The 55,643-nt window shown below is 71.5% G+C and carries 56 protein-coding genes, 2 tRNA genes and 3 pseudogenes; 28 read left to right on the forward strand and 33 right to left on the reverse strand.

The window, feature by feature from the left end; translation table 11 throughout:
• The 7 genes from WBK50_RS00005 to WBK50_RS00035 all read right to left on the reverse strand — a co-directional run.
• Positions 1–1,297: replication initiator (locus WBK50_RS00005; protein WP_341333629.1), on the reverse strand; the 1,297-nt coding region annotated here is incomplete at its 3' end.
• Positions 1,294–1,791, reverse strand: coding sequence for a hypothetical protein (locus WBK50_RS00010; protein ID WP_341333630.1), 498 nt, complete (start codon positions 1,789–1,791; stop codon positions 1,294–1,296). The genes WBK50_RS00005 and WBK50_RS00010, both read right to left, overlap by 4 nt.
• A 70-nt stretch (positions 1,792–1,861) precedes the next feature.
• Positions 1,862–2,077 carry a hypothetical protein gene (locus tag WBK50_RS00015; RefSeq protein WP_341339234.1) on the reverse strand — a complete coding sequence of 72 codons (216 nt, stop codon included), beginning with the start codon at positions 2,075–2,077 and terminating at the stop codon, positions 1,862–1,864.
• Complete coding sequence (locus tag WBK50_RS00020) at positions 2,077–3,510, reverse strand: FtsK/SpoIIIE domain-containing protein (RefSeq protein WP_341333631.1); 1,434 nt, start codon at positions 3,508–3,510, stop codon at positions 2,077–2,079. The genes WBK50_RS00015 and WBK50_RS00020 overlap by 1 nt, the downstream gene beginning before the upstream one ends.
• Positions 3,511–3,512: 2 nt before the next feature.
• Positions 3,513–3,722, reverse strand: a complete 210-nt coding sequence (locus tag WBK50_RS00025) for a hypothetical protein (RefSeq protein ID WP_341333632.1) — start codon at positions 3,720–3,722, stop codon at positions 3,513–3,515.
• Positions 3,713–3,931, reverse strand: coding sequence for a hypothetical protein (locus tag WBK50_RS00030; protein ID WP_341333633.1), 219 nt, complete (start codon positions 3,929–3,931; stop codon positions 3,713–3,715). The genes WBK50_RS00025 and WBK50_RS00030 overlap by 10 nt, the downstream gene beginning before the upstream one ends.
• Before the next feature lie 155 nt (positions 3,932–4,086).
• Positions 4,087–4,467 carry a hypothetical protein gene (locus WBK50_RS00035; protein ID WP_341333634.1) on the reverse strand — a complete coding sequence of 127 codons (381 nt, stop codon included), beginning with the start codon at positions 4,465–4,467 and terminating at the stop codon, positions 4,087–4,089.
• Positions 4,468–4,593: 126 nt separating this feature from the next.
• On the opposite strand from WBK50_RS00035, the gene WBK50_RS00040 reads away from it, so the two are divergent.
• From WBK50_RS00040 to WBK50_RS00050, 3 genes are all read left to right on the forward strand, one after another.
• A complete protein-coding gene (locus tag WBK50_RS00040) occupies positions 4,594–5,415 on the forward strand; it encodes a hypothetical protein (RefSeq protein WP_341333635.1) in 822 nt (273 codons plus the stop codon).
• A gap of 77 nt (positions 5,416–5,492) precedes the next feature.
• Positions 5,493–6,224 carry a hypothetical protein gene (locus WBK50_RS00045; RefSeq protein WP_341333636.1) on the forward strand — a complete coding sequence of 244 codons (732 nt, stop codon included), beginning with the start codon at positions 5,493–5,495 and terminating at the stop codon, positions 6,222–6,224.
• Positions 6,225–6,449: 225 nt separating this feature from the next.
• On the forward strand, positions 6,450–7,250 hold the full coding sequence (locus WBK50_RS00050) for a hypothetical protein (RefSeq protein WP_341333637.1): 801 nt from the start codon (positions 6,450–6,452) through the stop codon (positions 7,248–7,250).
• A gap of 432 nt (positions 7,251–7,682) precedes the next feature.
• Here WBK50_RS00050 and WBK50_RS00055 read toward each other — a convergent pair whose 3' ends face one another.
• Complete coding sequence (locus tag WBK50_RS00055; protein WP_341333638.1) at positions 7,683–8,357, reverse strand: hypothetical protein; 675 nt, start codon at positions 8,355–8,357, stop codon at positions 7,683–7,685.
• A 303-nt stretch (positions 8,358–8,660) separates the two neighbouring features.
• On the opposite strand from WBK50_RS00055, the gene WBK50_RS00060 reads away from it, so the two are divergent.
• Positions 8,661–9,821 carry a three-Cys-motif partner protein TcmP gene (locus WBK50_RS00060; protein ID WP_341333639.1) on the forward strand — a complete coding sequence of 387 codons (1,161 nt, stop codon included), beginning with the start codon at positions 8,661–8,663 and terminating at the stop codon, positions 9,819–9,821.
• On the opposite strand, the gene WBK50_RS00065 is transcribed toward WBK50_RS00060, so the two are convergent.
• The 3 genes from WBK50_RS00065 to WBK50_RS00075 all read right to left on the reverse strand — a co-directional run bounded on the left by WBK50_RS00065 (position 9,822) and on the right by WBK50_RS00075 (position 11,890).
• Entirely contained in the window at positions 9,822–10,577 is a 756-nt protein-coding gene (locus WBK50_RS00065; protein ID WP_341333640.1) for a DUF5131 family protein, read from the reverse strand.
• A 652-nt stretch (positions 10,578–11,229) separates the two neighbouring features.
• The gene (locus tag WBK50_RS00070) at positions 11,230–11,676 is read right to left on the reverse strand and encodes a tyrosine-type recombinase/integrase (protein WP_445942198.1); all 447 of its coding nucleotides are present in this window, start codon (positions 11,674–11,676) and stop codon (positions 11,230–11,232) included.
• Positions 11,677–11,716: 40 nt separating this feature from the next.
• A complete protein-coding gene (locus WBK50_RS00075) occupies positions 11,717–11,890 on the reverse strand; it encodes a hypothetical protein (RefSeq protein WP_341333642.1) in 174 nt (57 codons plus the stop codon).
• Between the two features lie 586 nt (positions 11,891–12,476).
• Between WBK50_RS00075 and WBK50_RS00080 the strand changes: the two genes are divergently transcribed.
• Positions 12,477–12,989, forward strand: a complete 513-nt coding sequence (locus WBK50_RS00080) for a DUF4234 domain-containing protein (RefSeq protein ID WP_341333643.1) — start codon at positions 12,477–12,479, stop codon at positions 12,987–12,989.
• 36 nt (positions 12,990–13,025) lie between these two features.
• Here WBK50_RS00080 and WBK50_RS00085 read toward each other — a convergent pair whose 3' ends face one another.
• The 7 genes from WBK50_RS00085 to WBK50_RS00115 all read right to left on the reverse strand — a co-directional run bounded on the left by WBK50_RS00085 (position 13,026) and on the right by WBK50_RS00115 (position 19,926).
• Positions 13,026–13,385 carry a hypothetical protein gene (locus WBK50_RS00085; RefSeq protein WP_341333644.1) on the reverse strand — a complete coding sequence of 120 codons (360 nt, stop codon included), beginning with the start codon at positions 13,383–13,385 and terminating at the stop codon, positions 13,026–13,028.
• Positions 13,386–13,529: 144 nt separating this feature from the next.
• Positions 13,530–14,147, reverse strand: coding sequence for a TIGR03086 family protein (locus WBK50_RS00090; protein WP_341333645.1), 618 nt, complete (start codon positions 14,145–14,147; stop codon positions 13,530–13,532).
• A 219-nt stretch (positions 14,148–14,366) separates the two neighbouring features.
• Positions 14,367–14,819: a YdeI/OmpD-associated family protein gene (locus WBK50_RS00095; RefSeq protein WP_341333646.1), complete on the reverse strand. Its 453-nt coding sequence runs from the start codon at positions 14,817–14,819 to the stop codon at positions 14,367–14,369.
• A gap of 149 nt (positions 14,820–14,968) precedes the next feature.
• Positions 14,969–15,778 carry an oxygenase MpaB family protein gene (locus tag WBK50_RS00100; protein ID WP_341333647.1) on the reverse strand — a complete coding sequence of 270 codons (810 nt, stop codon included), beginning with the start codon at positions 15,776–15,778 and terminating at the stop codon, positions 14,969–14,971.
• A gap of 40 nt (positions 15,779–15,818) precedes the next feature.
• Positions 15,819–17,231, reverse strand: coding sequence for an amidase (locus tag WBK50_RS00105; protein ID WP_341333648.1), 1,413 nt, complete (start codon positions 17,229–17,231; stop codon positions 15,819–15,821).
• A 14-nt stretch (positions 17,232–17,245) separates the two neighbouring features.
• Positions 17,246–18,577: an MFS transporter gene (locus WBK50_RS00110; RefSeq protein ID WP_341333649.1), complete on the reverse strand. Its 1,332-nt coding sequence runs from the start codon at positions 18,575–18,577 to the stop codon at positions 17,246–17,248.
• Between the two features lie 77 nt (positions 18,578–18,654).
• A complete protein-coding gene (locus WBK50_RS00115) occupies positions 18,655–19,926 on the reverse strand; it encodes a M18 family aminopeptidase (protein WP_341333650.1) in 1,272 nt (423 codons plus the stop codon).
• A gap of 19 nt (positions 19,927–19,945) precedes the next feature.
• Between WBK50_RS00115 and mftG the strand changes: the two genes are divergently transcribed.
• The 3 genes from mftG to WBK50_RS00130 are packed head-to-tail and all read left to right on the forward strand — an operon-like array spanning position 19,946 to position 24,487.
• Positions 19,946–21,403: a mycofactocin dehydrogenase MftG gene (gene mftG / locus WBK50_RS00120; RefSeq protein ID WP_341333651.1), complete on the forward strand. Its 1,458-nt coding sequence runs from the start codon at positions 19,946–19,948 to the stop codon at positions 21,401–21,403.
• Positions 21,404–21,441: 38 nt separating this feature from the next.
• The gene (locus WBK50_RS00125) at positions 21,442–23,466 is read left to right on the forward strand and encodes a M3 family metallopeptidase (RefSeq protein ID WP_341333652.1); all 2,025 of its coding nucleotides are present in this window, start codon (positions 21,442–21,444) and stop codon (positions 23,464–23,466) included.
• Positions 23,467–23,512: 46 nt separating this feature from the next.
• Entirely contained in the window at positions 23,513–24,487 is a 975-nt protein-coding gene (locus WBK50_RS00130) for an MsnO8 family LLM class oxidoreductase (RefSeq protein WP_341339235.1), read from the forward strand.
• Here the strand turns inward: WBK50_RS00130 and WBK50_RS00135 are convergent.
• Positions 24,381–25,661 (reverse strand): benzoate/H(+) symporter BenE family transporter, encoded by a 1,281-nt coding sequence (locus WBK50_RS00135; protein WP_341333653.1) that lies wholly within the window; start codon positions 25,659–25,661, stop codon positions 24,381–24,383. The genes WBK50_RS00130 and WBK50_RS00135 overlap by 107 nt on opposite strands.
• 65 nt (positions 25,662–25,726) lie before the next feature.
• Here WBK50_RS00135 and WBK50_RS00140 point away from each other — a divergent pair, with 65 nt between their 5' ends.
• Together WBK50_RS00140 and WBK50_RS00145 are read left to right on the forward strand one after the other, a co-directional pair.
• The gene (locus tag WBK50_RS00140) at positions 25,727–26,371 is read left to right on the forward strand and encodes an XRE family transcriptional regulator (RefSeq protein ID WP_341333654.1); all 645 of its coding nucleotides are present in this window, start codon (positions 25,727–25,729) and stop codon (positions 26,369–26,371) included.
• A gap of 86 nt (positions 26,372–26,457) precedes the next feature.
• A complete protein-coding gene (locus WBK50_RS00145; protein ID WP_341333655.1) occupies positions 26,458–26,784 on the forward strand; it encodes a hypothetical protein in 327 nt (108 codons plus the stop codon).
• Positions 26,785–26,828: 44 nt separating this feature from the next.
• Here WBK50_RS00145 and WBK50_RS00150 read toward each other — a convergent pair whose 3' ends face one another.
• Entirely contained in the window at positions 26,829–27,752 is a 924-nt protein-coding gene (locus WBK50_RS00150; RefSeq protein ID WP_341333656.1) for a glycoside hydrolase family 16 protein, read from the reverse strand.
• Between the two features lie 898 nt (positions 27,753–28,650).
• On the opposite strand from WBK50_RS00150, the gene WBK50_RS00155 reads away from it, so the two are divergent.
• A complete protein-coding gene (locus WBK50_RS00155; RefSeq protein ID WP_341333657.1) occupies positions 28,651–29,313 on the forward strand; it encodes a response regulator transcription factor in 663 nt (220 codons plus the stop codon).
• A 68-nt stretch (positions 29,314–29,381) separates the two neighbouring features.
• On the opposite strand, the gene WBK50_RS00160 is transcribed toward WBK50_RS00155, so the two are convergent.
• Complete coding sequence (locus WBK50_RS00160; protein ID WP_341333658.1) at positions 29,382–29,651, reverse strand: GlsB/YeaQ/YmgE family stress response membrane protein; 270 nt, start codon at positions 29,649–29,651, stop codon at positions 29,382–29,384.
• Between the two features lie 262 nt (positions 29,652–29,913).
• Between WBK50_RS00160 and WBK50_RS00165 the strand changes: the two genes are divergently transcribed.
• Positions 29,914–30,195, forward strand: coding sequence for a GlsB/YeaQ/YmgE family stress response membrane protein (locus WBK50_RS00165; protein ID WP_341333659.1), 282 nt, complete (start codon positions 29,914–29,916; stop codon positions 30,193–30,195).
• 69 nt (positions 30,196–30,264) lie between these two features.
• On the opposite strand, the gene WBK50_RS00170 is transcribed toward WBK50_RS00165, so the two are convergent.
• Positions 30,265–30,663: a DUF4870 domain-containing protein gene (locus WBK50_RS00170; RefSeq protein WP_341333660.1), complete on the reverse strand. Its 399-nt coding sequence runs from the start codon at positions 30,661–30,663 to the stop codon at positions 30,265–30,267.
• Positions 30,664–30,704: 41 nt separating this feature from the next.
• Positions 30,705–31,757, reverse strand: a complete 1,053-nt coding sequence (gene hisC / locus WBK50_RS00175) for a histidinol-phosphate transaminase (protein ID WP_341333661.1) — start codon at positions 31,755–31,757, stop codon at positions 30,705–30,707.
• Positions 31,758–31,817: 60 nt separating this feature from the next.
• Between hisC and WBK50_RS00180 the strand changes: the two genes are divergently transcribed.
• The 5 genes and pseudogenes from WBK50_RS00180 to WBK50_RS00200 form a co-directional block, all read left to right on the forward strand.
• Positions 31,818–32,516, forward strand: a complete 699-nt coding sequence (locus WBK50_RS00180) for a dienelactone hydrolase family protein (RefSeq protein ID WP_341333662.1) — start codon at positions 31,818–31,820, stop codon at positions 32,514–32,516.
• Positions 32,517–32,605: 89 nt separating this feature from the next.
• Positions 32,606–32,695, forward strand: a tRNA-Ser gene (locus tag WBK50_RS00185).
• A gap of 58 nt (positions 32,696–32,753) precedes the next feature.
• Positions 32,754–32,826 (forward strand) — tRNA-Arg (locus WBK50_RS00190).
• Between the two features lie 372 nt (positions 32,827–33,198).
• Entirely contained in the window at positions 33,199–34,431 is a 1,233-nt protein-coding gene (locus WBK50_RS00195; RefSeq protein WP_341333663.1) for a polysaccharide pyruvyl transferase family protein, read from the forward strand.
• A 38-nt stretch (positions 34,432–34,469) separates the two neighbouring features.
• Positions 34,470–34,643, forward strand: a pseudogene (locus WBK50_RS00200) (FAD-dependent oxidoreductase); the annotation flags it as partial.
• A gap of 67 nt (positions 34,644–34,710) precedes the next feature.
• On the opposite strand, the gene WBK50_RS00205 reads toward WBK50_RS00200, so the two are convergent.
• Both WBK50_RS00205 and WBK50_RS00210 read right to left on the reverse strand, forming a co-directional pair.
• The gene (locus WBK50_RS00205; protein ID WP_341333664.1) at positions 34,711–36,018 is read right to left on the reverse strand and encodes a DUF2252 domain-containing protein; all 1,308 of its coding nucleotides are present in this window, start codon (positions 36,016–36,018) and stop codon (positions 34,711–34,713) included.
• Positions 36,019–36,104: 86 nt separating this feature from the next.
• Entirely contained in the window at positions 36,105–36,734 is a 630-nt protein-coding gene (locus WBK50_RS00210; RefSeq protein ID WP_341333665.1) for a TetR/AcrR family transcriptional regulator, read from the reverse strand.
• Positions 36,735–36,858: 124 nt separating this feature from the next.
• Here WBK50_RS00210 and WBK50_RS00215 point away from each other — a divergent pair, with 124 nt between their 5' ends.
• The 5 genes and pseudogenes from WBK50_RS00215 (at position 36,859) to WBK50_RS00235 (ending at position 41,578) form a co-directional block, all read left to right on the forward strand.
• Positions 36,859–37,659 (forward strand): enoyl-CoA hydratase-related protein, encoded by an 801-nt coding sequence (locus tag WBK50_RS00215; RefSeq protein ID WP_297492800.1) that lies wholly within the window; start codon positions 36,859–36,861, stop codon positions 37,657–37,659.
• 7 nt (positions 37,660–37,666) lie between these two features.
• Positions 37,667–38,776 (forward strand): annotated as a pseudogene (locus WBK50_RS00220) (acyl-CoA dehydrogenase family protein); the annotation flags it as partial.
• 66 nt (positions 38,777–38,842) lie between these two features.
• The gene (locus WBK50_RS00225) at positions 38,843–39,598 is read left to right on the forward strand and encodes an SDR family NAD(P)-dependent oxidoreductase (RefSeq protein WP_341339236.1); all 756 of its coding nucleotides are present in this window, start codon (positions 38,843–38,845) and stop codon (positions 39,596–39,598) included.
• An 11-nt stretch (positions 39,599–39,609) separates the two neighbouring features.
• Positions 39,610–41,220, forward strand: a complete 1,611-nt coding sequence (locus WBK50_RS00230) for a cyclohexanecarboxylate-CoA ligase (RefSeq protein WP_341333666.1) — start codon at positions 39,610–39,612, stop codon at positions 41,218–41,220.
• A gap of 148 nt (positions 41,221–41,368) precedes the next feature.
• Positions 41,369–41,578, forward strand: coding sequence for a hypothetical protein (locus WBK50_RS00235; RefSeq protein ID WP_341333667.1), 210 nt, complete (start codon positions 41,369–41,371; stop codon positions 41,576–41,578).
• Between the two features lie 33 nt (positions 41,579–41,611).
• Here WBK50_RS00235 and ppk2 read toward each other — a convergent pair whose 3' ends face one another.
• From ppk2 to WBK50_RS00265, 6 genes are all read right to left on the reverse strand, one after another.
• Positions 41,612–42,457: a polyphosphate kinase 2 gene (gene ppk2 / locus WBK50_RS00240; RefSeq protein WP_341333668.1), complete on the reverse strand. Its 846-nt coding sequence runs from the start codon at positions 42,455–42,457 to the stop codon at positions 41,612–41,614.
• Between the two features lie 63 nt (positions 42,458–42,520).
• Positions 42,521–43,003 carry a hypothetical protein gene (locus tag WBK50_RS00245; RefSeq protein WP_341333669.1) on the reverse strand — a complete coding sequence of 161 codons (483 nt, stop codon included), beginning with the start codon at positions 43,001–43,003 and terminating at the stop codon, positions 42,521–42,523.
• Positions 43,004–43,294: 291 nt separating this feature from the next.
• The gene (locus tag WBK50_RS00250; protein WP_341333670.1) at positions 43,295–43,540 is read right to left on the reverse strand and encodes a hypothetical protein; all 246 of its coding nucleotides are present in this window, start codon (positions 43,538–43,540) and stop codon (positions 43,295–43,297) included.
• A 122-nt stretch (positions 43,541–43,662) separates the two neighbouring features.
• Entirely contained in the window at positions 43,663–43,905 is a 243-nt protein-coding gene (locus WBK50_RS00255) for a hypothetical protein (protein ID WP_341333671.1), read from the reverse strand.
• A 347-nt stretch (positions 43,906–44,252) separates the two neighbouring features.
• Positions 44,253–45,038: an HAD family hydrolase gene (locus tag WBK50_RS00260; RefSeq protein ID WP_341333672.1), complete on the reverse strand. Its 786-nt coding sequence runs from the start codon at positions 45,036–45,038 to the stop codon at positions 44,253–44,255.
• 28 nt (positions 45,039–45,066) lie between these two features.
• A complete protein-coding gene (locus tag WBK50_RS00265) occupies positions 45,067–46,488 on the reverse strand; it encodes a sugar porter family MFS transporter (protein WP_341333673.1) in 1,422 nt (473 codons plus the stop codon).
• A 169-nt stretch (positions 46,489–46,657) separates the two neighbouring features.
• Between WBK50_RS00265 and WBK50_RS00270 the strand changes: the two are divergent.
• From WBK50_RS00270 to WBK50_RS00290, 5 genes and pseudogenes are all read left to right on the forward strand, one after another.
• Positions 46,658–48,291 (forward strand): annotated as a pseudogene (locus WBK50_RS00270) (peptide chain release factor 3).
• A 65-nt stretch (positions 48,292–48,356) separates the two neighbouring features.
• A complete protein-coding gene (locus WBK50_RS00275) occupies positions 48,357–49,133 on the forward strand; it encodes an SDR family NAD(P)-dependent oxidoreductase (protein ID WP_341333674.1) in 777 nt (258 codons plus the stop codon).
• Between the two features lie 19 nt (positions 49,134–49,152).
• On the forward strand, positions 49,153–51,129 hold the full coding sequence (locus WBK50_RS00280; protein ID WP_341333675.1) for an acetoacetate--CoA ligase: 1,977 nt from the start codon (positions 49,153–49,155) through the stop codon (positions 51,127–51,129).
• Positions 51,126–51,761 carry a luciferase domain-containing protein gene (locus tag WBK50_RS00285; RefSeq protein WP_341333676.1) on the forward strand — a complete coding sequence of 212 codons (636 nt, stop codon included), beginning with the start codon at positions 51,126–51,128 and terminating at the stop codon, positions 51,759–51,761. The genes WBK50_RS00280 and WBK50_RS00285 overlap by 4 nt, the downstream gene beginning before the upstream one ends.
• On the forward strand, positions 51,758–52,225 hold the full coding sequence (locus tag WBK50_RS00290) for a signal peptidase II (RefSeq protein WP_341333677.1): 468 nt from the start codon (positions 51,758–51,760) through the stop codon (positions 52,223–52,225). Before WBK50_RS00285 ends, WBK50_RS00290 begins: the two co-directional genes overlap by 4 nt.
• Here WBK50_RS00290 and WBK50_RS00295 read toward each other — a convergent pair whose 3' ends face one another.
• The gene (locus tag WBK50_RS00295; RefSeq protein WP_341333678.1) at positions 52,226–53,512 is read right to left on the reverse strand and encodes an NAD(P)/FAD-dependent oxidoreductase; all 1,287 of its coding nucleotides are present in this window, start codon (positions 53,510–53,512) and stop codon (positions 52,226–52,228) included.
• Between the two features lie 53 nt (positions 53,513–53,565).
• On the reverse strand, positions 53,566–54,081 hold the full coding sequence (locus WBK50_RS00300; protein WP_341333679.1) for a hypothetical protein: 516 nt from the start codon (positions 54,079–54,081) through the stop codon (positions 53,566–53,568).
• A gap of 275 nt (positions 54,082–54,356) precedes the next feature.
• Here WBK50_RS00300 and WBK50_RS00305 point away from each other — a divergent pair, with 275 nt between their 5' ends.
• Complete coding sequence (locus WBK50_RS00305) at positions 54,357–55,562, forward strand: MFS transporter (RefSeq protein ID WP_341333680.1); 1,206 nt, start codon at positions 54,357–54,359, stop codon at positions 55,560–55,562.
• The last annotated feature ends 81 nt before the right edge of the window (positions 55,563–55,643 follow it).

Raw genomic sequence — 55,643 nt, forward strand, 5'->3', positions numbered from 1 at the left:
CTCGGATGCGTTCGGCGTGGGCGATGGCGAGTTCGCGGTCGGCTTCGTCGCGGTGACCGATGCCTACGAGGTGCCAGTCGTTGACGACGAGGACCGGGTCGTCGGCGGGGTGCCCGAGCTGGTCGAGCTGTTCGGCGAGCCGCCAGGCCCGACGGTCGTGGCGGATGACGCGGAAGGTGGTGGAGTAGGCGCGGCTCTTGGTGAGGAAGTGGCCGCGGAACCCGAGCATGTGGGCCCATTTGCGCAGGTTCAGCTCTGCGTACTGGTCGAGGCCGCCGAGGTGCCAGGCGGTTTCGATGAGCCGTCGGTGATGGGCGGCGAGGCGCATGCGCTCGAGGTGGGCGAGGGAGCGGATGGGCCGGTCGGGGTGGCCGTCGGTCTTCCCGGTGCCCTTGGTGGCGTACTTGGCGATGTAGCCGGCCAACCGGCTGTCGGTGATCTCGCCGTGCTCGTCGGTGACCGCGTCGTGCGCGGTGGGGGTGATCTCCCGCAGGTCGAGTTGCGCGCCCCAGCGCAGGGTGAGGATCGGGCCGTCGGGTCGGGTGACGTCGAGGCTGGTCGCGGTGGCTGCCTCGTGGACGGCGTCGCGCAGGGCCTCGGCGGTGAGCCCGGCGGGCGGTGGGTCGGCGGGTCCGTCCGGGCCGTCGAGCCGGAGGGCGGCGTGGAAGTGGACGAGCCCGCGGCGCTGGTACTCGGCGACCTTGGCGTAGGACAGCCGGGCGACCTGGCCGAAGCGGCGGCCGGAGACCCCGAGCCGACCGGCAAGAGCACGCCGGAGGGCGATGGTGAAGCGGTGCCAGAGCTTCCCGGCGTGGGCCTGCCACAGCACGGCCGCGGTGTAGTCGTAGGTGTCGTGGTCGATCGCGCCGCCGAGCTGCGGATCATGGTCGCGGTGGTGGAGCCCGCAGGCGCACGGGATGACCCGGCCGCGGGCGGTGAGCCGTCGGGTGTGGACAGCCCCGAACGAGGGCGCGGTGAGGGTGAGGAACAGCCGGGGCCGGTCGGTGACGGTGGCGGGGATGCCGCGTTCGTTCCCGGCGAGTCCGGCGCGGATGAGGTGGAAGGCGTCGGCGGCGTAGCGGTCCGAGCAGGCCGGGCAGACGGTGTCGCGGCGGTTCCCGCAGGGCGCCCAGACCTCCCCGGTGCGCTGGGCCAGGACCCGCCCGTCGCGGGTGGTGATGGTGGAGGAGCCGCGGAGGCGGACCGGGTGGGCGCAGCCGCCGGTGGCTTCCATGCGGGCCCGCCACGTCGGGTAGTCGAACGAGCGCAACCGCGCGGTCAGGTCCAGGTCGCTCATCGGGCGTACACCTCGTGCTCGTGTTCGATCTCGACGGGATCGGCGCGCAAGCCGTGGTGACGGGCCAGGCGTTCGGCGCCGGCCCGGTAGGAGCGGGCCCGGCCGATGACTTCCCCGGCGCTGGTCTCGACGAGGTAGGTGCCGTTCTCGCGGACGATGGCGCCGGAGAACTCGTCCGCGGTGACCAGGCCGTGCCCGGGGCGCACGACATCGACGAACACCCGCACCCGGTCTCCCGGCTGGGCCTCGGTGGTGGCGATGGCGGGCAGGTCGACGGCGGTGGCGGCCTCGGGTTCCGGGTGGCCGTCGACGGTGACGGTGACTCGGGTTCCGTGGGTGAGCCGTCCGGCGGCGAGGAGTTGGTGCACGGTCGTGGCGATGTCGGGCCGGACGGGGATGGCGTGTTCGGCGGCGCGGGTGCCGGTGTGGCGGGTGTGCACGGTCTCGCCGATGCCGACCAGGACGTAGCCGGGGTCGCGGGCGTCGCGCAGCACGCGGTCGGTGGTCTCGTCGTCGAACAGCAGGGCTTGCCCGGCCGCCTCCCGACGGGGGCGGGGACGCGGCTCATCGGGTCCACCACCAGGAGTAGCGGGCCTCGGCGCCCCATTCAGCGGCGAGCGCGCGGGTCGTCTTCCACTCGATCAGGGCGGCGCCGAGGACGGCGGCCCAGAACCAGCCGGAGCCAGTGCCGAGCACGAGCCAGAGCACTCCGACGGTGGTGGCGAGGGCGAGGGTGACGCGCAGCCAGGTCGCGGCGGCCCATCCGGTGACGGCCCACATCACGCGGCCTCCCCATCGCCGACGGCCCGCAGCCCCGGGGTGGCTGGTGGGGTGCAGCGGGCGACGAGCTCGTCGATCTCCTCGTCGGTGACCAGGGCGGCGCGGAACCGGATCGGCAGCCGCGAGCGCTGGTCGATCACGTACCCGATCCCGGCATGCGATTGATCGCCGGGGATCTCGTCGGCCAGCGCGCCCCGCTCGCGGGCTCCTTCGCCGAGGACCATGTCCACGTGGGAGCTGGCGGTGACGCCGAGGCAGATCCGGGTGGGGAACAGCTCGCGGACGTCGACGACGTCCTTGGACGGCTCTTGGACGTAGCCCATGACCGAGACCAGGCAGGCCCGTCCTTGGGTGAGGATCTCGGCGAGTAGGCGCAGGGCCTCGCGGACGTCGCTGCGTTCGCCGTAGGCGGTGAGCATCGCCATCTCGTCGATCACGACCAGGTCCAGCGGGGTCTCCGGGCTGACGTCGAGGCGCCGGAGGCCGTGGGCGGCCATGTGGGCCTGGCGGGTCTTCATCTCGTCCCGCACGGCGGTGAGGACGGCGATGGCCTCGGCGGGGGTGGTGGCGTGGCGGTGGAATAGGGGTGCTCCGCGGTGGGTCTCGGCGCCGCCTTTGAGGTCGATGACGTGCAGCCGGACCAGCCGGTCGCGGATGGTGGGCCCCATCGCGCGCAGCGGTGCCCAGATCAGCGAGCCCTTCCCGGAGCCGGTGGCGCCGGCCACCAGGACGTGACGGCCGGGCACGCCGAGGGTGAAGGGGTGGCCGTACTCGTCCTCCCCGACCGGGAGCGCGGCGAGATCGACCGTTTCGGCGTCGGTGGGGATCACTGGTGCGGGGATGGGCAGGGTGAAGGGCATCTGGCGTTCGACCACGACGGTGAGGACCCCAGGCTTGTGGCGGGTGACGGCGACCCGGTGGGCGCGCATCGCGTCGGCGAGGGTCTCGGTGCGGCCGGTCCAGAGCGTGAGGTCCTGGCCGCGGGTCAGACGGACCCGCAGGGTGTCGATCGAGCGCGTGGCCGAGCGGACCCGCAGTACCCGGGGGGCGTCGATGTGTCCGGTGTGGTGGTTGGTCCGGGCGAGGCCGCAGTCGGCGAGCAGGGTCGCCCAGCGACGGCCGCGGTAGGTGGTCCAGCGCCGCCAGGCCGCGCGCAGGGTGGGGGCGGCGAAGCGGTCGAACGTGGGCGGGTGCAGCCGCCCCCACACCACCACGGCCAGCAGCAGCGAGCCGATAGTGATCGTGGCCGGGACCGGGCCGACGAGTACCGCGGCCGCGACGAGGGTGGTGGGGACGAGCAGGAACAGGGGGTGGCGGGCCAGCCAGGCCAGGCCGCGGAACTCGCCGCCGACCGGGCGGGAGGAGTGCCGGACCGTGGGGCGGTGGTGCGCCTCGGCGTGGCGCAGGGACGGGCGGTGCAGCGGGCGGGCCATGATCAGACTCCCTTGCGGATGGCGAGCTGGGCCAGGCGCAGCCCCTCGGCGACCCCGGCGCGCCAGGCCTGCTCGGTCGGGACCTCCGGGGTGGTGGCGTGCAGGAACCGGCGGCGCTCGCGGTCCAGGCGGCGCACCAGGCGACCGACGCCGTTCGCGGGCTGACGGACCCGGCCGTGCCGGACGGGCTTCTCGGTGGCGGTCAGGGACATGTCGTCTCCTCGGGGCTGGTTGCGGTGCAGGGGGCTGCGGTGCCGTGACAGCCGGGACAGATGCCGTCGCCGGGGCAGGCGGGGCAGTCCCGGCCGTCACCGGCGCCGGGGGAGGTGTCCGGGGTGGTGCCGTAGCCGTCGCAGACGTCGCACGAGCCGGAGCCCGAGCAGCCGCCACAGACGGCGGTGGTGGTCGCGGTGGTGGTCATCAGGGGCCTCCGGTGCTGGTGGTGGCCTGTTTTCGGGCAGGGGGCAGCCACTGCGGAATTGCGGTGATTTCGCCGATCAATGAGGGGGTCGGCTGCCCCGTGCCCGAGCGCGGCCGGTCAGGCCGCCGGGAGGTGGGCCGTCAGGCCCGGCGCTGCTACTTGTCGCTGCTCGGGCGCGGCGCCGGGGCCGAGGCGTGCTTGAGGCCCATGGCCCGCCACGCGAGTCCGGAGTTGACCCGGCCCGCGGACTCGAGCTGGTAGGGGGACACGCGGACGTCGATCAGCTCGACCCGCACGTCCTCCCCGAAGTCCGGCCCGGGATCGGTCGCGAGGGTCACCTTGATCTCCTCGCCCTTCGGGGCCCGCTCGCCCGGCTTGGCCCGCAGCTTCGCGAACAGCGACACCGTGAACTGGGTGGCGCCGTCGCGGTCGGTCACCGGAATCTGGGCGCCGTTGACGTCATCGCGCATCTTCGGGGCGGGCGGCTCCACGATGGTCAGCTTGTAGCCGCCGAGGTTCACCGGAATGTCTCGCATCGCTCTTGCTCCTTCGATCGATCCGTGTAGGCCCCTAAACATCTGAAGCAGTGATGTTGAGGGGGCTAAACCGATGATGGCCCGCGGCGAGCCTGCTTGTCAAGGGGCCTAAACTCGCGGGCGTGGATGAGGAGTTCGAACGCCTGCGCCGGGAGCCTGACCCGGTGCGACGAGGGCGCAGGGCTACCGAGCTTCCTGGCGACTTACCAGCAGCGCTCGGTGGAGCTGGCGCGCCTACGTCGGGCCGCGATCGAGGAGGCGCGGGACCAGCTCGGCGGCAGTTACACCGAGGTCGCCAAGGCCTTTGGGCTGACGAAGGGCCGGATCACGCAGATCCGCAACAGCGCCCCGCCCGCGCACCGGGCGTTCTTCGGGGTCGGCCCGCTCGACGTCGCGGTGGTCGGCCGGCGCATCTTGGAGCGCGAAGACATGGTCATCGCCGCCGAGGACGATGCGGTAGGCGCGCGCCTGATCGCTGAGGCCGAGCAGCTCGCCTTCACCGCCGAGCGGCTGGTCGTCGACCCGCGCGAGGAGTGGGAGCCGGCCGGCGACTCGATCGTGGTGTGTGGCCCGGCGTCGGCGCACATCGGCAACGCGCTGATGAGCGAGGACCCGGTACTCGGGATGACCATCGCTGACGGGGGCCGCTGGTACATCGTGGACAAGACCACGGGGGAGCGGCTCGCCTCGCCGATGGACGACCCCGAACCCCGCCGGGCCGACGTCGCCTACCTCGCCCGCCATGTCCGCGACGGCCAGGTCATCACCCACATCGCCGGAGTCCACGCGCTCGGCTCGATCGGCGCCGCCCACTACCTCACCGAGCACCTGGCCGAGCTGTACACCGCGCACCCCGACGACTCGTTCAGCATGGCCGTAACCGCCGAGTTCGACGGCCTCACGCCCAAGTCCAGCGACGTCCTCGTGGCCCCGCGACCATGGGCCTGACCGTCGCCGCTGCGTCGCGGCCTGGCGGGGACCCGCCGGGACAGGATCGGTGGGGAACGAGCGCGCGAGCCGCGGTCGTGCTCGACGGCGCCAGCTCCTACAGCCCGGAGGCCCCGCCGGCCGATGACTACGTCGACGTGCTGCTCCCGGCTCTGCTCGGCCGCGTGGACGACGGCGATCTCCGTGACCAGCTCCGCGAGGCTCTCGCCGGGATGGTCGACCGCCTCGGGTTGGTGCCCGGCGCGGCGCCCTCGTCCACCGTGCTGATCCTCAGGGTGGGGGAGGAGCTGGTGGAGGTCGCTGCGCTTGGCGACAGCACGGCCGTCATCGGTCATCCCGACGGCACCACGAGTCGACTGTCCGACGACCGGCTTGCCCGCATCGGGGCCGACCAGCGTCGTGCCTATCGGGAGCACCTACGGCAGGGAAGCGGCTTCGGCCCCGACCATCGCGACCGCCTACGCGAGTTGCAGCGCAGCGAGTTCCCGCACCGCAATCAGACCGGGGGCTACTGGATCGCAGAGGCCGATCCGGCGGCTGCTGACGAGCTGGTCGTCCGCTCGTTCCCGCGCGATGCGGTCTCGTGGGTCGTGCTCGCCACTGACGGAGCCCAGATGCACATCGACCGGCTCGGTGACCGATGGGACGTCATCGCGAGGCAGGGCGACGGACAGCTCGCCGCGTTCCTCAACAGTGCGCAGCAGTGGGAGACCGAGGCAGACCCGGACGGCATCGAGCTGCCTCGATCCAAGCGCCACGACGACAAGACCGTCGTCGCATGGCAGCCCGCGGCGTCACCCATCAACTGAGACCTCGTCTCGGAGAACCTCCAGCCGACAACCGCGCTGACCTGCAGTTCCGCACAGCTCGTGGCCGCGGGGTTCAGACTTTCTCTACCTGTTCAAGGCGGCGCCTGCGGCGCCGCGCGGCGCTGCGTCCGGTGCAGCCGCAAGCGCTCGCGCGGGGCGTGCGGCCTCCGGCCGGTCCCCGCGCGGCGCACGGCTGCCAACTCGTGCCGCAGTTATGGTTGGCCGATGGGTGCGACCCCGAGCGACTCCGAAATTCTTGCCGCCCTCGACCGGTCAGGATTCCTCTTAGAGCAACGAGTTGCCGCCGAATTGGAAGCCGCTGGATTCGGAGTCCGCATATCTGCCGCCTACATGGACCCCGACCTGCAGAAAACTCGCGAGATTGACATTATTGCCGCGAGAAGAGTCACCGACCGTGGGGGCCACAAGCGGCACGCATGGCTGATCATAACCGTCGAGTGCAAGAGCACCCCACTGCCCCATATAGCTTTTCTGAACGACTGGAAAAACTGGGATAGGGAGAACTTGCCCTGGGAGGTTCGCCTTCCCCCTGAGTTTGAGACCCTGAAGCGATTCACCGACGAGTGGGCCATTCATCGTGTAAATTCAACCCGGCGCGCAGTGCAGGTTGTTCGCATGGATCGGGAAGGATCCGGCTTCAAGGCTCGGAGTGACATGCACGAAACCGGCCTTCCCGCGATCAAAGCCGCACGCGACGCTCGAATTCGATACGGCGGGGCCGACAGAACCACGCCGATCATCTCTTTCCCCGTAGCCGTGGTAGGCGGGGACATTCTCTCAGTCGGTCCCGGAGACTACGATAATCCCACTCTTACGCATCAGGACTTCGTCGTTGTTTCGTACGAGAATCGCAGCGAGTGGACCTCGCGCGATCACAACAGAAGTCATTACGACCTCGTCAGTTTCACATCTATGCGAAAATGGATTGATCACATCAACAGCGTTTCCGGGCGGGTTGCCGAATACGTGCCGCACTTGCCACCGTCACTCGATTTCGACGACTGAGGAGAAGATGCCCTCGCCGGGCGGGCAGATCAACAGGATGGGCCCGTACCATCCCGACGACCTCCCGGAGGGCTACCACGCGGCCGCTCGTGGGCGGAGCCTGGCAAGCTCGGGTGCGGTGACGTCGAGGGCCGCCCACGAGCGACCGCGTGGTCGGGCTGTGCCAGGTCGACGGGATGGCACTCAGCAGACGGGGGAGGGGCACCCCTCCATTACCCCCAGAAATCAACGACAGATGTCTATGGCGAACGCCCGGGATGGGATCGTCCCGGGGCGAAGTCATGCAGCGTGCGAGCCACAACTGCAGACGAGCGCAACCGTCGAACAGAGTGGATCTTGTTTCGCAGGGATACTGGTTCGAGTCCAGTCGGAGGAGCTTTCGGTGCAGCTCAGAGACTGAGAGCACGACCAATCACAAAATCACGGTACGGTTTACGAACCGGAAACCCTGTTCTCCTTCTCGCGGGAACTCGTCACTCTCCGAAACATGGTGCGTGTACGAGGCTTTTGCGTCTCGGTCGTTGCTAACTCTGGGTGTCTGGCAAGCCAGTCCTTCTCGTCCTTATCGGACTGGGCGATCTCATCGGCATAAATGATGTCCCGATACTCTGCATCCAGATCTTGTAAGGCAGCCGCGATCCGGACCATGGCGGTTGGCCTACTCGGCAGCTCGGCGCCACTGGCGCACGCGGCCAGAACCTCCCTGGCATATGCGACAGCGGCCCGGGAGATCGAGTAGGGCTGCCAGTAGAAGTGGCCCATGTGGTAAAGCGATCCCGACTCGTGAAGAGCTTCCAGGGAGAATTCAACCTCCTTGCGGACGGCGGTCGGGAGGTACAGGAGCTCAAGGTGGAGTTGATCGCGGATTAAACTGGTCTCCGAGGCGTAGGCGGTCGACTCCTCGCCCTCGAGACGATCTGCACGCATCTGCCGATGGTCGAGATCGGTCAGGAGCGCGCTTGCCCGCTGAGCAGCGGTGACTTCTCGGGCACGCGCTTCCTTGGATCGCTCAGACGCAACTGTCCGTCTGTGTTGGCGACCACCTGCCGCAAGTGTTGTCACAGACCCGACGATCGCCCCGACGAGTCCCGATCCGGCGGTGATCATCGCAGTTACCGTCGCGGGGTCCACAGATTCGGACACTACGGTGAGGTAGATGAGCTACGCGCGGCGGCCGGCCATAGGCCGCCTTATCTTCTCGTCCTCTCCAAGAGTCACGACCGTGCCGACCGCCTCAACCCCGCTGCGCGCCCCGGCGCCGACCCTGGCCGGTCGTTCGCAGGAGCTGTCACTCCAGTGTCAAGGAGCGGGGCAGCGTCGAGGTGTCCGGCGCCAGGGGCCAAGCTCACAGTCAGCCTGAACGGAGCGGGGTGGATCAGTAACGCCGCGTGGTCGGGGAGCGAGTTCCCCATGCAGACCACGACGAGCATGCGAGGGTGCGCCCACACGATGGCAAGTACCGACGATACCGACGGCGACGACGACACCGTCTGGGAGCTGAAGCCTCACACCGAGGCCAAGCACCGGCTGCTGACAGGATACTTGAAAGCTTGGTTCCCCGTCCTGAGCCGGTGGAACGATCGCATCGTTTTCCTGGATGGCTTCGCTGGGCCAGGAATTTACAAGGGTGGGGAACCGGGCTCACCTACGCAGGCTTTGGGTGTCCTACTTGATCACACCTACGGGGCTGCAATGACGAACAAAAAGTTCGTCTTCATCTTCAACGAGGACAAACCCAGGCGCCACGCAAGACTGACCGAAGTTGTCGATGCTTTCATGGCTGAGCACCAGCCTTGGCCAGCGAATGTGGAAGTCTCTGTCCAAGGCGACAAGTTCGAAGACCTCGCGGAGGGCATTCTCGCCTACCTCGACGAGCAGAAGGCGCACCTCGCGCCCACCTTCGCCTTCATTGACCCGTTCGGCGTCAAAGGCCTGCCGATGGATTTGCTACGTCGCTTCTTGTCATTCGAGAAGTGTGAGCTGTTGGTGTACTTCGACTTCAACACGGTTAACAGGTTCGCGAATGCTGGAAATATCGATCCCAGGCTAGAGGAACTGTTCGGTACGGACCTTTTCAAGCAGGCGAAGGGACTTTCCGGGGCCGAACGTAAGGCTTTCCTGCATGATCTCTATCAAGCGCAACTTACGGACGTCTGTGGATTCCCGCTCGTCAAAAGCTTCGAGATGATCAACGAGACCGGTCACACCGGCTACTTCCTCTTCTACGGCACCCGAAACATCAAGGGCCTGGAGATTATGAAGGATGTGATGTGGCGTGTCGACCCGGGCGGCGGGCAAAGGTTCTCTGACAAGCTCGCAGGCCTGGATGTCCTCTTCGAAGACGAGGTCGACACCCGACCTTTACAGAGGGATATGGCTCAGCACTTCCGTGGACAGACGGTCACAGTCGAGACCCTCGAGCACTACATCCTCATCGACACGCCTTATGCTCTGAAGCACCTGAAGAAGTTGACATTAAAACCGATGCAGATGGCAGGGGGTATAACCAGTCCGAATCAGAAAAAGCGGAACACTTACCCCCCTGGGACGCTGATCGAGTTCAGGTCTTGATCACACGGCGACTGAACTGCGCTGCTCGGGATACTCGCTCCAGAGTCGACCGTCGAGGGTTCGTCCGCCAGCCTTCGGTGTGTGGCCACCCCACTGCTTAAAGAAAAAGGGCACCCCCGCGTCGTTCGCGACGTCACGAAGCGAGCGGACCCAAGAAGGGTCAACAGGACGAGCCCTCGCACCGCTCTCCCCGCCAGCGATGACCCAATGGATGCCGTCAAGATTGATGCCGTCCAGCGGGCCAATCAAAGGCTCCGCTGAAATAAAACGAACGCCAGCTGGCACGGAGCGCAGGTGATCCATTCGCTTGAGTTGATCCTGGGATTCGACACTGACGCCCATCCACAGGTTGGAGGGCCAGTCAAGCTGATCGGCAAGACGGGCGAGTCGGGAAGCTCGTTTCGTCAGCACTTGATAGGTGTGCCGCGGCGTAGCTGCGATCGTCGCGAAGACGTCCTGCACGTAGCTCAATGGCACCTTGGCGTGGAACAAGTCACTCATGCTGTTAACGAAGATGACTCGCGGCTTCGCCCACCGCAACGGCACGTCAAGGGAATCAGGATGCAGGGTCACGCCGAAGCCAGGACCAGACGTTATTTCATTGCCGTCAAGCTGGTAGCGAGCTTGGCCCATCGCCTTCAGTCGCCCAGCAAGTTTTAGGGCGTAACAGTTGTCGCAGCCAGCGCTGATTTTGTCGCAGCCCGTCGTGGGGTTCCACGTCGCTTCGGTCCACTCGATCGAGCTACTTTGCGCCATCTTGAGAGCTTACAGATGCAGACGGTATCGAACAAGTGTTCGATGAGTGTTTGGCAACTTTGCGTCGAACGGTTCGGTCCGTCGGTGACCTGCATACCGTCTACGGCTGACGGCTCTACCCTACCCAGCGCAAGCTGATGGTCGCTGACGAGCTGCATGTCCGGGCGCATGTCCCAGTTGTCAGTGCGTCGACAACGGTGTCGAGGGCGGGGGCGGACGCCATGTCGGCAGTCTGTCGAGCGGGCTCAGGAGCGTGGCGCGCGATCGTCAATCGTTCGTCAGAGCGCCCACCAACAGCGACAGACGGCGAGGACTGGCGAAGGCCATCCCCGCAGGTCGGATCGGGTGTAGACCGGAATGCCGCAGGTAGGCGCGACCTGCGGATTCGTTCCGGTTCAACGTCTGGCCCTCGCCGGGCAGGCATGTCTCCGGGATGGCGCTCCAGGGGCACTCTGAGGGCGTGGCACGGCACGTCAGGGATGCAGCAACCGACAGCAACCAGTGTCGCAACCCGGCCCGCTCAGCTCGTCCGCAGGCGGACGCCGATGAACGCCTGAGCAGCCAGGGAGCGGCGGGACCAGGGCGCCAGCACACCTTGAAAGCGAGAGTCCCGAAAGGGTCCGGGGGTTCGAATCCCTCCGCTTCCGCCAGGTCACGGCGCTGTCGGCCGATCATGGTTCGTCTCGATGGTCGGCCTGACATCAACCGGTGGCATCAACCCGGCCGAAACCGCCTCCCCGAGCTGGGCCAGTGCTGCGACCTTTTCGGTCAGGTCTCCGTGCGCGTAGACCATCATCGTGACCTTGATGTCGCTGTGGCCGGCGATCTCGCGGACCACGTGCGGGGGCACGCCGAGGGCGAGCAGCAAGGACACGGCGGTGTGCCGCAGGTCGTGGAAGCGCAACGTTCCGAGGCCGGCTGCCTCACGGACGTCGTGCCAGTACTTGACCAGCGTGTAGGGCGACATCGGCCGGCCCTGCCGGGTGGCGAACACGAACCCGGAGTCCTCCCATTTCTCACCGGCGTCGGCCCGTTCGGCGTCCTGGCGCTTCTGGTGCACGCGCAGCGCCGAGACCACGACGTCGGGCAACGGGATCACCCGCCGGGGCGCCCGGGTCTTCGGTGGCTGGAGGCTCTGCCTATGTCTTGTTCTGCACGACGCCGGCAACGGGGAGGAGATCCCGCTCCAGAAGGGCGTACGCCTCGGCGAGGTCGCGGACTCCTGCCGGGCTGTTGCCCACGTTCGGTGCTGCCTTGATGATCGCGTTGAGGATGGCTTCGTGGGCCTGCTCGCTGAGACTCTGATCGGCCATGGGAGTCGACGCTACCCGCCCGCACCAGCAGGAGCACCGGGATCGGTGATCGTGCGTCGCAGAGTTGCAGGCGGATGTCCTGACCACAACCGTGAGATCAACCCGACCGCTACCTGTCGAACGCAGACAGACACGCCCCGTGCCGCAGACAGGCCAGGCCGAGCAGCTCGCGCCGGCGCATGCCAGCACGATCGCGCAGAGGTAGAGCGCGACAAGCGGTCATCAGCGATCTTCGCCGGCAGCTCACGAGCGGCGCCCGGGTCGGGGCCGGCGTCCACCTCGTACTCAGGGTTCGACGTTGTGACCAGCTTCGCCGGGTTCCGGCTGATCAGCTCTCGCGCACGTCGTTGGACAGCGCATTCCGCAGAACCGCGTGCCGGGCCGGGGCGGCGCTCCTGCGCGCTCGACCTTGCCGCTCCGCTCCCGGCCGGCACGCCTGGGGTGCCCGTCCGACCGGGGGTAGTCAAAATTACTGATCATCCGGCTGAGGATCTAACGCGTAGGGCTGGATGGGCGACACACGGGCAAGGCCGGACGACCGGCCCGCCGGATCGGTCAACTGTCCCCGAGACTCGAAGGAGTCCCTGTGTCGCGCCCCCAGGACCCGACGTTCCACAACTACAGCCAGCCCGGTGCTGCCCTTCCTGTCGTCGCGCCGCATGGCGGGCAGCCGATGCCGCTGGTCCCGATGGGCGCGCCGCCGACGGGCGGCCTGGTGAAGCGACGCAACCCGCTCGCCGTCTGGCTGGGCCTGCCCCTGATCACCCTCGGGATCTACTCGTTGGTCTGGTATTACAAGATCCACCGGGAAATGGCGGACGTCACCCGCAAGCCGGACGCACCGGTCGCCGGTCCGATGCTGGTGCTGCTGTTGCTGGGCTGGACCGGGATCGCGCTCCTCGTGTCGTTCTTCCGTACCGGCAACCGCATCGCGGAGGCCCAGCGCGCCGCCGGACTGGCCCAGACCTGCAACCCCTTCATCGGTCTGTTGCTCTGCTTCGTCTTCGGGCTCCAGACGGCCTATTACCAGAGCGAGTTGAACAAGATCGCGGACGCCACGTCCTCGGTGGGCGTCCGGGCTGCACCTCACTTCTCGTAAGGCGTCGAGCTGCTCGAATGCTCCCGAGGCCGGCCGTCAACGCGCGCTGCCGACCTCCGCCACCGGGAGAGTGAGGGACGTCGACGCGGCCGCGGCCGCGTAGTCGATGGTGCGTGGCCGGTTCGGGCGACGGGCAGCGGACACGGCGAAGACGATGCTGGACGCCGAGAAGATCGCGAGCGTGAGGCATCCCCGGGAGAACCCGGCGGCGAGGGCCTCGGCGTGTGGGGTGGCCTCCGGCGAGGGGGCTGTGATCACGTTGCTGTAGACGCCGGCGACGACGGCGGTCATGACGGCGCCGCCGACGTAACGGGCCATGTTGGAGATGCCGGAGGCCTGGCCGACCTGCTCGGGGGTGACGCAGGAGGTGGCGATAGCCAGAACAGGCCCTGCCACCCGGTCACCTCGTTGAGGACGCCGCCGATCACCGATCGACACGGGCACCTTCGTAGGCCTGAGCGGCGATCCGGCGACCGGCGGCCGCAGCGACCTCGGAGGCGAGAGTCCCGAAAGGGGTTCGGGGGCCCGAGTCCCTGCCGGTCAATGCTCCACCAACGGGTGCGGATCCCGCCCCGCCATCATCAGGAACCTGTCCCGCCACGACACGTCCGCCGGAACCGGCTCGATCGGTTCCCGGAAGATCCCGATGGACCGCCACGCCTCTGCCCGCGGTGCCGTCCCCTCCCACATCCCGCGCGCCAGCTCCTCGGTCAGCGGGCACGCCCGCGACCCCAGGTGCATCGCGATGTCGTGCGCGAGGAAGCAGCGGGCGATGTTCAGCTGCCAGAAGTAGTCCCGCGCCGCGACGTCGCCGAAGCTGCAGTGGACGATCGCGTCCCCGTCCGTCACCTCCGCGGCGGCGGCACAGGCCAGACCGGAGATGCGGGCGACGGCGGCCGCGGCGTCGGAACCGAGCAGGTCGCCGTCGAAGCGGTCCTTGCCGACGTCCTCCATGGTCCGGCCGGCCAGCAGGTCCGGCACCCACGAATCGTCGTAGGCGTAGTGGTTGACCAGCGGTTTCATTCGCAGGGCCAGGTCCGCACCGGGCATGTCGAACATCGCGGGGACCACGATGCGCCAGTGCTCGTGTCGGATCCGGCCGATCACCTCGACGAGCACCTGCTCCGCCATCACGAACAGCTCAGCCTCGCGGATCATCCGACCTCCTCGTCGCAGTCGGCTGAGCGTGGCACGGCGTCGTCGACGCTGACTACGGAGATCTCACACCTGCGACACCTCGACCTCCTCCGAGATGCCCGACGCACGCGACGCGAGAAGGGGGAGGGACGACGGCCCGGCATCCTGCTGCCCCGGATCGTCGACGACCTCCTGCACACGCCCGGCGACGTCGGCCGCGACCGAGACCGGGCCCGGTGCTCAGGTGGCGCGGAGCGTCTCGACGACCTTCGCGACCCGACGGGCGCGGGTCGCGTCGGTCTTCGCGCCCTCGACGGACAGGGTGTGCCGGCGCTGGTTGCTGTGGCTGAGCGCGTCGAACGCCGCGCGGGCGGCCGGCTCCGCGTCCAGCGCGGCCGCCAGGTCCGCCGGCACCTCGACGACGCGGGGCGCGGTGTCCAGCTCCAGCTCGACGTCCGCCGCGTCCCCCGCGGAGAGCCCCGCGGCGGTGCGGTTCTCGGCGCTGAGCGGCAGCAGGTAGCGCCCGCCCATCACTGCGACGGTGCTCCGGTAGGTGTGCCCGCCGACGGTCACGGTGACGGCGGGCCGCTTCCCGGCCCCCAGCGCGTCGACGACCTCGGGCGGGACCTCGAAACCGGTGGCGGTCCTGCCGCCGAGCTCCACGGTCGTCGAGAAGCGGGTGGTTCCGGCCATGGGGCTGTGTCCTCTCGGAGGCGGGACCTGCGAGTATGCCGTGATCGTCAGGCGGAGCGGCGGTGGCGCAGCGAATCGAGCGCGTAGGAGCCCGGGCGTGCCTCCCGGATCGTGATCTCGGCAGAGGAGACCGGCGACCGGGCCCGAACTCATCGCGCCGCGCGCACCAGCCGTCGGGCCCGCTGGATCTCCGGCGGCGCCGGGACGTCCGGCAGCACCGCGGTCGCGGTCCGGAGGCCCCGCAGGACCAGGGACGACCCGAGATCGGTCGTCGGCAGTCCGGGCAGCTTGTACAGGCGCCGGGCCCAGCGGGGAAGGGTCGCGAAACCGAGCGTCGACACCGTGGAGATCAACACCTTCGCCTGTGCCGGAGCCTCGCCGCGCGGCAGGAAGAGGTTCTGCGCGGCCCGCCTCGCCTCGTCCGTGAGGTACAGCTCCGGGCGGACGCGCCGGAAGTAGTCCCGCAGCTCCGCCCGGCTCGCGGGCACGTCGGCGGGGTCCAGGCCGACGACCTCCGCGGCCCGCACGTTCTCCGCGACGTACGTGTCCGCCTCGGCGCCGCCGACGAGCCCGGCCCGGCGGGCGATGTCCAGGTAGGAGTCGATCTCGGCGCAGTGCACCCACAGCAGCCCGTCCCGGGAGTCGATGCGGAACGTCTCGCCGGTGTCCGGGTCGAACCCCCGGAGCTTGCCGTGCAGCGCCCGGACCCGGGCCGCCGCGAGCTCGACCTCGGCGAGCGACCCGAACGTCCGGGTGCCGACGAACTCCACCGTCCGCTCGAACCGGCTCCACGCCTTCTTCGGGTCGAACAGCGCCGAGTTCTGGTAGGTCCCGCGCATCACCCGGGGATGCAGGGCCTGAAGCAGCAGCGCCCGCATCCCGGCGACCCACAGGACCGGCTCCAGATGGACGCGCCAGGTGACGGAGTCCGGCCCGAAGAGCCCGTGATCGGCTGTCATCCTCCCAGCACAGCACTCCGGAGCCGCCGCCGCGAGACGATCACACGACGGGCGGCCGCCGCTCCCCGCACCGCGTCGCCCGCTCGAACGCCTCGGCGACCTTCAGCAGCTCCAGCTCGCCGCGGTGTCCGCCGACCATCTGCATCCCCACCGGCAGGCCGCCGGGCGTGAACCCGGCGGGCACCGAGATCGCCGGGTGACCCGTCGCGGAGATCAGGTAGGCCGACGCCATCCAGTCCAGGTAGGACGGCTGCGCGACGCCCGCGACCTCCTTCGGGAACTCGATCCCCACCTCGAACGGCACGACCTGCGAGACCGGGAGCAGCAGCACGTCGAAGCGGGTGAAGAACTCCCGCATGCGCCCGAACAGGACGCCGTGCAGCGTCTCCGCCCGGGCCAGGTCGGGACCCGTGAGCGCCAGCCCCTCCTCGGTGTTCGCGACCAGCGTGTCCTTGAGCATGTCCCGGTGCCGCTCCAGCAGCGGGCCGAACGCCGCGGCGAACTGCCACGCCCGCAGGGTGCGGAACACCTCGTCCGCGCCGCGCAGGTCCGGGAACGCCTCCTCGACGTGGGCCCCGAGCTCGGAGAACACCCTGACCTGCGGTTCCAGCGCCGCAGTGACCTCGTCGTCGACGGGGACGCGGCCGCCGAGATCGGCGGTCCAGGCCACCCGGAGCCCGGTCAGGTCGCGCTCGAGCGGGACGTCGAAGATCGAGCCCGGGACGTCGATGCCGATGGGGCAGCGCGGATCCGGGCCGGCCATGACGGAGAGCAGCAGCGCCGCGTCACCGACGGTCCGGGCCATCGGGCCCTGCACCCCCATCGTCGAGAAGGCCAGGGCGCTCGGGTACGTCGGCACCCGGCCGGGGGCGGGGCGCAGGCCCACGACGTTGTTGAACGACGCCGGGTTGCGCAGCGAGCCGCCCATGTCGCTGCCGTCCGAGAGCGGGTGCATGCCGCAGGCCAGCGCGGCCGCGGCGCCGCCGCTGCTGCCACCGGCGCTGCGCTCCAGGTCGTAGGGGTTGTGGGTGGCGCCGAAGACCGGGTTGAACGTGTGCGAACCGGCGGCGAACTCCGGCACGTTGGTCTTGCCGAGGGTGATCGCCCCCGCGGCCCGGATGCGCTCGATCACGAGCTCGTCGGCGTCCGGGACGAAGTCCGCGAGCAGGGGCGAGCCGGACGTGGTGCGGATCCCGGCCGTCGAGTGGGTGTCCTTGTGCGCCATGGGGATGCCGTGCAACGGGCCGAGCGGCTCACCGGCGAGGAGCCGGGCGTCGGCCGCGTCGGCCTCGGCCAGCGCGCGCTCCGGGACCAGGGTGACGACGGCGTTGACCTGTGGGTTCACCGCGTCGATCCGGTCCAGGTGCGCCTGGACCAGCTCGCGGGCGGAGATCTCGCGGCGGCGGAGCATCGCCGCCATCTCCCGGGCCGTGCGGAAGCAGAGGTCGGTCACCTGGGTGACGCTAGCTAACCGTGCGTCCGAGCCGCCTCCACCGACGGTGGTGCGCTGCCGGCCGGCCGCGGCATCAGCAGCAACGCGCCCATCGCCACCACGCAACAGGCGATGATGTACCAGGAGATCCCGGTGCTCGACCCGGTGTTCTTCAGGATCGCCGCCGCGATCAGCGGGGCGGGACCGCCGGCGATCACGGAGGCGAGCTGGTAACCGAGCCCGGCACCGCTGTAGCGGATGTTGGTCCCGAAGGACTCGGCGATCAGCGCCGCCTGGGGGCCGTACTGCATGTCGTGGAAGATCAGCGAGAGGACGATCGCGAGCAGCACCAGGCCGGCGGTCCGGGTGTTGAGCAGGCCGAAGTACGGGAAGGCGTAGAGCGCGGTGCAGACGATGCCGATGCCGTACATGAGCCGGCGGCCGATCACGTCGGACAGCCAGCCGAACAGGGGCACGCTCACCAGCCCGATGGCCGCCGCGATCAGGGTGTCCGTCAGCAGGCTGCTGCGCTCGAGCTTCAGTTGCTGGGTGCCGTAGGTGAGCACGAACGTGATGAAGAGGTAGAACGGCGCCTGCTCGGACAGCCGGACGAGCGCGGAGACGAGCACCTCGCGCCACTGGGTGCGCAGCACCTCCAGCACGGGTTGCTTCACGACGGTCTGCTTCTCCTTGACCGCCGCGAACTCCGGGCTCTCCAGCACCCGCAGCCTGACGTACAGCCCGACGCCGACGAGCAGGAGGCTCGCCAGGAACGGCACGCGCCAGCCCCAGGTCTCGAACGCGGGACCTGTGGTCGACGACATGAGCTGCACCATCGCCGTCGACAGGAGCAGGCCGAGCGGCACCCCGACCTGCGGCCAGCTCGCCATGAACCCCCGCCGCTTCACCGAGCCCCACTCCATCGCGAGCAGCACCGAGCCGCCCCACTCGCCGCCGACCGCCACGCCCTGCAGCAGCCGCAGCACCGTCAGCAGGATCGGTGCCGCGATCCCGATCGCGGCGTAGGTCGGCAGGATGCCGATCAGGGCGGTGCCGATCCCCATGATCAGCAAGGTCGTGATCAGGGTGGACTTGCGGCCGATCCGGTCCCCGTAGTGGCCGAAGATCGCGGCGCCGATCGGGCGGGCGGCGAACCCGACGAACTGGGTGCCGAAGGCCAACAGCACCCCGACGTAGGGGTCGCTACCGGGGAAGAACAGCTTCGGGAAGATCAGCGCGGCGGCCGTCCCGTACAGGAAGAAGTCGTACCACTCGATCGTCGTTCCGACCGTCGACGCGACGACGGCCCTGCGCCTCTGCGAACGAGCGAGCTTGGTGAAGGGCTGGTCGGCGGCCGTGCTGGTCATGGCCTCTCCCCGTCGTCGCGGATCGGACGGGGCAACGGTGGCCCCGTGTGCGGGCTCCCGTCAACCGGAAGTGCGGATCAGATCGGATCGACCAGGAAGGCGGCCCCCGCCGACGCCAGGTACGCCGGGTCCCGCACCCCGCAGAGCTCCCGCGCCGAGTGCATCGACAGCACCGGGATCCCGACGTCGACGGTCCGGATCCCCAGCCGCGTCGCGACGATCGGTCCCACCGTGGTGCCGCAGGGCATCGTGTTCTTCCCGACGAACGTCTGCGTCGGCACCCCGGCGCCCCGGCAGGCCCGGTGCCAGGCCGCCGCCCCCGGCGCGTCCGTGGCATAGCGCTGGTTCGCGTTGACCTTCAGCGAGGGGCCGCCGTTGGGGATGCTGCGGTGCGCGGGGTCGTGGCGCTCCAGGTAGTTCGGGTGGGCGGCGTGGGTGACGTCCACGGACAAGCAGCGCGAGCGCGAGAACGCCGCGCCCCGGGCGTCGAAACCACCGGCGAGCCTGGTCAGGACCGTCTCCAGGAGCGGGCCGGCGGCCCCGGTCGCGGAGCCGCTGCCGATCTCCTCGTGGTCGAAGCCGACGAACACCGGGATCGTCGAGATCTCCTCGCGCGAGGCGCGGACCAGCGCGTCGAGCCCGGCGTGGACGGACGCCAGGTTGTCCAGCCGGGGGGCGGCGAGCAGCTCGTCGTCCCGGCCGAGGGTGGCCGGCGGCGTGAGGTCGTAGGTGACCAGGTCGTGCGCGGCGATCTCCCGCGCGGCGAGCCCGGTCTCCGCGGCGAGGAACTCCAGGAGATCGCCCTCGTGGACGTCCCCGATGCCCCAGATCGGCAGCATGTGCTGCTGCGCGTCGAGGGTCAGGCCCTGGTTGACCTGGCGGTCCAGGTGAATCGCGAGCTGGGGGACGCGCAGCAGCGGGCGCGCGACGTCCACCGGGACCGTCGTGCCGTCGAACAGCGCGAGGCGGCCGGCGAGCCCGAGGTCGCGGTCCAGCCAGGAGTTCCACAGCGCGCCGCCGTAGATCTCGACGCCGACCTGGCGCCACCCGGCGGCGCCGGAGTCCGGGTTCGGCTTGACCTTCAGCGTGGGGGAGTCCGTGTGCGCGGCGAAGACCCGCAGCGGCGCGCCCGGCTCGACGCCCGCCGGCACGAACCAGGCGAGCAGGGTCCCGTCGCGCACCAGGTAGCGGCCGCCGGGACCGTTCTCCCAGGGCCCGGCTTCCTGCTGCTCGGTGAACCCGGCGGCGGTGAGACGGCGGACGGCCTCCGCCACGGCGTGGTACGGGGAGGGGCTCGCGGCCACGAAGGCGGCGAGATCCAGCGCGGCGGTGGTGTCCGGAGGGTTCACCTGAGGCATCCTCGCAAATGTGCGAGCCGTGGACGTGGTGGTGGTCGGCGCGGGCTCGTCCGGCAGCGCGCTCGCCGGGCGGCTCGCCGAGCGCGGGGACCTCGACGTCCTGCTGCTCGAGGCCGGCCCGGTGTCCACGCTGCCGGACGTCACGCGCGTCGCCTCGCTCGCGGCCACCGCGCCGGGCCACCCGCTGAACTGGTCGTATGCCGCCACCCTGGTCCGGGACCGGATCGTCGCCGTGCCCCGGGGGCGGCTGGTGGGCGGTTCGAGCGCGATCAACGGCGCCTACTTCGTGCGCGCGGTGCCGCAGGACTTCGCGGACTGGGACGTCCCCGGCTGGTCCTACGACGACGTCCTGCCCTACTACCGGCGCTCCGAGCGCGACCTCGACTTCTCCGGCGAGCTGCACGGAACCGACGGGCCGCTGCGGGTCCGCCGCCCGCGTGGTCCCCTGCTCGCCCCGACGACGCCCGCGTTCCTCGCCGCGTGCAGCGCGCTCGGCTACCCGCCGGAGGAGGACAAGAACGCCGGTGGGCCGCCGGGGGCGGGCCTGGTCCCGTCGAACGCCGCGGACGGGGTGCGGATCAGCAGTGCCGCGGCGTATCTGCCGCCGCCGTGGGGTGCCTCGCCGGCGGGCAGGCTGGAGGTCCGGGCCGGGACGACGGTGCTGCGGGTGCTGCTGCAGGGAAACCGCGCGATCGGCGTCGAGACCACGGACGGGCCCGTGCACGCGGGCGAGGTGGTGCTCGCCGCGGGAGCGGTCGGCTCGCCGTACCTGCTGCTGCACAGCGGGATCGGGCCGGGTGCGTCGCTAGGTGCGGCCGGCGTCCCGGTGCGGCACGACCTGCCGGGCGTCGGGGAGAACTGGTCGGACCATCCGACCGTCTTCCTGCCGTTCCGGGGGTCCGGCGCGGTCGACGACGACGCCGTCGCCGGGCAGGCCGCGCTCGACCTGGACTCGGGTTCGGACCCGGCCGGGGACCTGGAGATCCTGCTGTTCGCGCGGCCCTTCGTCCCCGGTGGCGACGTGCACCTGATGTGCGCGCTGCAACGCCCGGAGAGCCGCGGGCACCTGACGTTGACCGGCGCCGATCCGCTCCTCCCGCCCCGGCTGGACTACTACTACCTACGGACCGAGGCCGACCGGAGGCGGCTGCGCGCGGCCGTGCGGATCGCCGCGGACCTGCTGCGCGCGGCCGGGCTGCCCCGGAGCGAGCCGGAGGGTTTCGTGCTCGGCAACGACCGCCGCCTCGACGGGTGGATCTCCGGCGTCCTGACGACGTCCGTGCACCTGTGCGGAAGCGCGGCGCTCGGCTCGGTGGTGGAGCCGGACCTGCGGGTGAAGGGGGTCGAGGGACTGCGGGTGGCGGACACGTCCGTGCTCCCGGTCGTCCCGCGCCGGGGGCCCGCCGCGACCGCGATCATGATCGGCGAGCGCGCCGCGGACCTGGTGGTCCGGGCGTCGGGCCGGTGATCCGGCCGTCCGGCTGCGGGCCGGGCTACCGTGGCCCGATGGCGCCCGAGAACCCGTTGCTCGCACCGAGCGAACTCCCGTACCGGCTCCCGGACTTCGCGGCGATCACCGACGAGCACTACCTCCCGGCCTTCGAACAGGGGATGGCGGAACAGCGCGCCGAGGTGGAGGCGATCCTCGAGTCGGGCCCGCCGACGTTCGCGAACACGATCGAGGCCCTGGAGCTCTCGGGGCAGACGCTCGCCCGCGTCTCCCGGGTCTTCTTCAGCCGGGCCGGTGCGCACACGACGCCGCGGATCGAGGAGGTCCGGGCCGCCGTCGCCCCGATGCTCGCCGCGCACGCGGACTCGATCTCGCTGGACCCGCGGCTGTTCGCGCGGATCGCCGCGCTCCACGCGCAGCGCGACGAGCTGGGGCTGGACCCCGAGTCCCACCGGCTGCTCGAGCGCCACCACACGGACGCCGTGCGGGCGGGGGCCGAGTTGGCAGATGCGGACAAGGAGCGGCTGCGGGAGCTGAACGCGGAGCTCTCGTCGCTCTCGACGACCTTCAGCGCGCGCCTGCTGGCCGGGGCCAACGCCGCGGCGGTGCACGTCGGGGACGTCGCCAGGCTCGACGGGCTCTCTCCCGGGGCGATCTCCGCCGCCGCGGCGGCCGCGACGGCTCGTGGGTACGGCAGCGGCTACCTGATCACGCTGGTGCTCCCGACCGGCCAGCCGGTGCTGGAGGCGCTGACGGACCGCGGGCTGCGCGAGGAGATCCACCGGGCGTCGATCGGGCGCGGCGCGACGGGGGACGAGAACGACACCCGGGACGTCGTGCTCCGGCTGGCCGCGCTGCGGGCCGAGCGGGCGGGGCTGCTGGGGCACCCGAGCCACGCGGCCTACGTCATCGAGGACAACACGGCGGGCTCGGTCGACGCCGTCGCCTCGATGCTCGCGGACCTCGTGCCCGCGGCGATGGCGAACGCGGACGTCGAGGCCGCGGAGCTGGCCGAGGCCGCCGGGCATCCGATCGAGCCGTGGGACTGGGCGTTCTACGCGGAGCAGGTGCGCCGCGAGCGCTACGAGGTCGACGCCGCCGCGCTCCGCCCGTACCTGGAGCTGGAGCGGGTGCTGCAGCACGGCGTCCTCCACGCGGCGGAGGAGCTGTACGGGATCCGGTTCCAGGAGCGCCACGACCTGCCGACCTACCACCCGGACGTCCGGTTCTGGGAGGTCTCCGACTCCGACGGCACGCCGCTCGGGCTCTACGGCGGGGACTACTTCGCCCGCGAGTCCAAGCGCGGCGGGGCGTGGATGAACGCGCTGGTCCCGCAGTCCGGGCTGCTCGGGACCCGGCCCGTGGTGATGAACACGCTGAACATCTCGAAGCCGGCCGAGGGCGAGCCGGCGCTGCTGACGATCGACGAGGTGCGCACGCTCTTCCACGAGTTCGGCCACGCGCTGCACGGGCTGTTCTCCGCCGTCCGGTACCCGACGTTCTCCGGGACGTCCGTACCGCGGGACTTCGTGGAGTTCCCGTCGCAGGTCAACGAGATGTGGCTGGAGCGCCCGGAGATCCTCGCCCGGTACGCGCGGCACCATCTCACCGGCGAGCCGCTGCCCGCCGAGCTGCTGGAGCGGCTGCTCGCGAGCCGCAGCTACGGCGAGGGCTTCCGGACCACGGAGTACCTTGCGGCGTCCCTGCTCGACCAGGCCTGGCACACGCTCGGCGCGGACGACGCCGTGGACGACGTGCTGACCTTCGAGGCCGAGGCGCTGCGCAAGGCGGGCATCGCCCACCCGCTCGTCCCGCCGCGCTACCGCAGCACGTACTTCAACCACGTGTTCGCGGGCGGCTACAGCGCGGGCTACTACTCCTACATCTGGTCGGAGGTGCTGGACGCGGACACCGTGGAGTGGTTCGAGGAGAACGGCGGTCTGCGCAGGGCGAACGGAGACCACTTCCGCCGCACGCTGCTCTCCCGGGGCGGCGCCGTCGACGCGATGGACGCCTACCGCGCCTTCCGCGGCCGGGACCCCGAGATCCGTCCGCTCCTCGTCCGTCGCAACCTCGCCTGATCGCAGGCACGCGAAATACCCCGGCTCGCCGGGGTCGTTGACGAGGGTGTGGCACCGGACGTCGAGCTTCTCCCTGCTCGACCGGTCCCGTACCCGGGCCGGCGAGCCGGACGACGCCGCGCTGCGGCACAGCGTCGCGCGGGCCGTCCGGGCCGAGGAGCTCGGCTACCACCGGTTCTGGGTCGCGGAGCACCACGGCGTCCCGGGGATCGCGTCCGGGAGCCCGCCCGTCCTGATCGCCGCCGCGGCCGCGCGCACGGAGCGGATCCGGCTCGGCTCCGGCGGCGTGATGCTGCCGAACCACCAGCCGCTCGTCGTCGCGGAGCAGTTCGCGATGCTGGAGGCGCTGTTCCCGGGCCGGATCGACCTCGGCGTCGGCCGTTCGCTCGGCTTCACCCCGCCGGTCCGGCGGGCCCTGCACGCGGCCACCACGGACACGTTCGCCGACGACCTCGCCGAGCTCCGCGCCTACCTCCGCGGCACCGCGCCGATCACCGCCCGGCCCCGGCTCGACCGGGACATCCCGGTGTTCGTCCTGGCCACGGGCAAGGGCCTGGCGGTCGCCGGGGACGCCGGGCTCCCGGTGGTGGTCGGCGGCCCGATCCTGTCCGACGACGCGCTCCGCCCGACGCTCGACGACTACCGTTCCCGCGTGCGCGCCGCCGGCGGCGAGCCGTACGTGGTCGTCTCCACGGACGTCCTGATCGCGGACTCGACCGAGGAGGCCCGCGAGCTCGCCCTGCCCGAGGCCTGGGCGATGGCCGCCTCCCGCACCACCGGCGAGTTCCCGGCCCTGGAGCCCGCGGAGCTCGGCCGGGACATGACGGTCCGTCAGCGCACCACCGTCGAACGCGTGATCGCGCGCACGGTCCACGGCACGGAGGACGCCGTCGCCGAGCAGCTCGACGACCTGGTCACCCGCGCCGGCGCGGACGAGCTGCTGGCCAGTTCCTCGACGTTCGACCGTGCCGCCCTCGCGGACTCCGACGCCCGCCTGGCCCGGCTCCTCCGTCGACGCTGACCTCCGCGGGGTCGTCGTGAGGGGTGGGTCCGCGGCGGCGGTGGAGGAGCAGGATCGCGCCGCCCGCGAGCAGGCCCCAGAAGGCGGAGCCGATCCCGGCGAAGCCGACGCCCGCGGCGGTCACCACGAACGTGACGACCGCGGCCTCCCGGCCCGACGGCTCCGCGACCGCGGACGAGACCGCCGCGGCCAGGGCGCCGAGCAGCGCCAGCCCCGCGACCGCCTCCACCAGCACCGGCGGCGACAGGAGGAGGAGCGCCGTCGCCAGGCCCGCGCCCAGCCCGAGGACCGCGAGCCCGATCCCGGCGGTGATCGAGGCGATCCAGCGGCGGTCCGGGTCCGGGCCGGCGTCGGGGCCCGCGGCGAGGGCGGCGCTGATCGCGGCCAGGTTCACCGCGTGCCCGCCGAAGGGGGCGCCCGCGAGCGTCGCCAGCCCGGTCGAGACGAGGATGCCGCGGAGCTTCGGGCGGAACCCGAACTGCGCCAGGACGGCCATCCCCGGGACGTTCTGCGAGGCCATCGTGACCAGGAACAGCGGCAGCCCGATGCTCACCAGCGTCGCGGCGTCGAAGGTCGGGGCCGTCCACTCCAGCCGCGGGGCGACGGCCATCCCGGACAGCCCCGCGCCGGTCAGCGCGATCCCGGCGACCGCGACGACGAGCGCCCCCGGCACCGCCCACGGCCGCGCGAAGCGGGTCAGCAGCGCCCAGACGACGATCACCGGCGCGGCGACGAGCGGGACGTCGTGCAGGGCCCGGACGGGGGCCAGGCACAGGTCGAGGAGCACGCCGGCGAGCATCGCCGACGCGAGCGGGGCCGGGATGGCCGCGATCAGCCGTCCGAGCGGCCGGACCAGCCCCGCGACGACGATCAGCGCGCCGCACAGCAGGAACGCCCCTTCCGCCGCGGCGAACCCGCCGGCCGGTGTCCCCGCGGAGATCAGCAGTGCGGCACCGGGCGTCGACCAGGCGATGCTGATCGGCTTCCGCGTCCGCAGCCCGAGCACGACAGCCACGATCCCGGACCCGAGGCACACCGCGAGCAGCCCGGACGCGGCCTGGCCCTCGCTCGCCCCCGCCGCGCGCAGGCCCGTGAGCACCACGGTGAACGCGCCGCCGAACCCGACCAGCGCCGTCACCACCCCGGCCAGCAGCGGCCGCGCCACGCCCCGCACGAGAACTCCCGTCGACCGAGCCTGTTCCGTAAACGGAACGATCGTCGGTGCGGGACGATAGCCGCGTGGACGCCGCCGGAGCAAACGACCTCGCCGGAGTGCAGGGCTCGGCCGGGCCCGCGCTCCCGGACGGTTCCGGGCACGTCGGACCCCGGGTACGGGCGCTACGGGAGGAGCGCGGACTGTCCCTCTCCGCGCTGGCCCGGCGTGCGTCCGTCGGCAAGGCGACCCTCTCGGGCCTCGAGGCCGGCACCCGCAACCCGACGCTCGACACGCTGCACTCGGTCGCGGCCGCCCTCGGCGTGCCGCTCACCGCGATCGTCTCCGGTGCCCGGGGATCCGCGTCGCAGGCCGGCGGCCGGATCCGGGGGGCCGCCGTCCACATGGAACTGCTGAAGGTCTTCGAGGACGGTCCGGTCACCTACGAGCTCTTCCGGATGCGGATCCCCGCCGGGGCCGCGCAGACCTCACCCGCGCACCACGCGGGGGTCACCGAGCACGTGACCGTGTTCTCCGGGACCCTGCGGTTCGGCCCGCCGGACGCCTCCCGGGAGGTGACGGCCGGCGGGTACGGCGAGTGGTCGGCGGACGTGCCGCACGGTTACGCCGCCGTCGGCACCGAGGACGTCGACGCGAGCCTGGTGATCCGCTACCCGCGCACGCGGGCGTGCCCCGGCCGGGAACCGGACGGTGTCGATCGCCGGTCCTGACCTGCGCAAAGATCGCCGAGCGGCGTTAACGCGGCACTCTCGCCATCCGAGTAGCAGCTAGGAGCGCACGGCAAACGGAGCACGCCATGACCTCGATGACCGCCCCCACCTCGGCCGTGGACCCCGTCCACGTCGACGAGACGCCGACCGAGTGGATCCCGATCCAGCGCGCGCGGGACCGTGTCACGGTGGACTGGGCCGCCAACGCCGCCCGCACCCGTCGGCGCCGGTGGGCGCGGCGCGGGAGGGCCGTCCTGGCGGTGTTGGTCCTGCTCGCCCTGGCGGCAGCCGGCCTCGTCCTCTGGCGGGCGACGTCCGGCGGGGACTGGAGCGCCCCGGCGCTCCGGCGTCAGGTGTGGGCCCCGGTGTCGGACTGGGTCTCCGCCCGCCTGCCCGGGAACCAGGAGTGGTGACGACGGGGCCCGCCCCCGGCGCGCGGCGGCCCCACCCGTCACCCTCATCTGTAGACGCGCATCCAGTCCACGAACATCTCGGTCGGTGCGGGGGAGCCGCCGTCCGGGAAGTAGTCCAGCTGGATGGTCGGGTGCATCTTGCCGGGGGGCAGGGTGTTCCCGGCGGTGCTCTCGAAGACCTGTCTGCCGTCGATGAAGCCGCGCACCGCGTCCGGCGTCCACTCGACCGCGTAGTTGTGCCACTGCGTGATGTCGAGGGGTGTCTTCGCGGACTTCTGCTGGTTCGACGAGCTGTAGTGCAGGAAGAACGACACGTCGTCCGCCGCGCTGTTCGTCTCGGCGAAGTCGACCTCGCCGCCCTCGGGCCACGACATGTCCGTCGGCCAGAGGATCAGCACCGGGTGGTACTGCTTGTCCCCGGCCGGGAACTTCGCCCGCATCTCCCACTTGCCGTACCGCTGGCCGGTGTCCCAGGCCATGCCGCCGGTGTTGCCGTCGGAGTCACCGCGGATCACGAGCGCGCCGTTCCGGACGCTGATCGCGTCCGGGGTGCGACGCCCGTTCCCGGCGTGTCCGGCGCCGTCGTACGTGCCCCAGCGGTCGCTCAGGCCGCCGTTGAACTCGTCGCCGCCGACGAGCTGCCAGCCCTTGGCCGTGGCCGCCTGGATGCCGTCGCCGATGGACACGGGCGCCGCGGGCCGGTTGGTGGCCGCGCGGCCGGAGCCGGTGGCGGGTGCGTTCGTGGTGGCGGGCGGGCGTGTCGTGGTCGTGGCGCGCTCACGCGCGGCCTTCGCGGCGTCCGCCAGCGCGGACGAGCCGATCGCCTCCTGCGCGGTGCTCGTGGGCGGCGCGGCGGTCGTCGTGTCCTGTCGTGCCTGCGCGGTGTCCGAGGAGACGAGCGCGGCCGCGAGGTCCGGGTCCTCGTCCGACGGGCCGGCGAAGGTCAGGACGACGGTCGCGACGAGCACGGCCGCGGCCCCGACGGCCAGCGGCGCGAGCCGGCGCAGCGAGGACCGGTGGGTCGGCGAGTGATCCGCCTCGACGAGCGTGCCCTCGGCCTCCCGGGTCGCGCGCGAACGGGGGTGGGACGAACCGCGACGGCGCGACGCCCGCCGGGTTCCGGTGCGGCGGGACGTCCGGTTCCGGGTGGCCCGCTCGGGGTCGTCCTCGTGCGCAGCGTCCTCGGCGGCCAGGGGAGCTCGGCGTCCGGGAGGAGCGCGACCGTCGTGGGGAGCGGGTCGTGCACGGGGAGGGCGGTGGCGGGGAGCCGGTCGTGCGTGGGGAGTTCCTGCGCGGGGAGGTCGATCGCGGGGAGGTCGATCGCGGGGAACTCGTCCGTCGGGGGAGGGGGGCCGTCGTGTCCGCCGGGCGCCGGGGGAGCCTCGGGGAGGCGGCGCATCGAGGGGATCGGGGAACCGACGGGCGACGGCGGGGCTTCGGGGGAGCCACGTCTATGTCGTCCCGGGTGCACAGGCGGGGAGCTGTGCTCTGCTGAGATCCGGGCGACCAGTTCCATCGGGTCGATCCGTTCCTCAGCAGCGGAGGGTTTCCGTCGCATGGTGGGGAACCCTAAGTTGCCTAGTAGCGATCACTCACCCTTCCTGAGAGGAGTGGTTGCGCAGCCGCGCCGACAGGTCGTTCTTGGCGCCGGAGCGTGACAACCTGTGCCGCTTCGAGTTGATCTTTAGGCCTTTCGGAGTAATCGGGCTCTCAGGTCGGACCGCTCATCGTGTCCGGTGGGCCCGTTCGACCGTTAGCTGATTGTGACCGACGGTCGGTAACGACATGCTGTCCCGGATGCTCCCCGTCGCTCCCCCGGGGGGACCGTCCGCGCTCGTACCGACACAGGCGTCGGCCCGATCGTCCGTGCCCCCCTACGCCCCCGTCCTGCTGGCGCTGCCCCCCACCGCGGCGTCGGCCTCCGTCCTGCGCAGTCTCCGTGCGGAGAACATGCGCGTCGATCTGATCACCGACGGCATCGCCGTGCTCGACGCCGTGCGCGCCGAGCACCCGGCGCTGCTGGTGCTCGACGTCGAGCTGCCCGGGCCCGACCATGCCGCGGTCCTCGCGGCCGTGCACTCCGAGGCGCCCGGCGTCCCGGTCGTCGCGATCACCCCGCGCGAACGTCGCGCGTCGCTGCTCGGCCAGTTGCGCAGCGACCGCGACGACTACCTGCTGCGCCCCTTCGCCGTCGACGAGCTGTCCGCGCGGATCCGCCTGCGCCTGCGGCTCGCCGTCACGATGGGCCACACCGTGTTCCGCCGCGGCGACCTGGAGGTGGACACCGAGTTCGGCGAGGTGACCGTCGACGGTCAGTCCGTCGCGTTGTCCCCCACCGAGTTCGCCCTGCTCACCGCCCTGCTCGCCGAGCCCGGCGAGACGATCTCGCACGACCGGCTGGCCCGCGAGGTCTGGCGTGAGCCGGCGTCGGCGAACCTCGTGCAGGTCTACATCGGCTACCTGCGCCGCAAGATCGGCCCGGAGCGCATCCGGACGGTCCGCGGGGCGGGATACGTGCTGGAGGGCTGAAAGACCCCTGACGGACGGGAACGGCCGCCCCGGAGTCCCGGAGCGGCCGTTCCCGTGAACGCCCGAGGTCAGGCGTGCGTCCTGCGACGGCCGATGACCAGGCGGTAGATGCCGAGCAGGATCAGCGCGCCGACCAGCGCGATCAGCCAGGTGCGGATGTCGAAGAACCCGCCCGTGCCGACGCCGAAGGCCGCCGAGCTGATCCAGCCGCCGAGCAGACCGCCCACGACGCCGATGAGGCACGTGACGATGATCCCGCCCGGGTCCTTGCCGGGCATGATGAGCTTCGCCAGCGCTCCCACGACCAGGCCGACGACGATCCAGCCGATGATTCCCACGGTTCCTCCTCCGCTACCCCGAACGGCCGGGGCGACTGGAGATCCAGTGCCCCGTCCCCATCTCGGGCAAACGCGGGCACCGGCCACTTCCTCCCGGCTCGGCGGCGGACCTCCGGGTTACCGCAGGTCACCCTGGCGAGGAACGTCGTATAACACTTCGGCCGCGGCGCCTGTCCGGCCTGTCGTCGCCGACCACGACGTGTTAGGCAGGGCGCCTCACGGGCAGCGACGGGGTTCTGCCCGGCAGACAGCAGGGGGTTCGATGAACTTCGGTTTCTGGGGCATCATCTGGACGATCATCATCGGGCTCGTGCTCGGTGTCCTCGGACGGCTCATCCTTCCGGGGAAGCAGGACATCCCGATCTGGCTGACCATCCTCGCCGGCGTCGTGGCCTCGATCGTCGGCTACCTGATCGCCGGTGCGCTGGGCGTCGCCACGACCAACGGCGTGGACTGGATCGAGCTCATCATCAAGATCGTGCTCGCCGTGGCGGCGGTCTACGCGGCCACCGCGCTCTACGGCCGGCGTGGCGTGAGGAGCTAGCCGACACGACGACATGAGGGCCCCGGACCGGAGCGGACAGGTCCGGGGCCCCTCGTCGTTCCAGGACCTCTACCGCACGAACCGGACGGTCAACGGGTAGCGGTAGTCCCGCCCCGACGACGCCCGAACCGTCGCCGTGATCACGCACACCAGGTAGAACAGCCCGTAGAGCGGAAGCAGGACCAGCCCGATCCCGACGAAGATCAGCAGGTAGAACACCACGGTGTAGAACAGGGCGTTGATCTGGAAGTTCAGCGACTCGACGGCGTGGCGGCGCACGAACGCCGAGTCGTTGCCCTTGGCCAGGAGCACGACCAGGGGCGCGAAGAGGCCGAGCGCGAACCAGGCCGAGACGAAGCTCAGGATGTGGGCGGACATCGCCCAGTTCCGCTCGTCGGCCCGCGCTTCGACCGTGCCGAAGCGTCGGGTCGGTTCCCAGGGGCCGTCGGGCGGCGGAGACGCGCTCATCTCCCCATTCAACCGCAGGTCGGTGTGCCCGTGCGGGTGCTTCAGGGAGCGAACGCCAGTACCGCCTCGAGCAGCCGGTCGTTCTCCTCGGGGGAGCTGACCGTGACCCGCACGCCGTCGGGGTGGAACGGTCGCACGATCACCTTGTGCTCGCCGCAGTGCCGCGCGAAGTCCGCGGTCCTCTCGCCGAGCGCCAGCCAGACGAAGTTCGCCTGCGTCGCCGGCACCGTGTACCCGGCCGCGACCAGCGCCTCCCGCACCCGGACCCGCTCGCCCACGACCTCCTTGCACGCGGACAGCAGCTCGGAGGCGTGGTCGAGGGCGGCGATCGCCCCGGCCTGGGCCACCGAGCTGATGCTGAACGGCACGCAGACCTTGCGCAGCGCCGTCGCGACATCCGGGGCGGTGACCGCGTATCCGACACGAAGCCCGGCGAGTCGGTAGGCCTTGGAGAACGTCCGGAGCACGACGAGGTTCGGGTGCGCCTCGAGCAGCCGCGTCCCGTCGACGGCCTCGGGGTCCATCACGTACTCGAAGTACGCCTCGTCCAGCGCCACCAGCACGTCCGGTCCGACGGCGGCGAGGAACCGCTCGAACTCCGCGCGGTGCACCACGGTGCCGGTCGGGTTGTTCGGGCTGCAGACGAAGATCAGCCGGGTGTTCGGCGTGACCGCGGCCGCCATCGCGTCGAGGTCGTGACGGAAGTCCCCGTCCAACGGGATCGTGACGGCCCGGGCGTTCCCGATCTGGGTGACGATCGGGTACGCCTCGAACGAGCGCCAGGCGAACATCACCTCGTCCGTGGTCTCCCGGCAGCTGATCTGCACCAGCTGCTGGCAGAGGCTGACCGAACCGCAGCCGACGGCGATCCGCTCCGTGCCGACGCCCAGCTCCGTGGCCAGCCGCTCGGTGAGCGCGACCGCCGCGAGGTCCGGGTAGCGGTTGCCCCCGGCGGCGGCCTCGGCGATGGCGGCCAGCACCGCCGCCGGCGGCGGGATCGGCACCTCGTTGCTCGCCAGCTTGATCGCCCCGGGCACGGCGCGGCCGGGCACGTAGGCGGGCAGGCTGTCGAGGTCGGGGCGGATCGACGTCATGTCCGTCACGGTAGACGGCCCCGGCCCGCCGTCGGACCACCGAGGTGGAAGGCTGCGCGCATGACCGAGATCCGCACCGAGACCGTCCCGCTGGTCGACGGCAGTGAACTCCGGCTCACCGTCGCCCAGCCCGACGGCCCGGTGCGCGGCGGCGTCGTCGTGCTCCACGAGGCACGGGGTGTCACCGACGCCGTGCGTCGCCTCGTGTCGGGCATCGCGGGAGACGGTTGGCTCACCGTTGCGCCGCACCTGTACCACCGCGACGGCGCCGACGAGCTGCACGCGAGCGACGAGCAGGTCGCCGACCAGGTCCGCCGGCTCGACGGCGAGCAGGTCATGGCGGACACCGACACCGCGTTCGGCTGGCTCGTCGAGCACGACGTCACCCCGGACCGGATGGGCGTCATCGGCTTCGACCTGGGCGGCACCGTCGCGCTGCTCGTGGCGGCGAGCCGGACCCTGGGCGCCGCGGTGACCGTCGGCGGGACCGGGACCACCGAGCCGCTGTCGGACTCCTTCCCGTCGCTCGTCAGCGCCGCGGCCGAGGTCACCTGCCCCTGGTTGGGCATCTACGGCGAACCTGCGGACGGCAGCGAAGACCCGGCGCTGGAGCAGTTGAAGGACGCCGCGGACGGGGCCGGCGTCGCGACGAACCTGGTCATCTACCCCGGGTCCGGGCACCGCTTCGACTCCGAGCCCGGTTCCGCCGGGGACGCCTGGCAGCGGATGCTCAACTGGTTCGACTCACACCTGCGTTGATCAGCAACGACGGCATTTGGCCGACCCCGGTGAAATGCCTCGACGGGCTTGTGTAGTCTTGGCATCGCTGGCGGCCGAGACTGGCCCCGGGAGGCTTCGCCTAGTCTGGTCTATGGCGCCGCACTGCTAATGCGGTTTGGGGTAACCCCCCATCCCGGGTTCAAATCCCGGAGCCTCCGCGCCGACGAGGCCGACTCCCGGGTCGGACTCGAAAGTCGGTACAACTGAACAACGCACGCGCCCGTAGCTCAACGGATAGAGCATCTGACTACGGATCAGAAGGTTAGGGGTTCGAATCCCTTCGGGCGCACAAGATCGATACCAACCCTGACCGGCGAGAGCGGTCAGGGTTGATTCGTTTTCCGGGGACGTCGGTCGATCTGGATCCGGGCACGGCCGACGCCGGGTCGCCGGGGCGTCGCGCCGGGAGATTCGCGTCGCACCCTGCGCACTCGAACCAACCGGCCACCCCGACCCGCCAGGGCGAATCGGCGCGTGAAGTTCCCCCTGTCAGAGCGCGCCGGACGGCTCGCGGGCTCGTCACGATGGTGTGCACAGCCCCTTTCCCGCAGGAGGAGTCCATGCCCCGACACCCACCGCCACCTCGCCGTGGCACGCGCGCCGAGACCCGCGCCCAGCCGGTCCTCACCTCCCATGACCTCGACCAGACGGGCTCCGCGGGGTGAGCGCGCCGTTCCCGTCGGGCAGGCGCCACGAGGCGGGGGACTTCGCGACGGGCACTGCGCGCGCGCCGGGCCTCGATCGCGGCCTCACCGTCGGCGTGATCGGCTCGTACGGCGGGCTCAACGTCGGTGACGAGGCGATCCTCACCTCGGTGCTGGCCGGGGTGCGCGTGTTGCGGCCGCAGGTGCGGCTGGTCGTGTTCAGCCGCAACGCCGAGCACACCCGGCTGCACCACCGGCCCGATGAGGTGGTGGGCCTGGAGCAGGCCGACCGCCGGCGGGTCGCCGAGGCCGTGGCCGGGCTGGACCTGCTCGTGCTCGGCGGAGGCGGGATCCTCTACGACGGTGAGTGCAGCCGCTACCTGCGGGTCGTACAGGCCGCACACGCCGCCGGCGTGCCGGTGTTCGTGCACGCCGTCGGCGCCGGACCACTGCACGATCCGGGGGACTGCGCGCTGGTCCGCAACGCCCTGGACGGTGTGGCGGACCTCCTCGTCCGAGACGGTGAGTCCAAGAAGGTGCTGGAGGAGGCGGGCGTCGACGCCGAGATCAGCGTGACCGCGGATCCGGCGCTGCTCCTGCAGCCGATCCGCTTCCCCCGGGAACGGCTGGACCGGGGCGGGATCTCCTCCGACGTCTGGCTGGTCGGCGTCTCCGTGCGCGAGCCGGGGCGCGCCGCCGAGTTCCTCGACGAGGACGGCTACCACGCCCTGCTGGCGGTGGTGTCGGACTTCCTGGTGCACCGGCTGGACGCGCAGGTGGTCTTCCTGTCGATGGAGGAGGACGACCTCCGGCACTCCCACGGGGTGCTGGCCCGGATGACCGATCCGAGCCGCGGCCGCGTCCTGCACGGTCCGTACCAGCCCGGCGAGGTGCTCGGGCTGATGGACCACCTGCATCTCGTGGTCGGGATGCGGCTGCACATCCTGATCTTCGCGGCGATGGCCGGGGTGCCGTTCCTGCCACTGCCCTACGCAGGCAAGGTCTTCGACTTCGCCTGCGCCGCCGGTGCCCCCGCGTTGCGCGGCATGCGCCGGGAGCACGCCGGGCCGTTGCTGGCGGAGCTGGACCGGCTGTGGGACGAGCGGCCCGAGCGGCTGGGCGTCGTGCGGCGGCGGATGGTGCGGCTGACCGAGAGCGCCCAGCTCACCCGGGACCGGCTCGGGCACCTGCTCGACACGCTCGACCCGCGGCCGTCGCTGACCGGGATCGGCCACGACGGAGCCTTCTGATGCCGCCGCTGCCGCGCCCCGCGCACCACACCGAGGTGATGCTGCCCCCCGGACCGTGTGCTCGCCGCCAACACGGACGTGCTCGTCGTGGGTGGGGGCCCGCCGGCTTCGGGGCGGCGGTGGCGGCCGCCGATGCCGGTGCGGAGGTCGTGCTCGTCGAGCGCTACGGCATCCTCGGCGGCAACGCGACGGTCGCCCTCGTCATGCCGCCGACCGAGAGGGCAGCCGGGGCACGTCGCGGGGCGGCCATGGCCGGAGTGTACGCAGGCCAGAGGCCTTTCAGCCGCTCGCCGACACGCCCGGGACCCGACCTTCCCGGAACGCGTCGACGAACAGGGCATGGTCCTCCCGGACCTGCGCGGCGTAGGTGTGGGCGAAGTCGACGACCCAGGCCACGAACTCGTCCTCCCGGCCGGCGACGACCCGGGTGATCGCGTCCTCGGTCTGGAAGTCGACGAGCGAGTGGTCCGCGTCCGAGTCCGCGACGCAGTGCGCCTTCGCCGTCGCCCGGCCCAGGTACTCCACGACCGGGCCGATCTCGTCCGGCTCGGTGAGCTCGGACCAGTCCAGGTCCGCCTCGTACGGCGAGACCTCGCTGACGACGAACCCGACGCCGTCGAGGTCCGTCCAGCCGAGCATCCGGTCCGCGTGGGCCTGCAGCGCGCGCTGGGAGACCGCGGTGCGGTGGCCGTGGTGCTCGAAGTGCCCGGCGACGTCCGGATCGGTGACCACCCGGGACGGCGCTGCGACGTTGCCCTGCTTCATCGAGACGACGACGTCGTTGTCCAGCGCCTGGTTGAAGCCCTCCACGAGCACCGTGTACGCGGGCAGCCCGGCGCTGCCGATCCCGAACCCGGACTTCCCGGCCATGTCCTTGATCGAGTAGGTGACGCCCGGGTAGCGCTTGCCCTCCGGGATCGTCTCGACGTACCGGGCGAACGCCTCGGCGGCCTTCTCCCGCTCGGCGTCGTCGAGGCGGCGCAGGCCCGGGCCGTCGCGCAGGATCCTGTCGAAGCCCTCGGTCTCGGTGAGGCGGTCCAGCAGCGCGACGCGGGTGCGCAGTTTCGCGAGCTCGAGGACCTGGTGCACGGGCCCGTCCGTGGTGTCCAGGCGTAGGGCGAAGCTGCGGTCGTCCGTCGTCTCGACGAACCGGCGGACCTGGTCGAGGTAGGCGCGGACGTACCGCTCGACCAGGCCCGAGATGTGCGCGTCCGAGATCGCCTTGCGCCAGCCCAGCAGCGCCAGGCTGGCCGCGAACCGGGTGACGTCCCAGGTGAAGTGGCCGACGTAGGCCTCGTCGAAGTCGTTGACGTCGAAGATCAGGACGCCGTCGCCGTCCATGTAGGTGCCGAAGTTCTCGGCGTGCAGGTCACCCTGGATCCAGATCCGGCTCGTGCGCTCGTCCGCCCACGGGTCGTCCCGCTCCGCGACGTCGGCGTAGAAGAGGCAGGCGCTGCCCCGGTAGAACGCGAACGGGTCCGCGGCCATCTTCCGGAACTTCGTGCGGAAGGCCGCGGGGTCCGCGGCCATCAGGTCGTCGAACGCGGTGACGAGCGTGTCGACGATGCGTTCGGAGCGGTCGGTCATGGTGTCGATGATGTCCCGGCCGCGGGGTGCGCGGCCAGGGCGCCGTCGGGTCGGTGGGGTCCATGTGCACGGCGTCGAGGGCCGGCTCAGGGCTCCTGGCCGACCAACATCATCAGCGTGTCCGCGAGCCGGTCGATCGCCTCGTCGAGGGCCGGGCCGCCGAGCCCTTCGCACCACACCGGGGCCTGCGACATCGAAGCGTGCATGCACTGTAGGACCGTGCCCACGTCCGTCACCCGGAACTCGCCCGTGGCCACGCCCTCCTCCACGACCCGGCGGAACAGCCCGTCGTGACGCCCGCGCAGCTCCTTGATCCGCTCCTTCTGGTCCTGCGGCCACTCCCGCGGCACGAGGAACAGGCCCAGGGCCGCCGGGTACTCGCGGACGGCGATGGTGGTGTGCTCGCGGAGCAGGGCGCGCAGCCGGTCCGCCGGCGAACCGGCCCGGGCTGCGGGCAGGTTCTCCAGCCGCGACGTCCACTCGTTGCCGAGGGTCTCGATCGCGGCCGTGCCCAGGGCGTCCTTGCTGGCGAAGTAGTAGTAGAGCGAGCCCTTCGTGACGTCGAGCCGTTCCGCCACGTCCTCCAGGCTCACCGCGGCGTAGCCGCGCTCGCCGAAGAGCTCCGCCGCCGCGGTCAGGATCTCCTGGATCCGCCGCCCCCGCTTGCGCTCGATCCGGCTGACGGGTTCGTCGCCGACAGCCTGGTCCGTGCCCATCGCCGGCCCCTCTCGTCCGCGATTTCACCGCAGGGTACTACTTCGGCTCGCGATTCAGCTATTGACTTCAGGGTCAAAGTTCTGCACGGTGGGGCGCGTACCGAACGACGAAGGGGCCGACGACGTGGCACAGGACTACGAGGACATCACCTACGAGATCGACGGCCCCGCCGCCGTGATCACGATGAACCGGCCGCAGCGCTACAACGCCTTCCGCGGTCGCACGGTCGATGAGCTGATCAAGGCCTTCCGCTCGGCGTGGGCGGACGACCGGGTCCACGCGATCATCCTGACCGGCGCGGGGGACAAGGCGTTCTGCACCGGCGGCGACGTGAAGCAGCGTGCGGAGACCGGGGACTACGGGCCCACCGAGAGCGGCATGTTCGAGATCGGCTACCTGCACAAGCTGATCCGGGACATCCCCAAGCCGGTGATCGCGGCCGTCAACGGCCTCGCGATCGGCGGCGGGCACGTGCTGCACGTGCTGTGCGACGTCTCCATCGCCGCGGACACCGCGCGGTTCGGCCAGACCGGCCCGAAGGTCGGCTCGTTCGACGCGGGGTTCGGCACCGCCTACCTGGCCCGGGTCGTCGGGGAGAAGAAGGCGCGCGAGATCTGGTTCTGGTGCCGCCAGTACAGCGCGGAGGAGGCCGAGCGGATGGGCCTCGTGAACGCCGTCGTGCCCGCGGCCGAGCTGATGGACGAGGCGAAGCGCTGGGCCGCCGAGGTCGCGGAGAAGAGCCCGACGGCGATCCGGTTCCTCAAGCAGTCCTTCAATGCGGACACCGACCACCAGGCGGGCTTGAGCAACCTCGCGATGTCCGCCCTGAACCTGTTCACCGACTCCGCCGAGGGCCGGGAGGGCGCCGCGGCGTTCGCCGAGAAGCGTCCGCCCGAGTTCGCCAAGCACGTCGTCTCGCACTGAGGCCGGCGTGGACTTCGAGCGCACCGACGTCCAGGACAGGTACTGCGAGCGGGCCCGGACGGTCGCGGAGAAGAAGCTGCTCCCGGGGTACGCGGCCCGCGAGCGGGACGGCCGGATCGAGCCGGAGCTGCGCCGGGAGATCGGCGGGCTGGGCCTGATCGCGCCGGAGATCCCCGTCGAGCTGGGCGGGCAGGGGGTCGATCGGCTGACCAGCGGAATGATCACCGAGGAGATCGGCCGCGGGGACATCAACGTCGCGTACCTGCAGGTCGTCGGCTCGCTCGTCGCACAGATCATCACCGGCAACGCCCGGCCGGAGCTCGCGCAGCACTGGGTGCCGAAGATCTGCGCCGGCGATGAGATCGTCGGCATCGGGCTCACCGAACCGCACGCGGGCTCGGACGCGGGGATGCCGAGGCTGACCGCCCGCCGCGACGGCGACTTCTACGTGCTCGACGGCGTCAAGTCCCTGTCGTTCGGCGCCGACGCCGCGGCTGTCGTGGTCTTCGCCCGCACCGGGCCGTCGGAGAAGCGCGGGAAGGACATCTCCGCCTTCCTCGTGCCCCTGGACCTGCCCGGCGTCACCCGCGAGGCGTACTCGGACATGGGGACGAGGGCCGTCGGCCGCGGCGCCGTCCATCTGGACGGCGTCCGGATCCCGGCCGACCATCTGCTCGGCGCCGAGGGACGCGGGTTCACCCAGGTCATGCAGGGCTTCGACTTCAGCCGCGCGCTGATCGGGCTGCAGTGCCTGGGCTCGGCCCAGCAGACCCTCGACGAGACGTGGCGCTACGTCGGCGAGCGCGAGGCGTTCGACCGGCCGTTGAGCACGAACCAGGGCGTCGCCTTCCCGCTGGCCGAGGCCGAGACGCTGCTGAGCGCGGCGCGGCTGCTCTGCCACCAGACGTTGTGGCTCAAGGACGCCGGGCTGCCGCACACCTCGCAGGCCGCGATGTGCAAGTGGTGGGCGCCGAAGACCGCCTACGACGTCATCAACCAGTGCCTCCTGCTGCACGGCCAGTACGGCTACCGCACCGAGCTGCCGATCGAGCAGCGGCTCCGGGACGTGCTCGGCCTGCAGATCGGTGACGGCACCGCCCAGATCATGAAGCTCGTGATCGCCCGGCAGCGCCTGGGCCGCGAGCTCGCCCCTGACCAGCTCGAACCGGTGAACGGGAGAGACATGCCCACCCTCCAGGACAAGATCGCCATCGTGACCGGCGCCGGTCAGGGCATCGGCCGCGCCATCGCCGAGAAGCTCGCGGCCGAGGGCGCCACGGTCGTCGTGTCGGACATCAACGAGACCACCGCGAAGGAGACCGCGGACGCGATCGGCGCCGGAGGGAATACAGCACTGGGAATCCGCGCGGACGTGACGGACCGGGACTCGGTCGACGCCCTCGTCGAGCAGGCGCACGCGCAGTTCGGCCGGATCGACGTGCTGGTCAACAACGCCGGCTGGGACAAGGCGAGCCCGTTCGTGGACTCGGACCCGGCGGACTGGGACCGGGTCATCGCGATCAACCTCTACGGCGTCCTGCACACCTGCAAGGCGGTCCTGCCGATCATGGCCGAGCAGGGCTACGGGTCCGTGGTCAACCTGGCGTCGGACGCCGGCCGGGTCGGCTCGTCCGGGGAGGCCGTGTACTCGGCGGCGAAGGGCGGCGTCATCGCCTTCACCAAGACGATCGCGCGCGAGATGGCCCGCCACCAGGTCCGGGCCAACGTCGTGTGCCCGGGCCCGACGGACACGGCGCTCTTCGCCTCGATGGGCGGGGACAACCCGAAGCTCCGCGAGGGGCTGACCAGGGCGATCCCGTTCCGCCGGCTCGCCCAGCCCGCGGACCTCGCCGGGATGGTCGCGTTCTTCGCCTCGGACGAGGCCTCGTACATCACCGGCCAGACCGTCAGCGTCAGCGGCGGCCTCACCATGAGTTAGTGAGGAGAACGATGGCGTTCGAGACGATCCTCACCGACGAGCAGAAGACGCGGTACGCCGGCTACTGGCGGGACCGCGTCATCACGGACTTCCTGGACGAGGCCGCCGCGGCCACGCCGGACAAGGTCGCGTTCGTCGACCCCCGGCGCCGCGTGACCTACGGCGAGCTGCGTCGGGAGGTCGACCGGTGCGCCCTCGGCCTGCGCGAGCTCGGCGTCGGCCCGGGCGACGTGGTGTCCTTCCAGCTGCCGAACTGGATCGAGTGGATCCTCGTGCACTACGCGGCGAGCCGGATCGGCGCGATCAGCAACCCGCTCATCCCGATCTACCGCGAGCGCGAGCTCCGCTTCATGGTCGGGCTGGCGAAGTCCAAGGTCATCGTCGTACCGAGCGCGTTCCGCGGGTTCGACCACGCCGGCATGATCGACAAGCTGCGGGAGGACTGGCCGGCGCTGGAGCACGTGCTGGTCGTCGGCGACGGGGGGTCGTGGAACGAGTTCGCGGCGACCCCGTGGGAGGAGCGTCGGGATCCGGCCGAGCTGGCCGACCTGCGGCCGGACCCGGACGACGTCACGCTGCTGATCTTCACCTCGGGCACCACCGGCGAGCCCAAGGGCGTCATGCACACCCACAACACGGCCGTTGCGGCGAACGACCCGCTGCCGGAACGCCTGGGGATCACCGCCGACACGGTGTTCCACATGGCCTCGACGCTCGCGCACCTGACCGGGTTCCTCTACGGCGCGCGGCTCGCGGTGCAGAACGGTGCGACGGCGATCCTGCAGGACGTGTGGGACCCGTCCCGGTTCGTCGAGCTCGTCGAGGAGCACGGCATCACCTACACCTCGGCGGCCACGCCGTTCCTGCACGACACCCTGAACGCGCCGAACCTCGCGGAGCACGATCTCTCGTCGCTCACCCGGTTCTGCTGCATGGGTGCCCCGATCCCGCGGGCGATCGTCCGGCAGGCGCGGGAGAAGCTGCCGGATCTGGTGGTGCTCGGCGGCTGGGGGCAGAGCGAGGACGCGCTGGTCACCCTCGGCATCCCGGGGGACCCCGACGACAAGCTGATCGACACCGACGGCTATCCGTGGCCCGGCATGGAAATCCGGGCCGTCGACCCCGAGGGCACCGAGGTCCCGCCCGGCACCGAGGGCCGGCTGCAGGTCACCGGCCCCTTCCTGTTCGTCGGCTACGCCGAGCGGCTCGAGATGACCCGCGAGGGCTTCGACGGCGAGTGGTTCGACACCGGTGACCTGGCCACGATCGACGCGGACGGCTATCTGAGCATTTCCGGCCGCACCAAGGACGTGATCATCCGCGGTGGGGAGAACATCCCCGTCGCGTACGTCGAGAACGTCCTCTACGAGCACCCCGCGATCGCCGAGGTCGCGGTCGTCGGGTTGCCGGACCCGCGGCTGCAGGAGCGCGCGTGCGCGTGCGTCGTGCCCGCCGCGGGCCAGGAGCTCACGTTCGTCGGGATGCAGGACTTCCTCGCCGGGAAGGGCGTGGCCAGGCAGTACTGGCCCGAACGTCTCGAGATCCTGCCCGAGCTGCCGAGAACCGCCAGCGGCAAGATCCAGAAGTTCAAGCTCCGCGAGGAGATCGGGGGCACCGCCTAGAGGTGTCTACCCGGCCGCGGCGGCGATCGCCGCCGCGAGCTCGGCCGGCTTCGTCAGCATCGGGCCGTGGCCGGCGCGATCTCCACGACGGACGTCGCGTCGGGGAGCCCCGCGGGTGATCCGGTCTACTGTGGAGACCGAGCCGGCAATGCTGTTCGTGCAGGTCAGCGCTCGATCAGGGCCGCTCGGCGAGCGGTGTGCGTACCTTGCATCGTGGTCGGCCGAATCGTTCCTGTCCGCCTTCTCGATCGCGTCGTTCGCGAGCGTCGGTTCGGTGCTCAGCGCGGCGTCGGAGCGGCCGATCTTGTCGTGGCGGGCCAGCAAGGCGATCCTCTCGGGGCCGCCGGGTGAGGTGTAGAGCCGGAGCAGTCCGCGCCCGTGTCGGCGGCCGCTACGCGGTCAGTGACGCCGCATGGTCCGGCACCGACCGCGACACCTCGCGCGGAGGCCGCTGGTAACCGCGGCCCTCGGGGCGCTCGGGGATCGAGAGTTGCGGACGTTCGACCGGCTGCCAGGGAACGCTCGAGAGCAGGTGGTGGATCATGTTCAGCCGGGCGTTGCGCTTGTCCTCGGCCTCCACGACGAACCACGGCGACGTGTCCGTGTCGGTGTGCGCCAGCATGTCGTCCTTGGCCTGGGAGTAGTCGTCCCAGCGCGTGATCGACTCCAGGTCCATCGGTGAGAGCTTCCACTGCTTGAGCGGATTCCCGAGGCGGTCGCGGAATCGTCGCTCCTGCTCACGGTCGCTGACCGAGAACCAGTACTTGCGCAACAGGATGCCGTCCTCGATCAGCAGGTTCTCGAAGATCGGGGTCTGCCGCATGAAGCGTTCGTACTCCTGAGGCGTGCAGAACCCCATGACCCGCTCGACACCGGCGCGGTTGTACCAGCTGCGGTCCAGGAGCACGATCTCGCCGGCCGCCGGCAGGTGGTCGATATAGCGCTGGAAGTACCACTGCGTCCGTTCCCGTTCGGTCGGTGCCGGAAGTGCGACGATCCGGCAGATCCGGGGGTTGAGGTGCGCGGAGACCCGCTGGATCGTGCCCCCCTTCCCTGCGGCGTCCCGGCCTTCGAAGATCACGACGAGGCGGGTGCCGGTGACTTTCACCCATTCCTGCATCTGGACCAGGTCACCCTGCAGCCGGAGCAGTTCCCGTTCGTAGACAGCTTTGGGGACCCGCTCGGACTTCTCGGGACGGGACTTCGTTCCTGGTGTGCTGCCGCTCGATCTCGCCATTGGCGAAGTCTCACATTTCCGCCGTACGACGAGAAGCGATTCGCCGCTGCATCGCTCCCGTCGTCAGAGACCCCGGGCCCAGCCGGCGAGCCGCTCGACGTTGCGCGCGTTGACGCCGTGGTCGACCAGCGTCCAGGGCATCGCAGACCTGCTCGTGATCGTGACGTCCGTGGCGAAGCCGAACCTCTGCGCCGCCGTGATCTCGATCCGCTCGCCCCAGCTCCGCCAGGACATGCCGACCCGGAGAGCGAGCGTGCCCGCCTCGGGATCGATCGAGGTGACCTCGGCCCGGGGGAGGGCCGCGGCCGCTCCGGCACCGCGACGCAGCACCTCGGCGGCGGGGACCCCGACGGGGATCGTCGCTCTCGCGACGCCGGCCCGGCCCGTGGTCTCCGTGCCGAGGGTCCGGCGCTCTCCCCGGAGTTGCATGCCGCCGAGGACCAGCGACATCGCCCTCCCGAAGAACACTCCCGCGACGACCGCGGCGACGGCGATGATCCCCAGCCCGCCCGGCCCCGGGGGAGGGTGCCGGCGAGGGTGAACCACGCGCCCCAGAGGACAGCGAACGGGATTCCGGTCGCCAGGGCGAGCCGCAGGTGCGAACGGCGGCGCGGGCCGGCCGGGGCGGGTCCGGGACGAAGGGTCATGGCCGCTCCTCGATCGGGGCCCCTGCTCGGGGCGGGATGGAGGAAGCGTGCTGGCCGGAGCCTCGGCGGGCCATGGGGTGTCCCCTGCCGCGTACGAGGGCGCGCCCCGTCCGGCAGAGTGCCGGCCCCGGAGACGGGCTCGGCCCGGCCGGCGTACACCGGTCGGGCCGAGCGGGGCCGGTCCGCGTGATCAGAGGATGAAGAGCATCTCCTGGTAGGTCGGCAGCGGCCACAGGTCGTCCGCCACGATCCCCTCGAGGGTGTCCGCGGCCGCGCGCACCGCGGCCATGGCCGCGGTGCGCCTCGTTCTGCGCGTGCTCGGCCTCGGCGAGGGCGGTCTCGCCCGCGTCCGCCGCGAGGGCCCCCTGAGCTCGGCGAGCGCCGCGCGCAGGGCGGTCAGCGGCTCCGTGACCTCGGCGAGGCTCGCGGTCTCCACCTCGACCCCGGCGGCCTTGAGGGCCCCGATGTTGGTCGCGACCTCGCTCTGGTGGCGGACCGCGGCCGGCAGGATCGAGGTGGTGCCGACCTCCGAGGTCAGCCGCGCCTCGACGCCGATCGTCAGCGCGACTGCTCCAGGCCGACCTCGTAGCGGCTGTGCATCTCGCGGTGGTTGAAGACCTTGTACTTCTCGAACAGGTCCATCGCCGACTCGGTGACGAGCTCGGGCAGCGCGTCGAGCGTCGTGCGCAGGTTCGGCAGCCCGCGGTCGGCGGCCTCGATCTGCCACTTGTCCGAGTAGCCGTCGCCGTTGAACACCACCGCGCCGTGGGTGGTGATGATCTGGGTCAGGAGGTTCTGCACCGCGGTGTCGAACTCGGTCCCGTCGGCGACCGCGTTCTCCAGCGTCGTGGCGCAGTGGTCGGAACGCTACGAAGCCCCTGTGGCCAGGGTGTTTCCGGCGCGTGAGGGGCGAGGTCCGGCTACGAGCGTTCCTCAGCGGGGTGCCGGACGGACCAGCTGCGACGTCCCCCGGACGGACGCAGGGCCACGTACGTCCGGAGCAGCGCTCGCCGCAGACGATCTCGGGCGCTCGCCCGCAGGCGCTCGTCGGGCCGGGCCGGCGTCACGGCACCCTTCTACGCGACGCGCGGCGCGACGGTCGCAGAATTCAGGAGCGCCCCCGGGCCGACGGTCCCGGGCCGGGGCAGCTACTTCGCGACCAGCTCGTGCCGGCGCAGGGCGTCCACGTCGATCTCGTCCAGGGACCTGACGACGATGTCCGCGCCCTGGGCCGCGAGGGCGTCGAAGTCGTCCGCCCGCGAGACCCCCACCGCCGCCATCCCGCCGGCCTTGGCGGCCTGGATCCCGCTCACGGCGTCCTCCACCACGAACACCTGCGCCGGGGCGTAGCCGAGCTCGTCGGCGGCGGTCAGGAAGATCTCGGGGTGCGGCTTGCCGTGGGCGAAGTCCCGGCCGGAGATGTCGACGTCGAAGGCGTCGAGCAGGGTCAGGCGGGGCGTCAGGAAGTCGTAGGAGAGGCCTTCCTGCTCCGCGAACGTGTCCAGCCGGATCTGCCGGAGGAACAGCCCGGCGTTCTTCGACGAGGACGCCGCCGCGATGCGCAGCCCGGCGTCCTTGCAGGCCAGGACGAACCGCAGCGCATCCGGGTAGGCGCGGAAGTCACCGTCCTCGATCAGCTTCACCAGGATGTCCTGTTTGTGCGCTCCGTAGACGTCCGCCCGGCTCTCGGCGTCCGGCACGTCGAAGTACTGCAGGGCCGCCAGCGCCCCCGCCCGGCGCGGCTTGCCGGACATCTGCTCCTGGTAGACCTGCGAGGTGAAGGCCTCCGGCGACCAGCTCGTGGACGGTGCGACGTCCGCCCACTCGCCCTCCATGAGCTCGCGCAGGGAGTCCTTCCAGGCGCGTTCGTGGGGTGAGTCGACCAGCACCCCGTCGACGTCGAAGATCGCTCCGGAGAATCCGTCACCCGTCATGGGGGCTTCCTACCCCAAGATCGGTTCGTCACACCATGTCTTCGAGCTCGCGTCCCTTCGTCTCCCGCACGAACTTGAACACGAAGAGGATCGAGACGAAGGCGAAGAACGTGTAGATGCCGTAGGCGAGGCCGAGGCCGACGGAGGCGAGGGACGGGAACGTCGTCGAGATGACGAAGTTCGCGACCCACTGCGCGGCGGCGGACAGCGCGAGGGCCATGGCCCGGATCCGGTTGTTGAACATCTCGCCCAGCAGCACCCAGACGACCGGACCCCAGGTCGCGCCGAAGAACACGACGTAGAGGTTGGCCGCGATGAGGGCGATCGGAGCGGCGCCGCCGAGGGTCGGGGTCCCGTTGATGACGGGCGCGGTGCCGAACAGCACCGCGAGCGTGCCCAGGCAGACGAACTGTCCGATGGCGCCGACGAGCAGCAGCGGCCTGCGGCCGATGCGGTCCACGAGGGCGATGGCGATGATCGTCGTGAGGATGTTGGTGACGGAGGTGATGACCGTGATGGCCAGCGAGTCCTGCTCGGTGAAGCCGACGGCCTGCCACAGCACCGAGGAGTAGTAGAAGATCACGTTGATGCCGGTGAACTGCTGGAACACCGAGAGGCCGATGCCGACCCAGACGATCGGCAGCAGCCCGAGCGCCGGCCCGCGGACGGTGGCGAAGGTGCCGCGGCCGGCGGCGCTGCCCAGCGTGCGGACGATCTCCTTGATCTTCTCGTCGACGTCCCCGCCCACGAAGCGGCGCAGCACGTCCGCCGCCCTGTGCAAGTCCCTCTTGGCGACCAGGTAGCGCGGGGACTCCGGGATCGTCAGCGCCAGACCGCCGTAGGCGAACGCGGGGACCAGCAGCGACAGGAACATCCAGCGCCACGTCGCGAGCCCGAACCACAGCGGGGCCTCGGCGCTGCCGGAGAACGCGACCAGCGCGAAGTCCACCAGCAGCGCGACGAAGATGCCGGTGACGATCGCGAACTGCTGCAACGAGCCGAGCCGCCCGCGCAACCTGGCGGGGGAGATCTCGGCGATGTAGGCCGGCGCGATCACCGACGCGGCCCCCACGCCGAGGCCGCCGACGAGCCGCCAGAAAGCGAGGTCCCAGATGCTGAAGGCGAAGCCCGAGCCGAGTGCGCTCACCGCGAAGAGCACCGCCGCGATCACCATGACCCGGATCCGCCCGTACCGGTCACCCAGCCCGCCGGCGAACCAGGCGCCGATCGCGGAGCCGACCAGCGCCGCCGACACCGCCAAGCCCAGGACGACCGGGTTGGCGTGGAACTGTTTCCCGACCGCGCCGACCGCGCCGTTGATGACGGCGGTGTCGTAGCCGAACAGGAACCCGCCGAGCGCCGCGGTCCCGGCGACGAGCACCGTCCGCGCCGTGTTGGGGCCCGACACCCGGGTCGGTGATCCGCCGGCGTTCTCGGGAGTGGCGACCATGTGGATCTCCCCGGGTCCCTGGCCGGAACGCGCTCACCCTGCCCTGTCGGGCGTGTCCCGCCGGGGGTCGAGTGTGAGCTGGCTCATACAAGACCGCAAGAGGAGACGCCGTCACAGGCTGCACCGGTCCGGCTCCCGGCCGGGCGACCTCGTCGACCGGAGTAGCCTGATGGCACAGACCAGGTGGACTACAGGAGTGGGACGGACGTTGTCGCAGAGCGTGTCGCAGGTCGTGAACGAGGCCGCGCGGCGCAGGACCTTCGCCGTCATCAGCCACCCGGACGCGGGCAAGTCCACGCTGACCGAGGCCCTGGCCCTGCACGCCGAGGCCATCGACTCCGCCGGTGCCGTCCACGGCAAGGCCGGCCGGCGCGGCGTCACCTCGGACTGGATGGAGATGGAACGCGCCCGCGGGATCTCGGTCAGCTCCGCGGTGCTGCAGTTCGTCTTCAAGGACACCGTGATCAACCTGCTGGACACACCGGGCCACGGTGACTTCTCCGAGGACACCTACCGGGTGCTCGCCGCCGTCGACGCGGCCGTGATGCTGCTGGACGCGGCGAAAGGCCTCGAGCCCCAGACGCTGAAGCTGTTCGACGTGTGCCGCGCGCGCAAGATCCCGGTGCTCACGTTCGTCAACAAATGGGACCGGCCGGGCCGGGAGCCGCTGGAGCTCCTCGACGAGATCGAGCAGACCATCGGCCTGCGCCCGATGCCCCTGACCTGGCCGCTCGGGATCGCGGGCGAGCTGCAGGGCCTCATCGAGTGCGAGACCGGCGAGTTCACCCGCTTCACCCGCTCCGCCGGCGGCGCCACGAAGGCGACGGCCGAGCCGGTCGCCGCGGAGGTCATCGCGGCCGAGGAGCCGCAGCCCTGGGCCGCCGCGCAGGACGAGCTGGCGCTGCTCGCCGAGATCGGCGCGGGCTACGACGAGAAGGACTTCCTCGCCGGTGTCGCGACGCCGGTGATGTTCGGGGCGGCGCTGTCGAACATCGGCGTCGGCCGGCTGCTGGACGCGCTCGTCGAGCTTGCCCCGGCACCGGCGGAGCGGGAGGACGCGGACGGGGTGCCGCGCGCGCTCGACACCCCGCTGTCCGGGCTGATCTTCAAGGTGCAGGCCGGGATGGACCCCGCGCACCGGGACCGCATGGCCTACCTGCGGATCGCCTCCGGGCGGTTCGAGCGCGGCATGGTCCTCACGCACGCCGCCACCGGGAAGCCGTTCGCCACGAAGTACGCCCAGTCCGTCTTCGGGCAGACCCGGACCACGGTCGAGGAGGCCTTCCCGGGGGACATCGTCGGGCTGGTCAACGCCACCGCGCTGCGCCCGGGGGACACCCTCTACGAGGCCGACCCGGTCGAGTTCCCGACGATCCCGAGCTTCTCCCCGAGCACTTCGCGGTGGCGCGGTGCGCGGACACGGGCAAGCAGAAGCAGTTCCGCCGCGGCATCGACCAGCTCGACGGCGAGGGGGTCATCCAGGTGCTCCGCTCGGACCGTCGCGGTGACCAGGCGCCGGTGCTCGCCGCCGTCGGCCCGCTGCAGTTCGACGTCGTCACCGCGCGGCTGGAGGGCGAGTTCAAGGCCCCGGTCACGCTGGAGAACCTGAGCTACCAGCTCGCCCGCCGTACGGACGCCGAGGGCGAGCAGGCGCTGGCCTCGCAGTCCGAGGTCGAGGTGCTGCGTCGTACGGACGGCACCTACCTCGCGGTGTTCAGCAACAAGTGGCGCCTCGACATCGTGCAGCGCAAGTTCCCGGACATCATGCTCGAGGCGCTGCCGGCGGGCACCACGCCGAGCTGAGAGCTCTACTGATCGGGCGTTCAGTTGTCTAGGGTGGGTCCGACCCGACTCACCGAGGAGCGCCCGTGCCCGACTTCCCGCTGCCCAACGCCTCGTCGGACCTCACCGGCCAGGCGGCCCTGGTCACCGGGGCCTCGTCCGGGCTCGGGCGGCGGTTCGCGGAGGTCCTCGCCGCGGCGGGCGCGAGTGTCGTCGTCGCGGGCCGGCGGGTGGACCGGCTCGAGGAGCTGGTCGCGGAGATCGTCGCGCGGGGCGGCAAGGCCGCCGCGGTGACGGTCGACGTCTCGGACGTCGCGTCCCTGCCCGACGCCGTAGCCCGGGCCGAGGCCGCCTTCGGGACCCTCACGATCCTCGTCAACAATGCGGGGATCCCGGACGCCCAGCGCGCCCACAAGATGTCGCTCGAGCTGATCGACGCCGTGTTCGACACGAACCTGCGCGGCCCGTACGTGCTGGCCTGCGAGGTCGCGCGGCGGCTGATCGAGGCGGAGCGGCCGGGCCGGATCGTCAACCTGTCCTCGATGGGATCGTTCGACTACGGGGGCAACGGTGCCGCGCTGTACTCGATCACCAAGGCGGGGATCAACCGCATGACCGAGGCCCTGGCCGTCGAGTGGGCGCGGTACGGGATCAACGTCAACGCCATCGCCCCCGGGGCGTTCTCCTCGGAGATGATGGACGGGATGATCGAGCGGATCGGGGAGTTCTGGAAGTCCACCCCGCGCAGGCGCCTCGGGCTGCCGCCGCAGCTGGACAGCACGCTCCTCTACCTCGTCTCGCCGGCCTCCGAGGCGGTCACGGGCACGATCGTCAAGGTCGACGACGGGCAGGGAAGCCGCTGACCGTGGCAGGCTCACAGAGGTGAGCACGCCGAACGACACCGGTGGCCCCGCGGTCCTGCGCCCGCCCGCCGACGACGTCCTGGACACCACCGCGCTGGGCCGCTACGTCCGGTGGCTGGCGACGGAACGCGGCCGCGAGTTCCGCAGCTACGACGAGCTGTGGCGCTGGTCCGTGGACGATCTCGAGGGCTTCTGGTCGTCGATCTGGGACCACTTCGGTGTCCGGGGCACCTACGACACCGTGCTCGGGGACCGGGACATGCCGGGTGCGCAGTGGTTCCCGGGCGCCACGCTGAACTACGCCGAGCACATGCTGGGCCTGCCCGAGGACGCGGACCGGACCGCGGTGATCGCGCGCTCGCAGACCCGCGGTCCCGTCGAGCTGACGTTCGCCGAGCTCACGGATCAGGTGGCGCGGGCCCGGGCGGGCCTGCGCCGGCTCGGCGTCGGTCGCGGGGACCGGGTCGTCGGGTTCCTGCCGAACATCCCGGAGGCGCTCGTCGCGTTCCTGGCGACGGCGTCCCTGGGCGCGGTCTGGGCGTCCTGCGCGCCGGAGTTCGGGGCGCGCAGTGTGATCGACCGGTTCGCGCAGATCGAGCCGACGGTGCTGGTCACGGTCGCGGGCTACACCTACGGCGCCAAGGAGATCGACAAGACCGCCGAGGTCGAGGCGGTGCGGGCCGGGCTGCCGACGCTGCGCCACGTCGTCGGCGTGGAGTACGGGCCGCACCGCGTCCCGGACGCCGTGAGCTGGGACGACCTGCTTGCCGAGACCGAGCCGCCGGCGTTCGAAGCGGTCCCGTTCGACCACCCGCTCTACGTGCTCTTCTCCTCCGGCACGACCGGCCTGCCGAAGGCGATCGTGCACGGCCACGGCGGAATCCTGCTCGAGCACCTCAAGTCCGGCGCGTTCCAGCTGGACACGCGACCCGGCGACCACGTCCTGTGGTTCACCACCACCGCCTGGACGATGTGGAACATCATCGTCTCGGGCCTGCTGCACCGGGCGGCCGTCGTCCTGGTCGACGGGAACCCGCTGTACCCGGACCTCACCGAGCAGTGGCGGATCGCGGCGGAAACCGGGGTGTCCCTGCTGGGGACCAGCCCCGCCTACCTGATGTCCTGCCGCAAGGAGGGGATCGAACCGGCCCGCGAGGTGGATCTCTCGAAGCTCCGCATGCTCGGGATCACCGGCTCACCGTTGCCGGACGAGGGCTTCGAGTGGGCGCAGGAGCAGTTCGGGGACCGGGTGCTCGTCAACTCGATGAGCGGCGGCACGGACGTCTGCTCGGGGTTCGTCGCGGGCAACCCCTGGCTCCCGGTCTACCGCGGCGAGATCTCCGCCCCGTGCCTCGGGGTCGACGCGACGGCGTTCGACCCGGAGGGCGAGGAGATCGTCGGGGAGCTGGGGGAGCTGGTGATCCGCAAGCCGATGCCGTCGATGCCGGTGCGGTTCTGGAACGACCCCGGCGACGAGCGCTACCGGTCGTCGTACTTCGAGGCCTACCCCGGGGTCTGGCGGCACGGGGACTGGGTCGTGATGTCCTCCCGCCGCACCTTCGTGATCAGCGGCCGCTCCGACGCCACGCTCAACCGCGGCGGCGTCCGGCTGGGCACGGCCGAGTTCTACTCGGTGGTCGAGGAGCTCCCCGAGGTCGCCGACAGCCTCGTCGTGCACCTGGAGGACAGCGGGGGAGGACCGGGTGAGCTGCTGCTGTTCGTCGCCCTGTCCGACGGCGCGGAGCTCGACGACGCGTTGCGCGCGCGGATCCGCGGCGCGCTGCGCACCGAGCTGTCCCCGCGGCACGTGCCGGACGACATCCGGGTCGTCCCGGCGGTGCCGCGCACGCTGACCGGCAAGAAGCTGGAGACCCCGATCAAGCAGATCCTGCGCGGCCGCCCGCCCGCCGAGGTGATCAGCGCCGACGCGGTCAGCGACTTCTCCGCCGTCGCCGCCTTCGCCACGCCAGACGCGGGGAGCGGGGACGACACGTGATCGGCGCGCGCGTCCTCGTCGCCGCGGCGGCCGGGGCGGCCGGCTGGGCGGTGCGGGACTACCGGAAGTGGCGCAGCCTCGGGCCCGGCGGGCTCCCGCCGAACGTCGCCGGGTGGATCACCGTCACCGGGATGCGGCTGCGAGGCCGGGACCCGTTCGAGCCGCTGGAACCGGGCGAGGGCGACGTCAGCCGGATCCTGCTCGACCTCCCGCCGCGCGACGGGCAGCGGCCGGAGGTGGGCCCCCATCCCGTGCCGCACCGGGTGCTGGACCAGCACGCGCCCGAGCCGGTGAAGGCGGCGCTGCAGGCCGTCGTCGCAGAGCTCGCGGTCCCGCCGTTGGAGATCCGGACCAGCGGCTGGGAGAAGCACCACGACGCCCTCTGTGTGCGGGGCGGCCCCGAGATCGCCCACGTCCACCCGTCCGACGGGTCGATGCACGTGGTCCTCGGCGCCGTCGACGCCCGGGTCGTCGTCAAGCGGCGGTGGGGCGAGTACCACCCGCTGGCCGGAGTGATGCTCGGCCTGCCGGCGACGTACACGCTGCTCTACCCACCCCGGACGCTCGCCGAGGTCGAGGTGCTCCGCGTCGTCCTCACCGCCGCCGTCGAGCACGCCGTAAGCGGGACGTGAGCCGCCGCGGTGCGCTCGTGGCGATGGTCGCGGCGTTCGCCGCGGTCTCCTGGGGGATCAAGGAGGCCGTCGAGGCCTCGCTGGCCGGCGGCCGCGTCGTCGACCTGGGGATCGTGCAGCTGCGGCTGCTTCGCAACTCCGGGATCTCGTTCAGCATGGGCGCGGGCCTGCCCGCCTGGGTGATCCTCGCGGTCACCGGGCTGATCACGCTGGTCGTCGCCGTGTTCGGCTGGCGCGGGGCCCCCACCCTGCCGGTCCTCGGCCTGGTCGGGGTCTCCGGCATCCTCGCCGGCGCGCTGACGAACCTGGCCGACCGCGCGATCGACGGCGCGGTCACGGACTACCTGCACACCGGCTGGTTCGCGACCTTCAACGTCCCCGACTCGCTGATCACGCTCGGCGTCGTCGCGCTCGCGATCGCGTTCCTGCTGCAGCCGGACACCCCGGCGGAGACGAAGGACTGATCACTCCGCCTCCAGGGATACCGCGGAGCCAGGGACCAGGCCGAGCTGGACGGACTGTCGGCCGAGCACCGCGTCGAGCAGCCAGTCGACCGCCGTCCGCACGCGATTCCCGGGCATCGCCGCAAGGTGGTAGCCCCGGGTGACGACCTTGGCCGGAAGACCGGAAAGCGGGATGTGCAGCGGTTCGGCCGCGGCGTCCGTACCACCGAGGTCGACGACGAAGCCCAGGTCGCGATGCTTGTACGGGCGCATCGCCCCGTGCCCCAGTGAGGCGGCCACGTTCCTGCCGGCGAGCGCGCCCTGCCGCTCGGCGTGCTGTGCCGTCATCGGCGTGACCTGGCCGGGCTTCGTCAGGTCGGGCACGGCGGCGGCGTCACCACAGGCGAAGACCTCCGGATGGCCGGGGACGGCGAGCGTCGGGTCGACGATGAGCCGGCCCTTCAGGGTGGGCAGGCCGGTCTCCTCGATGAGCGGGTCCGGGCTGACGCCGACGCACCAGATCAGCGACCGGGTGGGCACGAAGCCGTCGTCGGTGAGGTGGACGCCGTCGGTGGTCGCCTCCTTGACCGAGACGCCCATCATGACCTCGACGCCGCGCTTGCGCAGGACCCTGTCCGCGGTCCGGGACATCCGCGGGCTCAGGCCGGGCAGGACGGTCGGGGCGATGTCGAGCAGCAGCCAGCGCACGCGCTGCCCGGCCAGCTCGGGGAAGCGTTTCACCAGCGCCTCGGTGAAGAGCGGGCCCTGCGCGGCGACCTCGGTGCCGGTGTAGCCCGCGCCGACCACGACGAACGTGCACCGGGCGGCGCGCTCCTCCGGGTCGTCGGTCGCGGCGGAGAGCTCGATCTGGCGGATGACGTGGTCGCGCAGGTAGAGGGCCTCGGCGACGCCGCGGTAGCCGTGCGCGTACTCCGTGACGCCGGGGATCGGGAGCAGCTTGTTCACGCTGCCGGCGGCCAGGACGAGCCGGTCGTAGCCGAGCTGGTGGGTGCCGCCCTCGGGGTCGGTGTAGGTGACGGTCCTGTTCTCGAGCGAGACGACGGTGACCGTGCCCAGCGCGAGCCGGACGCCCTCCAGCGTGCCCGGGATGGAGACCGTGACCCGGCGGGGGTCCAGGATCGCCGCGGAGACCTCGGGGAGCAGCGGCAGGTAGAGGAAGTAGTCCGTCGGGTTGACGACGACGATCTCGGCGTCGGACTCCTCGGGCAGGCTCCGGCGCAGGGACTTCGCCGCGTGGTACCCGGCGAAACCACCGCCGACGATCACGACGCGCTTCGGTTCGCTCATCTTCGACCTGTGCCCCCTGTCGTGTCGCTCCTACCCTGGCACGGTCACGGAGATCACGGGGAGGCCGCGGCGGACCGCCCGGCCCGGAGGAACTCGACGAGCGCGGCGACGTCGGGCAGCTCGTCGCCCTCCTTCAGCGCCCCGAACGGCGCGTTCCAGAACGGTCCCTCGCGCGGCTCCCAGGGGCCGACGTAGGCGTACGGCAGGGGGTGCCCGGCGTCGCCGGGCGAGACTCCATAGTTGACCTCGCCGACGCCGACGGCGAGGTCGAAGTGCTCGGGCCACAACACCGGTTCGACGTCCGGGAACAGCGCCCGCAGGGCCGCGTCGCCCCGGGCGAACCAGGCGGCGAGCAGGGCTGCCGCCCCGGCGTCGACGGCCAGGGGCGCGTCCGGATCGTGCCCGGAGTCCGGGTAGCTGTCCGGTGCTCCGACGGTCACGCCGGCCTCGGCCGCCAGCGACCGGCAGCTCCCGGTCAGGGGGAACCGCCCGCCGGGCGTGACCAGCTCGGCGCCGTCGACCCGCAGCGGCGAGACCGCCCCGCCGAACCCGCCGGGGATCGGCCGCAACCTGATCCTCTCCCCTGCTCGCGGAACTGGGGCCCGGCGATCACGAGCTCCGCCACGGCGTGCAGGGAACGCCGGGTGCTCACGAGGGCGTCGGGGTCGGTCATGCCCCCACTCTGTACCCGCGCACCCCTCCGTGCCCGCCTGCTCGCCCGAGCGCGCGGTCGACGCCGCGCGTCGCACCGGAAGGCCCGCGTGGTGGGCCCGCGCCCACGCGGGCTCGGGACCGGCGGGGTCCCGGGGCTGCTCCCCGGGGCGCGGGGTCGCATGCTGGGGGCATGCTCGTCGCTCCCCGCCGCCCCGTGCTGCCCCGGCCGGTGGCCTTCGCGACCCTGTCGGCGGTGCTCGTCGCGGTGATGGTCGGGGCGGGCGCCCCCGCCCCGCTCTACGTGCTCTACCAGCAGGAGTTCGGGCTGCCGGACTCCGCGGTGACCAGTGCGTTCGTGCTCTACATCCTCCCGGCGGCGCTGGTGCTGCTCGTCGGCGGCCGGCTGTCGGACCATGTCGGACGTCGCCCGGTGGCGCTCCTGGCGGTGCTGCTGGGGCTGGCCGGATCTTCGGTGCTGTTCGCCGTCGACGGGCTCGGAACGCTGCTGCTCGGCCGGGTGCTGCAGGGCCTCGCCGCCGGTCTGACGACGGGTGCGCTGGGCGCCTACGTCGTCGACCTGCAGGGTCCGGGCCGCGGCGTCCTCGCCGCCGCCGTCGCCGGGGCCGGCCCGACGGTCGGGCTGGCGCTGGGCGCGGTCGGGTCCGGGGCGCTGGTCCAGTTCGGCGGGATGCCGCCGTCGACCGTGTTCGTGATCGTCGCCGTCGTGCTGTGTGCCGGCGCGCTCGGCCTCGCGCTCGCCCCGGAGACCTGCGCGCGCCGACCCGGTGCGCTTCGGTCGTTGCGGCCGCAGATGACCGTGCCCCGCGGGACGCGCCCCCTCTTCGCCGCGGTGACCTGCGGCTTCGTGGCGTCCTGGGCGCTCGGTGGCTTCTACCAGACGCTCGGGCCGTCGGTGGGCGCGCACCTGCTCGGCCACGACGGGCGGCTCTTCGGCGGGATCGTCGTCGCCTCCCTGGTCGGGTCCAGCGTGCTGGGTGGGCCGCTCACGGGCCCGCTGCGGCCCTTCCCCGCGGTGCTCGTGGGCAACGGGTTGCTCGCGCTGGGCACGGTGGTGGCGGTGGTGTCGACCGGCCTGGGAGCCGCCGTTCCGTTCCTGCTGGGCAGCGTCGTCGCCGGCACCGGCTTCGGGGCCGTGTTCGCGGGCGGCCTTCGACTGCTGCTCGGCGGCGCGGACCAGGACACCCGGGGCGGGCTCCTCTCGGCCGGCTTCCTCGTCGCCTACCTCGGGTCCGCCGTGCCCACGTTCGTCGCCGGCCGGTTGACGCCCCGCTGGGGGCTGTGGGGCGTGACGGTCGGGGTCGGTGCGCTGGTCGTGCTGCTCGCGCTGGTGTCGTCGGGGATCGCGCTCGGCGTCCGGCGGGAGCCCGCGCGGTAGCCGCTCCGGTCCCCGAGGGTGCCCATCGTGACGAGCGCGCCCGCGATGGTGCGGTGCGGAGCGTCAGGACTCGGGGACCTC

Source organism: Pseudonocardia sp. T1-2H, from assembly GCF_038039215.1.
GTDB lineage: Bacteria > Actinomycetota > Actinomycetes > Mycobacteriales > Pseudonocardiaceae > Pseudonocardia.

Coding starts and splice junctions, on each gene's coding strand:
- WBK50_RS00015 (WP_341339234.1), bottom strand. CDS start 2,077: ATGTGGGCCGTCACCGGATGGGCCGCCGCGACCTGGCTGCGCGTCACC.
- WBK50_RS00020 (WP_341333631.1), bottom strand. CDS start 3,510: ATGGCCCGCCCGCTGCACCGCCCGTCCCTGCGCCACGCCGAGGCGCAC.
- WBK50_RS00025 (WP_341333632.1), bottom strand. CDS start 3,722: ATGTCCCTGACCGCCACCGAGAAGCCCGTCCGGCACGGCCGGGTCCGT.
- WBK50_RS00030 (WP_341333633.1), bottom strand. CDS start 3,931: ATGACCACCACCGCGACCACCACCGCCGTCTGTGGCGGCTGCTCGGGC.
- WBK50_RS00035 (WP_341333634.1), bottom strand. CDS start 4,467: ATGCGAGACATTCCGGTGAACCTCGGCGGCTACAAGCTGACCATCGTG.
- WBK50_RS00040 (WP_341333635.1), top strand. CDS start 4,594: ATGAGGAGTTCGAACGCCTGCGCCGGGAGCCTGACCCGGTGCGACGAG.
- WBK50_RS00050 (WP_341333637.1), top strand. CDS start 6,450: ATGGGTGCGACCCCGAGCGACTCCGAAATTCTTGCCGCCCTCGACCGG.
- WBK50_RS00055 (WP_341333638.1), bottom strand. CDS start 8,357: ATGATCACCGCCGGATCGGGACTCGTCGGGGCGATCGTCGGGTCTGTG.
- WBK50_RS00060 (WP_341333639.1), top strand. CDS start 8,661: ATGCAGACCACGACGAGCATGCGAGGGTGCGCCCACACGATGGCAAGT.
- WBK50_RS00065 (WP_341333640.1), bottom strand. CDS start 10,577: ATGGCGCAAAGTAGCTCGATCGAGTGGACCGAAGCGACGTGGAACCCC.
- WBK50_RS00075 (WP_341333642.1), bottom strand. CDS start 11,890: ATGGCCGATCAGAGTCTCAGCGAGCAGGCCCACGAAGCCATCCTCAAC.
- WBK50_RS00090 (WP_341333645.1), bottom strand. CDS start 14,147: ATGATCCGCGAGGCTGAGCTGTTCGTGATGGCGGAGCAGGTGCTCGTC.
- WBK50_RS00095 (WP_341333646.1), bottom strand. CDS start 14,819: ATGGCCGGAACCACCCGCTTCTCGACGACCGTGGAGCTCGGCGGCAGG.
- WBK50_RS00100 (WP_341333647.1), bottom strand. CDS start 15,778: ATGACAGCCGATCACGGGCTCTTCGGGCCGGACTCCGTCACCTGGCGC.
- WBK50_RS00110 (WP_341333649.1), bottom strand. CDS start 18,577: ATGACCAGCACGGCCGCCGACCAGCCCTTCACCAAGCTCGCTCGTTCG.
- WBK50_RS00125 (WP_341333652.1), top strand. CDS start 21,442: ATGGCGCCCGAGAACCCGTTGCTCGCACCGAGCGAACTCCCGTACCGG.
- WBK50_RS00145 (WP_341333655.1), top strand. CDS start 26,458: ATGACCTCGATGACCGCCCCCACCTCGGCCGTGGACCCCGTCCACGTC.
- WBK50_RS00165 (WP_341333659.1), top strand. CDS start 29,914: ATGAACTTCGGTTTCTGGGGCATCATCTGGACGATCATCATCGGGCTC.
- WBK50_RS00170 (WP_341333660.1), bottom strand. CDS start 30,663: ATGAGCGCGTCTCCGCCGCCCGACGGCCCCTGGGAACCGACCCGACGC.
- hisC (WP_341333661.1), bottom strand. CDS start 31,757: ATGACGTCGATCCGCCCCGACCTCGACAGCCTGCCCGCCTACGTGCCC.
- WBK50_RS00180 (WP_341333662.1), top strand. CDS start 31,818: ATGACCGAGATCCGCACCGAGACCGTCCCGCTGGTCGACGGCAGTGAA.
- WBK50_RS00205 (WP_341333664.1), bottom strand. CDS start 36,018: ATGACCGACCGCTCCGAACGCATCGTCGACACGCTCGTCACCGCGTTC.
- WBK50_RS00210 (WP_341333665.1), bottom strand. CDS start 36,734: ATGGGCACGGACCAGGCTGTCGGCGACGAACCCGTCAGCCGGATCGAG.
- WBK50_RS00225 (WP_341339236.1), top strand. CDS start 38,843: ATGCCCACCCTCCAGGACAAGATCGCCATCGTGACCGGCGCCGGTCAG.
- WBK50_RS00230 (WP_341333666.1), top strand. CDS start 39,610: ATGGCGTTCGAGACGATCCTCACCGACGAGCAGAAGACGCGGTACGCC.
- WBK50_RS00235 (WP_341333667.1), top strand. CDS start 41,369: ATGCTGTTCGTGCAGGTCAGCGCTCGATCAGGGCCGCTCGGCGAGCGG.
- ppk2 (WP_341333668.1), bottom strand. CDS start 42,457: ATGGCGAGATCGAGCGGCAGCACACCAGGAACGAAGTCCCGTCCCGAG.
- WBK50_RS00260 (WP_341333672.1), bottom strand. CDS start 45,038: ATGACGGGTGACGGATTCTCCGGAGCGATCTTCGACGTCGACGGGGTG.
- WBK50_RS00265 (WP_341333673.1), bottom strand. CDS start 46,488: ATGGTCGCCACTCCCGAGAACGCCGGCGGATCACCGACCCGGGTGTCG.
- WBK50_RS00295 (WP_341333678.1), bottom strand. CDS start 53,512: ATGAGCGAACCGAAGCGCGTCGTGATCGTCGGCGGTGGTTTCGCCGGG.
- WBK50_RS00305 (WP_341333680.1), top strand. CDS start 54,357: ATGCTCGTCGCTCCCCGCCGCCCCGTGCTGCCCCGGCCGGTGGCCTTC.